A 41301-nucleotide genomic window follows, 5' to 3' on the forward strand; every position below is an offset into this window, starting at 1 on the left:
CCTGCGCGACAACATGGCTTTCAGCATGGAAGAAAAATTCCAGCGTGAGCTCAATTTTGCCGTAATCGACGAAGTCGACTCGATCCTGATCGACGAAGCCCGTACCCCACTGATCATTTCCGGTCAGGCCGAAGACAGCTCCAAGCTATACATCGAGATCAACAAACTGATCCCGCAGCTTGAACTGCACGTTGAAGAAGTGGAAGGCGAAGTCACCAAAGCTGGTCACTACACCGTCGACGAGAAGACCCGTCAGGTCGAGCTGAACGAAGCCGGTCACCAGTTCATCGAAGAAATGCTGACCCGCGTTGGCCTGCTGGCTGAAGGTGAGAGCCTGTACTCGGCACACAACCTGGGCCTGCTGACCCACGTTTATTCCGGTCTGCGCGCGCATAAACTGTTCCATCGCAACATCGAATATATCGTTCAGGACGGTCAGGTCATTCTGGTCGACGAACACACCGGCCGTACCATGCCCGGTCGTCGTCTGTCCGAAGGCCTGCACCAGGCCATCGAAGCCAAAGAAGAGCTGAACATTCAGGCCGAAAGCCAGACCTTGGCGTCGACCACCTTCCAGAACTATTTCCGTCTGTACAACAAACTGTCCGGCATGACCGGTACGGCCGACACCGAAGCGTTCGAATTCCACCAGATCTACGGTCTGGCGGTGATGGTCATTCCACCGAACAAACCGCTGGCGCGTAAAGACTACAACGACCTGGTGTTCCTCACTGCGGAAGAGAAATACGCCGCTATCGTTGCCGACATCAAGGAATGCATGACCCAGGGCCGTCCGGTGCTGGTGGGTACTGCGACCATTGAAACCTCCGAGCACATGTCCAATCTGCTCCAGAAGGAAGGCATCGAACACAAGGTTCTGAACGCCAAGTTCCACGAAAAAGAAGCAGAAATCATCGCCCAGGCCGGTCGCCCGGGCGCGCTGACCATTGCTACCAACATGGCCGGTCGTGGTACTGACATCCTGTTGGGCGGCAACTGGGAAGTGGAAGTGGCTTCACTGGAAGACCCGACCCCTGAGCAAATCGCGCAGATCAAGGCCGACTGGCAGAAACGCCACCAGCAAGTGCTCGAATCGGGCGGCTTGCAGGTCATCGCTTCCGAGCGTCATGAATCGCGCCGTATCGACAACCAGTTGCGTGGTCGTGCCGGTCGTCAGGGTGACGCCGGTTCCAGCCGTTTCTACCTGTCGCTTGAAGACAGCCTGATGCGCATCTTCGCCTCTGACCGGGTGAAGAACTTCATGAAAGCCCTGGGCATGCAGTCCGGCGAAGCGATCGAGCACCGCATGGTGACCAACGCTATCGAAAAGGCTCAGCGCAAGGTCGAAGGTCGTAACTTCGACATTCGTAAGCAGCTGCTCGAGTTCGATGACGTCAACAACGAACAACGTAAAGTGATCTATCACATGCGTAACAGTTTGTTGGCCGCCGACAACATCGGTGAAACCATCGCCGACTTCCGTCAGGACGTACTCAACGCCACCGTCAGTGCGCACATTCCGCCGCAGTCGCTGCCTGAACAGTGGGATGTGGCAGGTCTGGAAGCCGCTCTGCTGAGCGACTTCGGTGTGGAACTGCCGATCCAGCAATGGCTTGACGAAGACGATCACCTCTACGAAGAAACCCTTCGCGAGAAGTTGATGACCGAGTTGCTGGCCGCCTACAACGAGAAAGAAGAGCAAGCGAGTGCCGAAGCACTGCGCACCTTCGAGAAACAAATCGTTCTGCGCGTGCTGGATGACCTGTGGAAAGACCACCTGTCGACCATGGATCACCTGCGCCACGGCATCCACTTGCGCGGCTATGCGCAGAAGAACCCGAAGCAGGAATACAAGCGCGAGTCCTTCACCTTGTTCTCCGAGCTGCTGGATTCGATCAAGCGCGACTCGATCCGTGTGCTGTCCCACGTTCAGGTTCGCCGCGAAGATCCAATCGAAGAAGAAGCTCGCTTGCGTCAGGAAGCCGAGTCCCTGGCTCAACGCATGCAGTTCGAACACGCCGAAGCGCCAGGTCTGGAGCATCCGGAAGCTTTGGACGAGGGCATCGATCTTGATGTCGCGCTTGCCGCTGCGCCGGTTCGCAGTGAGCAGAAGCTGGGTCGTAACGAACTGTGCTACTGCGGTTCGGGCAAGAAGTTCAAACATTGTCATGGCCAAATCAACTAAGATTTTCGCCAGACACTGAAATACCCGCGCCGCGACCGGCATCAGCCGTCGCGGCGTTTTTCCATTTGAAACACTGTCCAACGCGGCGACAGTGCTGACATCACCTTAAGAGGAGCGCATTCATGGCTGTTGGTCTTGGTCCTTTGCCAACGTTGCACCCGGTTGCCGGTTTTGAACTCGGTATTGCCTCGGCTGGCATCAAGCGCCCGGGGCGCAAGGATGTCGTGGTCATGCGCTGTGCTGAAGGCTCCACGGTTGCGGGCGTGTTCACCCTGAACGCTTTTTGCGCAGCTCCGGTGATCCTGGCCAAGCAACGCGTGCAAGGCCCGGTGCGTTACTTGCTGACCAATACCGGCAATGCCAACGCCGGTACAGGTGAACCAGGCCTGGCCGCCGCTGAGCGCACCTGCGCCAAACTGGCTGAATTGACCGGTGTCGACGCCAGCCTGGTGCTGCCGTATTCCACTGGCGTGATTGGCGAGCCGCTGCCGGTCGAGAAGATCGAAGGCGCCTTGCAGGCTGCCCTCGACGACTTGTCCGAGAACAACTGGGCCGAAGCCGCCACCGGCATCATGACCACCGACACCTTGCCAAAGGGTGCGAGCCGGCAGTTTCAGCACGACGGCGTGACTGTCACTGTCACCGGTATCAGCAAAGGCGCAGGGATGATCCGCCCGAACATGGCAACCATGCTCGGTTACATCGCCACCGACGCTAAAGTCTCTCGCGACGTGCTGCAGAACCTGCTCCTGGACGGCGCCAACAAGTCGTTCAACCGCATCACCATTGATGGTGATACCTCGACCAACGATTGCTGCATGCTGATTGCCACCGGCAAAGCTGATCTGCCGCAAATTACCTCCGCCGGTGGTCCGCTGTTCGCCGCACTGAAGCAGGCAGTGTTCGAAGTCTGCATGGAAGTGGCCCAGGCCATCGTCCGTGACGGCGAGGGCGCGACCAAGTTCGTCACTGTTGAGGTAAACGGCGGTGGTAATCATCAGGAATGCCTGGACGTCGGTTACACCGTGGCCCACTCGCCGCTGATCAAGACGGCATTGTTCGCCTCCGATCCGAACTGGGGCCGTATTCTCGCCGCCGTCGGTCGTGCCGGCGTACCGGATCTGGACGTGAGCAAGATTGACGTGTTCCTCGGCTCAGTCTGCATTGCCAGCCGTGGTGCTCGTGCAGCGACTTACACCGAAGCGCAAGGCGCGGCGGTGATGCAGCAGGACGAGATCACTATTCGTATCGAACTGGGTCGTGGTGATTGCAGTGAAACGATCTGGACCACTGACCTGTCCCACGAATATGTGAAGATCAACGCCGAATACCGTACGTAACCACGATCCAGACCGAGTCGCCCCATTCGCGAGCAAGCCCGCTCCCACAGTAGATCTTCAGTGAGTACAGTATTTGTGTACGGCAGGATCCAATGTGGGGGCGAGCTTGCTCGCGATGACGGCCCTCCAGACACTAAAGATTCTGGCCCGTTCCTCTTACCAAAAGGTGCCCGAACATGCGCTTCCACCTGATCATTGGCGACAAACTCTATTCCTCCTGGTCCTTGCGCGGCGCCTTGGCGCTGGAGCTGGCCGGCGCTACTTACACCGAAGAACTGATCAAACTGAACCAGCCGGACACCCATCAGTTGGTCCTCAAACATTCGCCGACCGGCAAAGTCCCTCTACTGAAGACCGAGCACGGCACCATTGCCGATTCGTTGGCGATTGCCGAATACCTGGTCGAGCGTTTCCCTGAGGTTGATTTGTGGCCGCGCGACATCGCCGCCCGTGCCCAGGCGCGTTCCGCTTGCGCGCAAATGCACAGCGGCTTCTTCGGGATGCGCGGCAACATGCCGTTCGACCTGAGCCGTGATGCACCGCTGTCGCCGATGCCGCCTGAAGCGCAGGCTGACATCGAACGCATGCTGGCGCTGTGGGCTGAATGCCGAGCGGCCGCCACCGAGCCAGGGCCTTTCCTGTTTGGACCTGTCAGCCTTGCGGACGCCTTCTTCGCACCGATTGCCGTGCGTTTGCGCACCTATCAGGTGGCGTTGCCAGCGGTCGACGCGGCGTATGTTGAAACGATTTACCAATGGCCAGCCTTCAAGGCTTGGCAGAAGGCCGGTTTAGAGGAAATAGTGCGGTGAAACGAGTACATGTGGCTGCGGCCGTTATCCGTGATAGCAACGGCAAGATCCTCATAGCCCGGCGTGCCGACACGCAACATCAGGGCGGCCTTTGGGAGTTTCCCGGTGGCAAGGTCGAGGCAGACGAAGCGGTGGAGGCCGCACTTGCCCGTGAGCTGCAGGAAGAGTTGGGCATTGTGGTCAGTGCGGCTCGGCCGTTGATCAACGTGCAGCATGACTACCCGGACAAGCAGGTGTTGCTGGATGTCTGGGAAGTTTCGGCCTTTACCGGCGAACCCCACGGTGCCGAAGGGCAACCTTTGGCCTGGGTGACTGCTCGGGAGTTGGCGGACTATGAGTTTCCGGCTGCCAACCAACCGATAGTCGCGGCAGCCCGGTTGCCGGGTGAATACTTGATCACCCCTGAAGGCCTGGAAACACCGGCGTTGTTGCGAGGTATACAGAAAGCCATCGCCGGTGGCATCAAACTGATTCAGTTGCGTGCGCCGAACGGCTACGACCCGCAATATCGCGACCTGGCGGTGGACGCAGCAGGCCTGTGTGCGGGCAAGGCGCAGTTGATGCTCAAGGGCCCGTTCGAGTGGCTGGGAGATTTCCCGTCCGCAGGTTGGCATGTGACTGCTGCGCAATTGCGTAAATACGCTAGCGCCGGTCGGCCGTTACCTGCGTCTCGTTGGCTGGCGGCTTCTTGCCACAATGCCGAGGAGTTGGCCTTGGCTGAACAGATGGGTGTGGACTTCGTCACGCTGTCGCCGGTTCAGCCCACACAGACCCATCCGGATGCGCAGCCGTTGGGTTGGGAGCAGGCACGGCAGTTAATCAGCAGCTTCAACAGGCCTGTGTTTTTGCTCGGTGGTGTCGGCCCGGCCGAACGCCAGCGTGCCTGGGAAACCGGTGCGCAGGGTGTGGCGGGGATTCGGGCGTTTTGGCCTGAGGCTTGATTTGCGGTGATGCGACTGGCCTCATCGCGAGCAGGCTCGCTCCCACAGTGGTTAGGTGTGAATACAGTTTTTGTGTACACCGGTAATACATTGTGGGAGCGAGCCTGCTCGCGATGAGGCCTGACAGGCGCCGACTAAACCTGAGGCTTCGTCGCCGCCTGCCACAAGATTTCGGCAATACCCTGACGCTTGGCGATCAATCGAGCGGCAACAAACAGCAAGTCCGACAGCCGATTGATGTATGCCAGGCCAACCCCGGTCAGTGGTTCGACAGCATTCAGATGCTGGCAACGCCGTTCGGCACTGCGGGCCAGGCTACGGCACACATGGGCCTGGGCGATCAACGCCGAGCCACCGGGCAGAATGAAATTCTTTAGCGGCCCCAGCTCTTCATTCCACAGATCGATAGCCGCCTCCAGGCGCTCGACTTCAGCTGAATTGAGCGCCTGATACACCGGCATCGCCAACTCGCCACCCAGGTCGAACAATCGGTGCTGGCAGGGCATCAGGACTTCAATCACCTCGGTCAAACCCGGGCACTCGCGGACCTGCTCGGCCAGTCCGGCCAATAACAACCCCAACTGACTGTTCAAGGTGTCGACTTCGCCCATGGCCTCGACCCGTGGATGATCCTTGGGCACCCGGCGTCCGTCGCCAAGGCCGGTTTCACCTTTGTCGCCGGTGCGTGTGTAAATCTTCGACAAGCGAAAACCCATGCTTACCTCTCCAGTTGACTGAGTTCATGAGAGGCGAGCTGGGTGCCCGCCAATGGCAGGCGCAAGGTGAAGCAGGTGCCTTGGCCCAGGGTCGACTGTACTTCCATCTGACCCTTGTGGTTGTTGGTGATGATGAAATAGGAAACGGACAACCCAAGCCCGGTGCCCTGACCGATTTCCTTGGTGGTGAAAAACGGTTCGAAAGTGCGTTTACGCACGTTTTCGCTCATGCCGATGCCATTGTCTTCGACCTGGATTTCCGCCCAAGGCGGATTCAAGCGGGTGCGCAGAATGATTCGCCCCGGCTCTCTATCGTCCTCACGTTGGTGAATGGCCTGGGCGGCGTTTTTCAGCAGGTTGAGCAGAACCTGCTCCAGCTCGTTGGCGGTGCCCGGAACCGGGCCCAACTGCGGGTCGAACTGGCGAACGATGGCTTGGCCCTTGAAGTCGAAGCCGATGGCCAGATCAAAGTCGTTGCTGGCAATTTCCACAGCCTGGTCGATCAACGCCGGCAGATCGCAGGGAGCCATTTGTCGGTTGCTGCGGCGGCTGAAGCTGAGCATGTGAGTCACAATTTTAGCCGCACGCGCTCCGGCCTGTTGAATGCCATCGAGCAACTGCGGCACTTCACGGCTTTGCAGGTAGCGGTTGACAGTCTCCAGAGGGATGCCGATCTGCTCGGCTTGTTCGAGGTTCTTTGGCAAATCTGGCGACAAACGGCGACGAATGTTCTGAACATTGTGCAGGATCGCTCCCAAGGGGTTGTTGATCTCGTGGGCCATGCCGGCGGCGAGGCCACCAACTGAGAGCATCTTCTCCGATTGCACCATCATTTCTTCCAGAGACAGGCGCTGGGTGATGTCATCGATTCGGATTACTACCCCGCGCCCGGCACCGCCCATCAACGGATAGAAGGTCAGGGCGTAATGCTTGGCTTCATCGTCCTTGACCCAGGTGACGCGCTCGATCTTGGCCACCGTGTGCTGCTCCACGGTTTCCTTGAGTTGTGGCAGGAACGGCTTGAGCGGTTCGAAGGCAAGGAAGATCGGCTGATTCAGGGCTTCGTCCAGACGGGTTCCGGAAAGGGCGCTGGCTTCCTGATTCCATTGGGTCACGTAGAGCTGTTCATCCAGCGCGATCAGCGCCGAGGGCATCGAGTCGATGATGCTATTGAGGTAGTTTTGAAAGCCGGTGAGCTTCTTCTCGATCTTGCTCCGGACCTGGACTTCCAGCTCCAGCTTGCGATTGGTGTGACGGGTTTCTTCGGCAAGGCCTTGGGCCTGGTCATACGCCGCTTGGGAATCATCTCGTGCGCGTTTGAGCTGCTGCTCACGAGCTTCGATCCGCGAAAGCATGGTGTTGAAGGCTTCGGCGAGGCTACCGATTTCGTCGTGATTACCGCGAGAGGCGCGCAAGGCGTAGTTCTCCTCACGGGTCACTTGTCGGGACAGCTCTTCGAGTTGGTGGATCGGCCGGGTGATCAGGCGTTTGATCTGCTGGGCGATCACCAGCCACAGCAGCACACTGAAGATCAGAATCCCCAGACTGGCCGTCAGGGTGCCGGTGTAGAACGCCATCGGCAGTTCGCTGCTGGCCACCAGCAGCAAATGCCCTGACGGCTGACCGGGGCGAGGCAGGGTGATCAGCTGATTGCTGCGAAACTCGGTCACTTGCCAGGCTTCGATATGCCGATAGCGCTCTGGCAGTTTGAGCTGTTCGCTGTGTTGCAACTGCGCCAGGCGCGCGCCTTTGCTGTCATACAACGCCGCAGCACGTAATGGCGAATAGCTGTTGAGCTCATTGAGCAGTTTTTCGGCACTTTGTGGCGAGTCCAGCGCCTGGGCGGCCAGGCTCGGATTGGAGATCAATCGACCTATGGTTTGCAAGGCCTGTGGGGCCATGCTTTCCTGGGAAATCCAGTAGGCGGCGCTGATAAATGTCAGGTTGGCGACCAGTAGCACGGTGGTCAGCAGAACCAGCAGGGCCGCGAGCAGTTTCTGGCCGACCGGCAGGTTTTCAAGGCGCTGGCGCAATTGCATCGGGGGTCGTCGCTGAAGAGGAACAAGTGGGCAGCGTAGCCGCTGCTCAGTCGCTGGGCAATCCGCGCGTGCGCAGGTGCTCGATCAATCGCTGTTGCACCTGATTGAGATGGGGCAGGGTCAGTCGATGTCGAGACGCAACATTGCAGACATGACCCAGCAGGTAGCTGATCTCGGTCCTGCGGCGGTTGGCGACATCCTGATACATCGACGAAAAATTGGCCGCGGTCGCCTGAATGACTCGCTCGACTTCGTGTTGCAGATCTTGCGCTGCCGCCGGCTGGCCGCAACGTTCCAGTAGTTCAGTCAGCTCGGCGCAGAGGGTGGCGACCTCGCAGTGATGCTGCTGCAAGCCGCCATTAGGGCAGTCGTGCAGCACGGTCAGCGGGTTGATGGCGCAATTGAGCGCCAGTTTTCGCCAGAGCCGTGTGAGGATATCCGCACTCCACTCATGAGGGATGCCGCCCGCGCTCAGATCATCCAGCCAGATTGGCGGGGTCGGGTGGCCGACATCACCGAGCCATGTATAACCGTGGCCGGCAAATACCACACGCCAATCGCCATCGCGAAACGCACCTTCGGTGCTGGAAGCAAAGATGCAGCGCGCCTGTGGGACCCGCGCTGCGACCGCGTCCTGACTGCCCAGGCCGTTTTGTAAAAGAATCAGTTCAGCGTCGGGAGTCAGGCGTGGTGACAGTTGCGCGACGGCTTTTTCAGCGTCGTAGGCCTTACAGGCTACGAGCAGTCGGGTGATGGGTTCGCCACTGTCGACGGTTTCGCCGGGAATCTCATAGCGCCGCGCTTCTCCGTGCTCCACCAGCGTGAGCCCGCCTGCCGCCTGGTAGGCCTGCAAGCGTGCCTGATCGCGCAGAATCAGTCTGACTGGCAAGCCAGCTCGTGCCAGGCGTGTTGCCCACAAGGAGCCGAGGCTACCTGCGCCGAGAATGTGCCAAGTGGTCGACATCAGCTTTTTGCTCTGTTTGGCAGCCGCATGTGAGGCTCACAGTGAAGGAGAGGAAAGACCCGTTATAATGAGCCCGCATTTTAACCGCAAGCTTCATCTATATTGAGCTGCGCCCTTTTAATATTGGAGAAATTACATGCCGTCGTTCGACGTGGTATCCGAACTGGACAAACACGAAGTCACCAACGCGGTCGAGAACGCCGTCAAGGAGCTCGACCGCCGCTATGACTTGAAAGGAAAAGGCAGCTTCGAGTTCAAGGAAAAGGATCTGGTCGTCAACATGACCGCTGAAGCTGACTTTCAGTTGGAAGCAATGATCGAAATTCTCAAGTTGGCTCTGGTCAAGCGCAAGATCGATGTGCAGTGCCTTGAGCTCAAGGACGCTTACGCTTCCGGCAAATTGATGAAGCAGGAAGCGACCCTCAAGGAAGGGATCGATAAAGAGATGGCGAAGAAGATCGTTGCTCACGTCAAGGACGCCAAGCTCAAGGTCCAGGCAGCCATTCAGGGTGAGCAAGTGCGTATTACCGGCAAGAAGCGTGACGACTTGCAGGAAGCGATTGCCGCACTGCGCGCCAAGGAATTCGGCATGCCGTTGCAGTTCAACAATTTCCGCGACTGACCCGTATTCCGGGAACCTCTTGGCGTTATCGGCGTCCGAGGCCCATGGAATGGCAGAAACGATTGAGCCCAAGTGATTTCAGTCGTTCTGCCAACCCGTATTGCGAGCCGGACACCCGGTAATAAGGAGAGATAGATGGATTTGAATGCGGAAGTAGACAGCCTGGTCAAGGCTTCCCAAGCCTGGATTCCGATGATCATGGAATATGGCAGCCGGGTGCTGTTGGCGGTCATCACATTGGCCATCGGTTGGTGGCTGATTAACAAACTGACCCACAAGGTTGGCAGACTGCTGGCCATGCGTAATGCCGATCTGGCGTTGCAGGGGTTTGTTACCAGTCTTGCGAACATCGTTCTCAAGGTCATGCTGATTGTCAGCGTAGCCTCGATGATCGGTGTGGAAACCACCTCGTTCGTGGCGGCTATCGGTGCAGCGACATTGGCCATCGGTCTGGCGTTGCAGGGCAGCCTGGCGAACTTCGCTGGCGGCGTGCTGATTCTGTTGTTCCGTCCGTTCCGGATCGGTGACTGGATCGAAGCCCAGGGCACTGCGGGTACAGTCGACAGCATTCAGATTTTCCATACCGTGATCCGCACTGGCGACAACAAGACGGTCATCGTGCCTAACGGCATTCTGTCCAATGGCATCATCACCAATACCAACCGCCAGCTGACCCGCAAAGTGGTGTTTGACGTGGGTGTCGATTACCACGCCGATTTGCAGAAGACCCGTGAAGTTCTGCTTGAACTTGCCAACGACCAGCGAGTGCTGAACGATCCGGCGCCAGTGGCTGTAGTGTCGGCATTGGGCGAGAGCTCAATCACCGTTTCGCTGCGGGTCTGGGTGAAAACCGCGGACTACTGGGATGTGCTGTTCAAGTTCAACGAGCTGTCCCGTGACAGGTTGAAAGCAGCGGGTATTGAGGCTCCGTTCCCGCAGCGAGTGATTCGTGTGGTCCAGGAATCACTCTCTGTGCGGTAACACAGTTTGTTATTACGTGGCTGTTCGGTCAGGTATCAGCATTTAAACTCAAGGGGCGATTGGCCCCTTTTGTTTGTCCGCCCTTTTAATCTACCCACACAAACGCCTTTCGGTACCGGTAAAGGGGAATTGCGTATAGACCGTTGGTAAGGCAAGGACGGTTGACGTTATTGTGCGCAGGTTAGTTAGCTTGCTATGCAACTAATGCTGCTGAGAGGTCATTTGACGGTAATAAAAAAACCGCTCACCTGAACCAGGTGAGCGGTTTTTTGTTAGAGCAGAGCTCTAAGACGCTATCGAATTACAGCTGAATTACAAGATGCTCAGCGGGTATTCAACGATGACACGTACGTCGTTGTTGTTGCCGTTGTTGCCGAGAGCGTCGTTGGCACGGTAAACCGCGCTACGGAGACGGAAGGACAGGTCTTTAGCCGCGCCGTCTTGCAGGACGTACTTGGCTTCGTAGTTGAGTTCGTGTTCCTTGCCTTCGCCAGCACCGCCGGTATCGATATTGTTACCCTTGACGTAACGGGCCATGAAGCTCAGACCTGGTACACCGTAGCTGGCCATGTTGAGATTATAGGCCGCTTGCCAGGAGCGCTCGTCCTTGTTGTTGAAGTCGGAGATCTGGACGGAGTTGGACAGGAAGATAGTACCGTTACCCTCTACGCCGTAGACGTAGCCAGCATCGCCAGTGGCGCGTTGGTGAGCGATGGTGAACTTGTGCGCGCCCAAGGTGTAGGCAGCTGCCAGGGACCAGATTTTATTGTCGACGACACCAGCCAGTTCCTGGCCATCGCCCTTGGTTTTGTAGCCGTTGAAGTCGAAGTTCAGAGACTGGGTGTCTGCGATCGGCAGAGTGTAGTTCAGGTTGACGTATTGCTTCTTGTAGTAGTCTTCAATGTCGGAAGCCGCGATGCCGCCCACGAAATTGTCAGTGAACTGATAGGTTGCGCCAGCGATGTTGGCGCTGGTCAGGCCAGCGGCGCCCTTGCCGTTGATGCTGTCATGGCCCATGCCAGTTTGGGAGCTCAGAGCAGTGAAGCGACCTGCACTCAGTTCCAGGCCTTTGATTTCTCTGCTGGTAATCAAGGTGCCGGTGGCGACTTCTGGCAGCAGACGGCTGTCATCGGTGGAGAACACTGGGCTGGCAACGAACTGGTTGCCGTATTTCAGGACAGTGTCGGACAGGCGGAATTTTACTGCGCCGCCAGCTCTGGACTGAGTACTTTCCGGGGTGCCCTGGCTGTCATTAGCGAACAAACCGTTACCAGCGCGACCAGCACCACCATCAAGCTTGACGGAGCCAGCTGCAAATGCATCTACACCGACACCGATGGTGCCTTGGGTGAAGCCGGATCCATAAGTGAGCAGTTCGCTAAGACCGGTATCCTGGCGATAGCCGCTGAGTTTGTTGTCCGGACCACTGGTGTAGTTACCGTTGGCTTTACGGACGTTACCGTTGCCGTTTTTGAAGTCGCGGTTCATGTACTCCATACGGGTCTTGGCGACCAGAGTACTGTCTTCAATAAAGCCCTTGGCGTCGTCCTGGGAGGACGCGATTGCGAACTGCGAGGTGCCTGCTGAAACAGCCAGTGCGATCATGCTCCACTTCATCACGCGCATCGTGATTTGCTCCTTTGGTTTTTAGAAGAGTACTGCCGTCCGCCTGTTTTATTATCCGGGCGGCTCTTTCTTTTTGTGTCGGCGCAAACTTATATCACGCTGACAATGTTGGCGATACTTACGTATCTATCCTTTCTGCTTCTTTACGACCGTGTCGCAAAATGCTCGGTCGATGTCGCAAATCTGCAACCCTACTGTATCCGGGTTGACAACTTCAATACTGTCTTCTAAGGCTTGGGCATCGGTAAAAAGCTTCTATGTCCAGGCGGTGAAATCTTCATGGGCGACCTTGCCACTATTATTATTTGTCTCAAGGTACCCACTTCCAGCGAGCCCCTTTTAGACGATGTGGGTGAGAATGCAACAAACGTGCACAAACACGTTTTCTGGTAGGAATTTTTCCTGGTTCCTCGGATAGGGCTGTAAAAACCTCATAAAACCGGGCTTTTAAGATCGTTTTGTTTGAGCTTGACGGCGCTATTTTCCTCGTGTTGTAACCAATGAAAATAGCGCGGCAATCAAAAATGTTACCGGTTCACACTCCTGAGTGAGTAAACGGCGGATGGTCGAAGCACTCAGCGTAGACGTACTGTGCGGTTTTGGTGCAAAACTTCATTAGAGGTGTGCGAGATTCATACAGGAGGGGGCGGGTTAAAAGTGGCGTGCCAGCTTTCGTTGGTCATTTCTTGACGCGCAGCCAGCCACTGATCCTTGATTGGTGCGATTAAGAGAGGAATGTTCCAGGTTGGAGCGTTCTTGGGCTGGCGGAGAGGTTCCTGTTTGCGCAAGGACAGTTGTTCGCCGTGAAGGGAGTGTCAATCGCAGGTATGCTGCCGTTCTGTCGCTTGGCGAGCAGCCGATTGAGCGGTGTGCCAAGCTGAAAACTGATGAGCTGAGCGGGAGTGCGCGCGGTGTTCGCTTTAGATCCACGACTTCAACAAGACACACTACCGATCGGGGACTTCCCCTTGTGCCGGTTGCTGTTGTCCAACGATTCGAATTACCCCTGGTTCATCCTGGTGCCGCGTCGCGAGGATATCAGTGAGCTGTTTCAGTTAGATGTCGCGGATCAACAGCAGTTATGGCAAGAAACTACAGCGCTGGCAGAGATGCTCAAGGACTCGTTCGATGCGGACAAGTTGAATGTGGCGACGTTGGGCAATGTAGTCAGCCAACTGCACATGCACGTCATTGTGCGTAAACGTGAAGATGCGGCATGGCCGGCACCGGTCTGGGGCAAACATCCGGCAAAGCCTTATAGTGCAGAGCAGGTAGCCGTTGTTCGCGAGCGGCTGCGGTTGGTGCTGACTGATGATTTTCAGTTTCTGGAGGGCTGAAGAATGAGCTCTGAGGCGCGAATTACCGAGTTGGAAAGTCGGCAGGCTTTTCAGGATGACACGATTCAACAGTTGAGCGATGTACTCGCAACACAGCAGCGAGTGGTCGAGCGTTTGCAATTGCAGATGGCCGCGCTGCTCAAGCGGCAGGAAGAAATGGCCGGCCAGTTCGAGTCTTTCGAGGAAGACGCTCCACCGCCGCATTATTGAGTGCTTTCGAATGCCTCAACAGGCAGGCAATAAAAAACCGCGAGCAGCCAGGCTGCATCGCGGTTTTCTTTTTTGCAGGGATGGGGGCTGAAATCAGCGACGCGGCAAAGCAGCGATCACGTCTTCAGCTTGCAGGCCTTTATCACGGTTCATGACAGAGAACTCCACGCGCTGGCCTTCGACCAGGACGCGGTGTCCTTCACCCCGGATAGCACGAAAGTGCACAAAAATATCATCACCGGAGTCGCGGGAAATAAAACCGAAACCTTTAGAAGTGTTGAACCACTTGACGGTACCGGTATCGCGATTGGTCATGTCATAGCTTTGTGAAGCTGCTGCTGGTGAAGAGGTATAGAAGCTGATGGCCAGGTGCAGGAGAACGGCGATCAGTGCAGTCAGAAGGCTGATCAGAATGGCCGGTTGGCCACCAATTACGGGTAGAGGTGCGAGCAGAGTAAGAATTTGCAGGACGACAGCAAGCACCAGCAGAGCGCTGACCAGATTTTGCAGCTGATGACGCGGGCCTTTGTTCCAGTAAGGAATAACCGGAGCGAGAGTCAGGTTGAGCAGGCCGAAAAATGCCAGATAAAGCGCATCGGGTTGTTGCAGGTAAGGTACGGCTTCGGATCGCAGGCTAGGGATAAAGGACAGCAGCAGGGCTGCAGCGCCCGTTAGCAGATGGACGATTTTCAACATTTTGATTAACTCACGTTAAGACGGATCACAAGGAAGAGCTGATTGCGAACGGTTCGCTTCTGAACAATATGAGGCGCTGGACACGTGCGCGGTATCAGCCTATGCACTGCAGTCAGAAAAATAGGCCGCAGCGACACACCCTCTATTTAACAGCAAAGTCGGGACCTTCTCAAATCAGGCGCTGGCGAGATATGTGGCGGTTGATCACCTGCCGGGAAAATGTTGTGCCCGTTTGTCTTGTAGATGCTTGTTCTAGACAGTTATGTGAGGTTTTTAGGCTGCCCGCAGGTTTTTCAACGGCCAATGAAGTCGGTCTTGGTCTTCGGAAGTCGCGGCGCTTGCAGGGCGAACTTGTCGCGGGGCGTTTGGGTTCTCCTCGGCGGGGTGAAGAGTTTCAGCGAGCGGGTCAGGGGGGCGTCGTGCGAAGCTTGAAAGAGGGAGCATGTCTCGCTGGCGAAGCTTTAACTCTAGGGCGAGCTGATGCCCGGGTGCGACGCAAGGAGCGGTTTGCATGAAATGGCTTCAAGCGGTCTGGCGCGGTGGTCGCGCAGCTTAAGCAGCAGGCGTCACATTGCCAACCCTATAAGGGCTGACGCCAACCGATGCAGTCATACGGCTGCACAGGCTCGATTTAATGGATATAATCCCGCCCTTTGCTGCGTAGCCCGGGCTCGCGCGGTAGTTAATTGATTGCCGAGACAACTCCATGCCGATGTACGACTATCAATGCGCTTCCTGCGGTCATCAACTGGAAGCCATTCAAAAGATCAGCGCTGAGCCGTTGGTCGACTGCCCTGCCTGCCAGGCGCCTGAACTGAAAAAAATGCTGTCCATGCCCGGGTTCCGCCTCAGCGGTACCGGCTGGTACGAGACTGACTTCAAAACAGGTTCGAAGAAGAATCTGGCTGGCGGCGACAAAGCTGACTAAGTTGAACGACCACGCGAGCTCTTGCATTATCAGGCGTCTTACTTAAGGGCGGTGGTGCGGCAAGACCTCCAATCGAATTTCGAATTACGAGAAGTGAAAACACCATCATGATGCGCAGCCATTATTGCGGCCAACTGAACGAAAGCCTGGAAGGCCAGGAAATTACCCTTTGCGGATGGGTCCACCGTCGTCGTGACCATGGCGGGGTGATTTTCCTCGATATCCGTGATCGTGAAGGTCTGGCCCAAGTGGTGTTCGATCCGGATCGTGCCGAAACCTTTGCCGCCGCCGACCGTGTGCGCAGCGAATACGTGGTCAAGATCACCGGCAAGGTTCGCCTGCGTCCGGCGGGTGCTGGTAACGCCAACATGGCTTCGGGCGCTATTGAAGTGCTGGGCTATGAGCTGGAAGTACTGAACGAAGCGGAAACCCCGCCGTTCCCGCTCAATGAATATTCCGACGTGGGTGAGGAAACTCGCCTGCGTTATCGCTTCATCGACCTGCGTCGCCCGGAAATGCTCGAGAAACTGCGTTTGCGTTCGCGCATGACCACCAGCATCCGTCGTTACCTGGACGAAAATGGCTTCCTCGACGTCGAGACACCGATCCTGACCCGTGCTACCCCTGAAGGTGCGCGTGACTATCTGGTGCCTAGCCGTACTCACGCCGGTAGCTTCTTCGCCTTGCCGCAATCGCCGCAGCTGTTCAAGCAACTGCTGATGGTTGCCGGTTTCGATCGCTACTACCAGATCGCCAAGTGCTTCCGCGACGAAGACCTGCGTGCAGACCGTCAGCCGGAATTCACCCAGATCGACATCGAAACCAGCTTCCTCAACGAAGCCGAGATCATGGGTATCACCGAAGGCATGATCCGCAACCTGTTCAAGGAAGTGCTGGATTTGGAATTCGGCGAGTTCCCGCACATGACCTGGGACGAGGCCATGCGTCGTTACGGTTCCGACAAGCCGGACCTGCGTAACCCGCTGGAATTGGTGGATGTTGCCGATCAGCTCAAAGATGTCGATTTCAAAGTCTTCAGCGGTCCGGCCAACGATCCGAAATGCCGTGTTGCTGCCTTGCGCGTACCAGGCGGGGCGAGCATGCCGCGCAGCAAGATCGATGACTACACCAAGTTCGTCGGCATCTACGGTGCCAAGGGCCTGGCGTACATCAAGGTCAACGAGCGCGCCAAGGGCGTCGAGGGCCTGCAGTCGCCAATCGTCAAGAACATCCCTGAAGCCAATCTCAATGTGATCCTCGATCGCGTTGGTGCGGTCGATGGCGACATCGTGTTCTTTGGTGCCGACAAAGCCAAGATCGTCAGCGAAGCCCTGGGCGCGCTGCGAATCAAAGTCGGTAACGACTTCAGCCTGCACACCTGCGAATGGGCTCCGATGTGGGTCGTCGACTTCCCGATGTTCGAAGAAAGCGATGACGGCAGCTTCACTGCGCTGCACCACCCGTTCACCGCGCCGAAGTGCTCGCCGCAAGAACTGGAAGCCAACCCGGCTACAGCCTTGTCCCGTGCCTACGACATGGTGCTCAACGGTACTGAGCTGGGTGGCGGTTCGATCCGTATCCACCGCAAGGAAATGCAGCAATCGGTATTCCGCCTGCTGGGTATCAGCGAAGCTGAACAGGAAGAGAAATTCGGCTTCCTGCTCGACGCCCTGAAATACGGCGCGCCACCCCACGGTGGTCTGGCCTTCGGTCTGGACCGTCTGGTGATGCTGATGACCGGCGCCCAGTCGATCCGTGAAGTGATCGCCTTCCCGAAAACCCAGAGCGCTGCCTGCGTTATGACTCAGGCTCCGGGCCACGTGGATGCCAAGGCATTGCGCGAACTGCATATTCGTTTGCGCGAACAGCCAAAGGCTGAGTAAGGCTGACCTGAAAGGCGCATCCTCTGGATGCGCCTTTTCCTTTCTTTATAGATTGAGAGGGGTCGAGATTTTTATTTGCTGGCTGGCGCGTCATGGCGCGGCGGGCAATGTTTCAAAGAGAATTTGGAGCAAGTTATGGCAGGTCATTCCAAGTGGGCGAACATCAAGCACCGCAAAGAGCGTCAGGATGCCAAGAAGGGCAAGATTTTCACCAAGTGGATCCGTGAGCTGACGGTCGCTGCCCGGCAGGGTGGTGCTGATCCGGGGTCCAACCCGCGTCTGCGTCTGGCGCTGGACAAGGCGCTTGGCGCGAACATGAGTCGCGACATCATCGATCGCGCGGTTGCCCGTGGTGCCGGTGCGGCTGACACTGACGACATGGTCGAGCTGACCTACGAAGGCTACGGCCCGGGTGGCGTGGCGGTGATGGTCGAATGCATGACCGACAACCGTAACCGCACTGCGGCTGCTGTGCGCCATGCGTTCAGTAAATGTGGCGGCAACCTAGGTACTGACGGTTCGGTGGCTTACCTGTTCGAGCGCAAAGGGCAGATCTCCTTCGCCCCGGGCGTCGACGAAGACTCGCTCATTGAAGCGTCTATGGAGGCAGACGCCGATGACATCGTGACCAATGAAGACGGCTCCATCGATGTCTTCACCTCCTTCGCCGGCTTTTATGCCGTGAGCCATGCGCTGGAAGCTGCGGGTTTCAAGGCGGTTGACGCTGAAATCGTCATGTTGCCGACGACCAGTGCCGAACTGGATCTGGACGGCGCCGAGAGGGTCCTCAAGCTGCTCGACATGCTGGAAGACCTGGATGACGTGCAGAACGTCTACTCCAACGCGGATATTCCGGAGTCGGTGGCAGAGCAACTCGGCTGATCGTCACACCCCTTGTAGGAGCGAGCTTGCTCGCGATGGACTCCAACGATAACGCGCCCCTGCATGAAAACATGCGGCGCGTTCGAGTTCATCGCGAGCAATCGAGCGTCGACCGGCTGCTCCTACAGGGTTCGGTGTCGGTCTCCAGTCATGTGTATCCGATACACCTCTCTCAACCCGCAGGCGTTATGACTTTAATTCTTGGTATCGACCCCGGTTCGCGCATTACCGGTTATGGCGTGGTACGCGATACCGGGCGTGGCTGTGTGTACGTCGCGTCGGGTTGTATACGCACCGGCAGCGGCGAACTGCACGAGCGGCTGCAAATCGTCTATCGCGGTGTGCGTGAAGTCATCCAGACCTACGGGCCGGTGACCATGGGCATCGAAAAGGTCTTTATGGCGCGCAACGCGGATTCGGCCTTGAAGCTCGGTCAGGCCCGTGGCGCGGCAATTGTCGCCGGAGCCGAAGAAAGCCTGGAAATCGCCGAGTACACGGCGACCCAGGTCAAGCAGGCGGTCGTCGGCACAGGTGCGGCGAATAAAGAGCAGGTGCAGATGATGGTGATGCACTTGTTGAAGCTGACAACCAAGCCGCAGATCGATGCCTCGGACGCCCTGGCGATTGCCATCTGTCATGCGCATACCCGTTCCAGCTTGCTACCCCATGGCTTGGGTGCGGCACGCAGTCGTGGCGGTCGTCTGCGTCTCTGATAGCATCGGCGCAGTCATTTTATGAGTTGAGCGTTTGGCGCCTGTCTTGTCGGCAGTCGCGCTCACTCTGTTACTCGTCAGCCATTGATCTGACCAACGCTTAAGGATCTGAAACGTGATTGGACGCTTGCGCGGCACCTTGGCTGAAAAACAGCCGCCGCACCTGATTCTTGATGTAAATGGTCTGGGTTATGAGCTGGAAGTGCCCATGACTACTCTTTATAGGCTGCCGTCGGTCGGTGAGCCGATTACCTTGCACACCCATTTGGTCGTGCGCGAGGATGCCCAGTTACTCTATGGCTTCATTGGCAAGCGCGAGCGGGATTTTTTTCGTGAGCTGATCCGTCTCAATGGCGTTGGGCCGAAGCTGGCTCTGGCCTTGATGTCCAGTCTGGAAGTCGATGAGCTGGTGCGTTGCGTTTCGGCGCAGGACACCTCGGCGCTTACCAAAGTGCCCGGTGTCGGCAAGAAGACCGCTGAACGACTGCTGGTGGAGCTCAAGGATCGCTTCAAGGCCTGGGAAACCGTGCCGAGCATGTTTGCTCTGGTGCCGAATCAACCTGATGCGCCGGCGTCCCAGGTGGCCAGTGCCGAGAGTGATGCAGTCAGCGCGCTGATCTCTCTGGGCTACAAGCCGCAGGAAGCCAGCAAAGCGGTTTCCGCTATCAAGGAAAAAGGTTTGAGCAGTGAAGACATGATTCGCCGAGCCCTGAAGGGAATGATTTAAGTGATTGAAGCTGATCGTCTGATCACCGCCACGGGTAGCCGTGACCGTGAGGAAATTCAGGACCGCGCGATTCGACCGCTGAGCCTGGCCGAGTACATTGGCCAGCCGACCGTGCGCGAGCAGATGGAGTTGTTCATCCAGGCTGCCCGTGGGCGTAACGAGTCGCTTGACCACACGCTGATCTTCGGCCCGCCGGGCCTGGGTAAAACCACTCTGGCTAACATCATTGCTCAGGAAATGGGCGTGTCGATCAAAAGCACCTCGGGGCCTGTGCTGGAGCGTCCGGGTGATTTGGCGGCATTGCTGACCAACCTTGAACCCCATGATGTGCTGTTTATCGATGAGATTCACCGGCTTTCGCCGATTGTCGAAGAAGTCCTATACCCGGCGATGGAGGATTTCCAGCTTGACATCATGATCGGCGAAGGACCGGCTGCACGCTCGATCAAGCTCGATCTACCGCCATTTACCCTGGTGGGCGCGACCACGCGTGCCGGGATGCTGACCAATCCGTTGCGTGATCGCTTCGGTATCGTCCAGCGCCTGGAGTTCTACAACACGGCGGACCTGGCGACCATTGTCGGCCGTTCGGCGGGCATTCTCGGTTTACCGCTCGATCCTGATGGCGCTTTTGAAATCGCTCGTCGTGCCCGTGGTACCCCGCGGATTGCCAACCGATTGCTGCGCCGCGTCCGGGATTTTGCCGAGGTGCGCGCCAATGGCCATATCACCAAACCGATTGCGGATCGGGCGCTGAATCTTCTGGATATCGACGAACGTGGCTTCGACCACCAGGATCGACGTCTACTGCTGACCATGATCGAGAAATTCGACGGTGGGCCGGTGGGTGTAGACAGCCTGGCGGCGGCGATCAGCGAGGAGCGCCACACCATCGAGGACGTGCTCGAGCCTTACCTGATCCAGCAAGGCTATATCATGCGCACACCACGAGGTCGGGTGGTGACCCGGCATGCGTATCTACATTTCGGTCTTAATATCCCGTCACGATTGGGGGAGATGCCCGTGGTAGACGAGTTTCTCGATACCGTGGACGATTAAATGGCCTCTGCGCACTGATTTATTCAGGGTTTGTGCTGTCCTAGGGGCTGGCATTGCCGTTCTTTCGCAAGAAATGCGTTCGAGAATGAAAAACAGTTGCCTGGCCGGATTGGCAACCTGAGGAGTAAGCACTAGAGTATGCGCGCGCAAAACGGGCTTGAGCCGTTCGCACATCGTTGTCGCGTTTATTACGAGGACACCGATGCCGGCGGCATCGTGTATTACGTTAATTACCTTAAGTTTATGGAGCGGGCTCGGACCGAGCGGCTACGCGAGCTGGGCTTTGCCCAATCGCAGCTGGCAGGCGAGGACCTGTTGTTCGTTGTGCATTCCAGCGAAGCGCGTTACCACGCGCCGGCGCGACTGGACGACGAGCTTTTGGTAAGTGCTGAAGTAATCGAATTGAACCGTGTCAGCCTGCGCTTTAAACAGCAGGTCAGGCGGGCTACGGATAATGCGCTGCTCTGTGAAGGGCAGTTTTTGGTGGCCTGTGTGCGCGCCGATAGTTTGAAACCCCGGGCCATTCCCGAAGCTCTACGCGCGGCCTTTGCCGGCGTGAGCGGCGCGGGTACACACTCAGAGCAGGAGATAAAGCGTGGAAGCTAACGTCGTCGACCATTCCTCCATGTGGAGCTTGGTCAGCAATGCCAGCGTCGTTGTGCAGTTGGTAATGCTGATCCTGGTGGCTGCATCGGTCACTTCATGGGTCATGATTTTTCAGCGTAGCAACCTGCTGCGCGCCGGTCGACGTGCCCTGGAGAGCTTTGAAGAGCGCTTCTGGTCGGGTATCGACCTGTCGAAACTCTATCGTCAGGCGGGTAGCAATCCAGACCCGGATTCAGGCGTAGAGCAGATTTTCCGTGCCGGCTTCAAGGAGTTCTCCCGTCTGCGTCAGCAGCCAGGCGTTGATCCGGAAGCGGTCATGGAAGGCGTGGCGCGTGCCATGCGCGTGGCCATTTCTCGCGAAGAAGAAAAGCTCGAACAGAGCCTGCCGTTTCTCGCCACCGTTGGTTCCGTCAGCCCGTACATCGGTCTGTTCGGTACCGTCTGGGGCATCATGAACTCCTTCCGCGGCCTGGCAATGGCTCAGCAAGCGACCCTGGCCACTGTGGCTCCGGGTATCGCCGAGGCGCTGATCGCTACCGCCATCGGCCTGTTCGCGGCAATCCCCGCAGTAATCGCCTACAACCGTTTTGCTGCTCGTGGCGAAACCTTGATTAGCCGTTACTACACCTTCGCCGACGAGTTCCAGGCGATCCTGCACCGCAAAGTGCACACCAGCGAAGAATAAGCAGGTATTCCCCAATGGCTTTAATCGCTCGAGCTCGTAAAAAGCGCAAGCCGGTTGCCGAGATGAACGTGGTGCCTTACATCGACGTGATGCTGGTACTGCTGGTCATCTTCATGGTGACCGCGCCGATGCTCAATCAGGGCGTGAAGGTTGATCTGCCCAAGGTTTCCAGCGAAGCCTTGCCGCAAGATAACAACACTCAGGTCCTGACCATTTCGATCAAATCTGACAAGACCTACTACTGGAACCTTGGCAGCGAAGTCGACACTGAAAAGCAGCAGGACAAGGCGATGACCTTGCCGCAGATGACCGACGCGGTGACCAAGATCATTCGCGCTGGTACTGAAGGTGGCAAGCGTACCCAGGTCTTCATCCGTGGCGATAAAACCGTCGATTACGGCTCCGTGATGGGCGCCATGGGCGGGTTGCAGAAAGCCGGGGTCGGTAATGTTGGCTTGATTACCGAGGCGCCCTGATGCACCAACAGCGAGAGCCGTCCGCCTCGGAAAGCTACTTTTGGCCTAGCGTTTGGGCAATAGCCCTGCACGTCGTGGTGTTTGGCATGCTGTTCGTCAGCTTTGCCATGACCCCGGACTTGCCGCCGGCCAAGCCGATCGTCCAGGCGACCCTGTATCAGCTGAAATCGAAAAGTCGGGCAACCACCCAGACCAATCAGAAGATTGCGGGTGAGGCGAAGAAATCCGCCGCACGTCAGACCGAAGTCGAACAGATGGAACAGAAGAAGGTCGAGCAGGAAGCGGTAAAGGCTGCGGAACAAAAGAAAGAAGAGTCGGCTCAAAAGGCCGAGGAAGCGAAAAAGTCTGACGAAGCCAAGAAGGCAGACGAGGCGAAGAAGGCTGATGAAGCCAAGAAAGCCGACGATGCTAAAAAGACTGCGGAAGCGAAAAAGGCTGAACAGAAACAATTGGCTGATATAGCCAAGAAGAAGGCCGAAGAAGAAGCCAAGAAAGAGGCTGAAGAAGAGGCCAAGAAAATGGCCGCTGAGGAAGCCAAGAAAAAGATAGTCGAAGACGCGAAGAAGAAAGCCGCGGACGACGCCAAGAAAAAAGCTGAAGCGGACGAGGCGAAGAAGAAAATCGCCGAGGATGCGAAGAAGAAAGCTACTGCCGATGCTGCCAAGAAAAAGGCAACTGACGCGGCGCGTAAATCGACAGAAGATAAAAAGGCTCAGGCCTTGGCCGATTTGCTTTCCGACACGCCGCAGCGCCAGCAAGCCTTGGCCGACGAGCAGGGCGATGAAGTCGCAGGTTCTTTCGACGATCTGATTCGTGCTCGGGCAGCAGAAGGGTGGGCGCGTCCTCCTTCGGCACGTAAGAACATGACGGTAGTGCTGCAAATTGGCATGTTGCCGGACGGTACGGTGACTTCGGTGACTGTGGCCAAATCCAGTGGTGATGGTCCGTTCGACAGTTCTGCAGTAGCGGCGGTCAAGAACATTGGTCGTTTGACAGAAATGCAGGGAATGAAACCGAGCGATTTCGCTCCCTATCGTTCATTCAAGATGACATTCACACCTGAGGATCTAGCCTTGTGAAAAACCTTCTTCGAGGAATGCTTGTCGTTATTTGCTGTATGGCAGGGATAGCGGCAGCGGATGAAAAAAACATTCTGGTCACCAGCGGCAGTGACCGGGCAACGCCGATCGCGGTAGTGCCATTCGGTTGGCAGGGCGGCAGCGTGCTGCCAGACGACATGGCGGAAATCATCGGTAATGACCTGCGCAACTCGGGTTACTACTCGCCGATTCCGAAGCAAAACATGATCGGTCTGCCGACTCAGGCCAGCGAAGTCATTTATCGTGACTGGAAGGCCCTTGGCGCCCAGTACATCATGGTGGGTAGCATTGTTCCTGCGGGCGGTCGCTTGCAGGTGCAGTACGCACTGTTCAACGTCGCCACCGAGCAGCAAGTGCTGACCGGCAGCGTGTCGGGCAGCGTTGATCAGCTACGCGACATGTCTCACTACATTGCTGACCAGTCGTTCGAGAAGCTTACCGGCATCAAAGGTGCTTTCTCGACGCGCATGCTGTACGTGACCGCCGAGCGCTTTTCGGTGAACAACACGCGTTACACCTTGCAGCGTTCTGACTATGACGGCGCGCGTGCAGTGACCTTGTTGCAATCGCGCGAGCCAATCCTGTCGCCGCGTTTCGCACCTGATGGCAAGCGTATCGCTTATGTGTCGTTCGAACAGAAGCGCCCGCGCATCTTCGTTCAGCACATCGATACCGGTCGCCGCGAGCAAATCACCAATTTCGAAGGGCTGAATGGCGCTCCAGCATGGTCGCCGGATGGTCAGCGACTGGCTTTCGTGCTGTCCAAAGACGGTAACCCGGATATTTATGTAATGAATCTGGGGTCGCGTCAGATCTCTCGCGTGACTAGCGGTCCAGGCATCAATACCGAACCGTTCTGGGGTAAAGATGGTTCGACCATCTACTTCACGTCCGATCGTGGTGGCAAACCACAAATCTACAAAACCAGCGCAAGTGGCGGCGGTGCTGAGCGTGTGACCTTTATCGGTAACTACAACGCCAACCCTAAACTGTCAGCGGATGAAAAGACCCTGGTGATGATTCACCGTCAGGATGGCTTCACTAACTTCAAGGTTGCGGCCCAGGATTTGCAACGCGGAAGCGTAAAAATCCTATCAGACAGCACACTTGATGAGTCGCCTACTGTCGCGCCTAACGGCACCATGGTAATCTACGCCACCCGCCAGCAGGGCCGGGGAGTCTTGATGCTCGTGTCCATTAATGGACGCGTAAGGCTCCCGCTTCCTACCGCTCAAGGCGAAGTCAGAGAACCTTCCTGGTCCCCTTACCTGAACTGACGCGGCGCTACACGTTTTACTTAACACATTGGGGTTCATTAGGAGTTTCACGATGGAAATGCTGAAGTTTGGTAAGTTTGCTGCGCTGGCTCTGGCCATGGCTGTAGCTGTAGGTTGCTCGTCCAAAGGCGGCGACAACGCCGGTGCAGGCGCTGTTGATCCAAACGCTGGTTACGGCGCTAATACTGGCGCTGTTGATGGCTCCCTGAGCGAAGAAGCTGCTCTGCGCGCAATCACCACCTTCTACTTCGAATACGACAGCTCGGACCTGAAGCCAGAAGCCATGCGCGCTCTGGACGTTCACGCCAAAGACCTGAAAGCAAACGGCGCTCGCGTTGTTCTGGAAGGCAACACCGACGAACGTGGTACTCGTGAGTACAACATGGCACTGGGCGAGCGTCGTGCGAAAGCCGTTCAGCGTTACCTGGTACTGCAAGGTGTTTCCCCAGCTCAGCTGGAACTGGTTTCCTACGGCGAAGAGCGTCCAGTTGCTACCGGCAACGACGAGCAGTCCTGGGCTCAAAACCGTCGCGTCGAACTGCGTAAGTAATTCGTCATGCGAACGTGCCGTCGTGCTGTAACTGTTTTGGCTCTCAGCCTCCTGCCGCTTGCGGCGGGGGCTGCGGTTCCTGTGGTCGAGGACAACTCCGGCTATAACAATAGCGGGAGCAGTTATCCGCCTGCGGGTTACGGTACGAACGGCGCCTATGCCGGGGGAGGGGTTTCGGCCCCTGTCTCGGCACAGGGCGAGCTGTTCAACCAACTGCAACAAATGCAGGAGCAAATCGCCCGGCAACAGGGTGTGATTGAAGTTCTGCAAAACGATGTTGCGCGCATGAAGCAAGAAAACCTGGAGCGATACCAGGAACTTGATCGGCGCATTGGAACCGGCGGTGCACCTGCCGCGGCTCCTAATAATTCTCCTGCTGGTGGTGATGTCAATGCCGCCGGTGCAGCTGCAGCACCTGCCACTCAGGCTCCTGCGGCGAGTAGCGAACCGGGTGATCCGGCGAAGGAAAAGCTGTATTACGACGCAGCCTTCGACCTGATCAAGGCCAAGGATTTCGACAAGGCCAGCCAGGCCTTCGCTGCATTCCTGCGCAAATACCCGAACAGCCAGTACGCGGGCAATGCTCAGTACTGGTTGGGTGAGGTGAATCTGGCCAAGGGCGACCTGCAAGGTGCCGGTCAGGCTTTTGCCAAGGTTAGCCAGCTGTATCCCAAGCATGCCAAAGTGCCGGACTCGCTGTACAAGCTCGCTGATGTAGAGCGCCGACTGGGTCACACCGACAAGGTTAAAGGCATTCTGCAGCAGGTTGTCGCCCAGTATCCGGGCACTTCCGCCGCTCAGCTGGCCCAGCGTGACTTGCAACGCATGTAAGTGTGTAAGCTTGTAGAAATAATTACTCCGTTTAGAAGAAACCCGCGCCTATCGCGGGTTTTTTCGTTAGAATTCACGCCCTTTTTATGAAACACGCTTCTTGGGATTCGCGCGATTGCGGGGTTCCTTGAAGTGCCTGACGGAGGCGGACAGCCTGTTTAGCTGTTATGCCCGTGGCGACTATGCAAGACACATTGAGAATCACCGAAGTTTTTTACTCGTTGCAGGGTGAAACGCGGACTGCCGGGCTACCCACTGTCTTTGTGCGCCTGACCGGTTGCCCATTGCGCTGTCAGTACTGCGACAGTGCCTACGCCTTCACGGGCGGCTCGATCATGTCTCTGGACAGCATCCTCGAACAGGTTGCCGGCTATCGCCCGCGTTACGTCTGCGTGACCGGCGGCGAGCCTTTGGCGCAACCCAATGCCATTCCTATGCTCAAGCAGCTGTGTGATGCCGGTTACGAGGTGTCGCTGGAGACCAGCGGTGCTCTGGATATTTCTGCGGTCGATCCACGGGTCAGTCGGGTTGTCGATTTGAAGACTCCCGGGTCTAAAGAAGCTCACCGTAACCGCTACGAAAACATCGAGCTACTGACGCCAAACGATCAGGTCAAGTTCGTCATCTGTTCCCGTGAAGACTATGACTGGGCAGTCTCCAAGTTGATTCAGTACGGTCTGGATCGGCGTGCCGGCGAAGTATTGTTTTCGCCGAGCCATCATGATTTGAAAGCCCGCGATCTGGCTGACTGGATCGTGGCGGACAACCTGCCAGTGCGCCTGCAACTGCAGCTGCATAAATATCTTTGGAATGACGAGCCGGGGCGCTGAAATGACTGAGCAACTGAATCAACAGCTTTCTAATGAGAAGCGTGCGGTCATCCTGCTGTCGGGCGGTCTGGATTCGGCGACTGTAGTGGCTATGGCCCGCGCAGACGGTTACAGCTGCTACACCATGAGCTTCGATTATGGTCAGCGTCATCGCGCCGAACTGGACGCCGCCGCTCGGGTTGCCCGAGATCTTGGCGTCGTCGAGCACAAGGTGATAGGTCTGAATCTGAACGGCATTGGCGGCTCGGCGCTGACCGACAGTTCAATCGACGTACCAGAGGCTCCGAGCGAGGGCATTCCGGTGACCTATGTGCCGGCGCGCAATACCGTGTTCCTTTCGTTGGCGCTTGGCTGGGCGGAAGTGCTCGGTGCGCGGGACATCTTTATCGGTGTGAACGCGGTGGACTACTCCGGATATCCAGACTGCCGTCCTGAGTTCGTCGAGGCTTTCGAGCGTATGGCTAACCTGGCGACAAAGGCTGGGGTAGAAGGGAAGGGTTTCCGTATTCAGGCGCCGCTGCAGAACCTGAGCAAGGCCGAGATCATCAAGGCTGGCGTGAAGCTTGGTGTCGACTACGGGCTGACGGTGTCCTGCTATCAGGCGGACGATAACGGTCGCGCATGCGGCAAATGCGACAGCTGCCGCCTGCGCGCAGAGGGCTTTGCGGCTGCCGGAATCAGCGACCCAACACCTTATTTCTGATTTATTTCAAATCAGGTGTTGAATTCCCGTTAAAAATCAGTATTATACGCGCACCACACAGCGGGTCGTTAGCTCAGTTGGTAGAGCAGTTGGCTTTTAACCAATTGGTCGTAGGTTCGAATCCCACACGACCCACCATTTTAGATGTAGATGTTTGAAAATCTGGAAGGCCCATGAAAATGCGGATTTCCAGATTTTTTTTTGCCCTGGATTTGAGTTCAGCTCAATTCAGGGAATTCAGTGCTTTACGCAGGTCAGAATCATCTTTTGAATCCACTGGATATTCTGTAGCCTTGCGCAGCTCCAACACTGTCCATGCCTGATGGACCCACTCTCCCGGCGGTGCCCTGAACGGCCCAGAGCCGGTGGTATACTCGACTTTCGCGCTTTAGCGCTTGCAGGTCTTGCGAACATGACGCAAATTTCCGAACGCCTTCTGGTTCAAGCCCACCTCGATGCCAAGCAGCCCAAGCCGCTGAGTGCTGAAGAGCAAGCCTATTACCGTGCCGCCATCGCTGCCGAGCTCAAGGCTCAGGACGCAGTGCTGGTTGCGCACTTCTATTGTGATCCGGTGATTCAGGCCCTGGCGGAAGAAACCGGCGGCTGTGTTTCCGATTCGCTGGAAATGGCCCGCTTTGGCAACGCCCATCCGGCCAAGACCGTTGTGGTCGCTGGTGTGAAGTTCATGGGCGAGACCGCAAAAATCCTCAATCCGGAAAAGCGTGTACTGATGCCGACCCTGGAAGCGACGTGCTCGCTGGATCTGGGTTGCCCGGTGGACGAGTTCTCGGCGTTTTGCGATCAGCACCCAGAGCGTACGGTGGTGGTGTATGCCAATACTTCAGCCGCCGTTAAGGCCCGCGCTGATTGGGTGGTGACTTCCAGCTGCGCGCTGGAGATCGTCGAAAGCCTGATGGACAACGGTGAGACGATCATCTGGGGACCGGATAAACATCTGGGCACATATATTCAGCGCAAAACCGGTGCGGACATGTTGCTTTGGGACGGTGCCTGCATCGTCCACGAAGAGTTCAAGTCCAAGCAGCTCGAAGACATGAAAGCGTTGTATCCCGATGCGGCGATTCTGGTTCACCCTGAGTCACCGACTGCGGTCATTGACCTCGCCGATGCAGTGGGTTCTACCAGCCAGCTTATTGCGGCTGCGCAGAGCCTGCCGAACAAGACGTTTATCGTTGCCACCGATCGCGGCATTTTCTACAAAATGCAGCAGCTGTGCCCGGACAAGGTCTTCATCGAGGCGCCAACGGCCGGTAACGGCGCGACATGCCGCAGTTGCGCGCATTGCCCGTGGATGGCGATGAATACCCTTGAGCGCACGCTGCAGAGCTTACGTGAGGGCTCCAACGAGATCTTCGTCGACTCGGCGCTGATTCCTCAGGCCATTCGCCCGCTCAAGCGCATGCTCGACTTTACCCAGGCTGCGCGTATGAAGCTGGCGGGTAATGCCTGATCTGCTGGCAGGTCGTCTGTGCGGGCGACCTGTTTCTTGCGCAAGTAGCCCCCTGTAGGAGCGAGCTTGCTCGCGATGGCGGCCTGACAGCCGGCCTGTCTCTTGCGGATGTACACAGATCAATTGTGGGAGCTGGCTTGCCTGCGAAGGCGGCCTGACAGCCGGCCTATCTCTTGCTGGTGTACATATCCGTTTCTGCGGTAACGGCCACTTAGGGTTTCGCTCTTACAGCAACTCACTTTTCCAGACGCCGAAAAGTAAGCAAAAGGCTTCGCCCCGAGCGTACGGCACCTCGCCAAGGCTCGGTGTTCCCTCGCTCCGGCGTCCATCATGGGGCGCCGCAATGCGGCGGAGTCAGCTTCGCTGACGGCGCTACGCGCCACCCCCCTGATGAACACCTCCACTCGGCCTGCCGAAGGGGCGGGTAGATCAAAAGCAAGGTCAAAAGCTGCAGCGACCTACCGGTCGGCCTGTGATTGGGTTTGGGTGTATGCCGATCTAATGTGGGGCGGGCCGGGCGACACTTCGCTTGCTCGCGATGGGGACGGATGGTCACCTTGGCGATTGGGCCGGGTGAGCGCCTACTTTTTCGTCTTCTTCGGAATCTGTACCAGCTGGCTGTTTGAGTACATGTCGTGCCAGCTGCGTTTCTGCTTGTCGAATAGCATCCAAAAGAACCCAAGCCCTGCGCAGAGTAGCGAGCCGATCGATACCACAAAGCGCAACAATGCCTGCCACAGGCTGATGGCCGTGCCGTCGGGGTTCTGTACGCGAATGCACCAGACTTGCATGCCAAGGGTCTGGCCGGACCAGGTCCAGAATTTGGCGAAGAAGCCAAACAAGACGAAAAGCAAAATCGTTGATAGCAGCGGATCACCGTCCAGCGCGCCGGAGTCGGTCAGGGCGCGCATTTTTTCTTCGCCGATGATCGCCATCTGCACCATCTTGTAGATGCCTCCGGTGACGATCAGCAGGGCAGTGCACAACAGGAAGTCATAGAACATCGCTGCCAGGCGACGGCCCAGTCCGGCGGCAGGAAAATCGCCTTGGGGGCTTAGCAGGTGTTTCGACATGACAGAGCTCTCGGCTGAAAAAAGCCATTTTACGGAATTACGCGCACAAAAAAGCCCCTGATGTCAGCATCAGGGGCTTTTTCGTCACAGAAGATCAGGCTTCTGCTTGTACTTCGTCAGCCTGCATGCCTTTTTGGCCTTGCACAGCAACGAAAGTCACTTTCTGGCCTTCTTTCAGGCTCTTGAAGCCGTTGCCCTGAATAGCGCGGAAATGGACGAACAGATCCGGACCGCTTTCTGGAGTGATAAAACCAAAACCTTTTTCGTCGTTAAACCACTTGACGGTACCGCTCTGACGTTGGGACATTTCTTATTTCCTTTGACGCAAAAATTAATGACAGCCTCTTTCTAATGAAAGAGTACTGGGGCTGGTTGCAGGAAAGTAAGAGACGTCGAACGGGTTGTAGCTAACTTATGGCTACTGCCCAGGTCACGGTTCCAAGCGACCCATGCAAACACAGTGAAGAAACTCTACGCCAACTAAGGGAGAAAAAACAAGCCCTTCGAAGCCCCCGGTTTTGCTCAGTGTGATGAGGGTTTGCAGAGTAACGATGGCGCTTATTCGATAGTGCTGTTCAATTGTTTTCGAACGTTATAAGCCAAGTTCATTATCGAAAGTTATCGTCAAAGGCATGCACTGTTTTATGGCGATTGCGTTACAGATTAGTGCACTGTTAACGCAATCGCGTTACTTATAGAAACAGTCAATCAGCCGCGATAGTAGCGTTGTGGCACAAATGGCATTTTGCTTACATTCATAGGCACCTTTTTCCCACGAACAATCGCCCATACGGGGGTATCAAGTGCCATGTAATGGCTGTCGAGGTAACCCATGGCCAATGGGCCTCCCAACGTGGGGCCAAAGCCGCCGCTGCACACGGTGCCGATTACTGCGCCTTCTTCGTTGACGATTTCTGCGCCTTCACGCACAGGCGTGCGTTCCTGAGGTAACAGACCGACCCGTTTGCGGCTCACACCGGCTTGTTGCTGAGCGAACACGGTTTCTGCACCAGGAAAGCCACCGGCGCGTGGACCATCGGCGCGACGAGCCTTGGAGATGGCCCAGAGCAGGCTGGCCTCGATAGGTGTGGTCTCGGTATTCATGTCATGGCCATAGAGGCACAGGCCGGCTTCCAGGCGCAGCGAGTCGCGGGCGCCGAGGCCAATCGCGGCCACTTCCGGTTCGGCCAGCAGCGCGCGGGCCAACGCTTCAGCGCTGGCGGCCGGAACGGAGATTTCGAAACCGTCTTCACCGGTGTAACCGGAACGGCTGACATAGCAGTCCACACCCAGCAGTTTCACGCTGGCGAATTGCATGAAGGTCATCTTCGACACTTCTGGAGCCAGGCGCGCCAGTACCGTTACTGCCGTCGGGCCCTGGAGGGCGAGCAGCGCGCGTTCTTCGAACAGTGGTTGAATCTCGCACTGGCCGCCGATGTGTTTGCGCAGGTGCGCGAGATCCTGATCCTTGCAGGCGGCGTTGACCACCAGGAACAGTTCGTCGTTACCGAGGTTGGCGACCATCAGGTCATCGAGAATACCGCCGGTTTGATTGGTGAACATCGCATAACGCTGCATCCCCACTGGCAGGTCGATGATGTCCACGGGCACTAAGGTTTCCAGTGCCTTGGCGGCGTTGGCGCCGGTCAGACGGATCTGACCCATGTGCGAGACATCGAACAGCCCGGCCTGATCACGGGTGTGCTGGTGTTCTTTCATCACACCCAGCGGGTATTGCACCGGCATGTCGTAGCCGGCGAATGGCACCATGCGCGCGCCGAGTTCCAGATGCAAGGCGTGCAGCGGAGTTTTCGATAGTTGTTCGGTGGACATGTTCAGCTCCTGAAAAATGCACTGATGCAGCCAGGCTCGCATCAGCACTCAATAATGTTGACCGCCAAACCGCCGCGGGCGGTTTCCTTGTATTTGCTTTTCATATCGGCGCCGGTCTGGCGCATGGTGCGGATGACCTTGTCGAGGGAGACGAAGTGTTGACCGTCACCGCGCAAGGCTATGCGTACCGCATTGATGGCTTTCACCGAGCCCATCGCGTTGCGTTCGATACACGGCACCTGGACCAGGCCGCCAATCGGGTCGCAGGTCAGCCCGAGGTTGTGTTCCATGCCGATCTCGGCAGCGTTTTCGACCTGCTGCACGGTGCCGCCGAGCACTTCGCAGAGTGCTCCGGCAGCCATCGAACAGGCGACGCCAACCTCGCCCTGACAGCCAACTTCGGCGCCGGAGATCGAGGCGTTTTCCTTGTACAGAATGCCAATTGCCGCCGCGGTGAGCAGAAAACGCACCACGCCGTCTTCATTGGCACCCGGGATAAAGCGCATGTAGTAATGCAAAACAGCAGGAACAATCCCCGCGGCGCCATTGGTCGGAGCCGTGACCACACGCCCGCCGTTGGCGTTTTCTTCGTTGACCGCAAGGGCGTACAGGTTGACCCAGTCGAGCACCGAGAGCGGATCGCGCAGGGCGGCTTCCGGGCTCTTGCACAATTGCTGGTGCAGCGCTGCCGCACGGCGTTTGACCTTCAAGCCGCCGGGCAGAATTCCCTCGTTGCGGCAACCGGCAGCGACGCAGTCCTGCATCACTTGCCAGATCTTCAGCAGGCCGGCACGGGTTTCTGCTTCCGGGCGCCAGGCGCTTTCATTGGTCAGCATCACCTGGCTGATGGACAGACCGTAGGTGGTGCAATGACCGAGCAAGTCCTTGGCACTTTTGAACGGGAAGGTCAGCGGCGTGGCGTCTTCGACAATGCGGTCAGCACCTGCGGCATCTTCATCGACCACGAAACCGCCGCCAACCGAATAGTACTCGCGGCTGCGGACCTGCAAACCGGCGGCATCGAAGGCGCGAAAAATCATGCCGTTGGGGTGATAAGCCAGCGGTTTGCGAATCATCGCCAGATGGAGTTTTTCGTTGAATTCAATGCTGTGTTCACCGAGCAGGTTCAAACGTCCGCTGCTGCGAATGTCGTGCAGGCGCGCGGCGATGGTCTCGGTATCCACGGTATCCGGATGTTCACCTTCCAGGCCCAGTAACACGGCCTTGTCGCTGCCGTGGCCCTTGCCGGTGGCGCCGAGTGAGCCGTACAGCTCGACTTTGACGCAGGTGGTTGCGGCGAGTAGCCCTTCACGGCGCAGACCTTCGACGAAGCGCGCAGCGGCGCGCATCGGACCGACGGTGTGGGAGCTGGAGGGGCCGATGCCAATCTTGAACAGGTCGAACACGCTTAGGGACATGTGGTTCTCCGGTTTCTTGTTATGAGGATCGGCGCAAATCCCCTGTAGGAGCAGCCGGTCGACGCTCGATTGCTCGCGATGGTCGCTAACGATAACGCGTGCTTCCTGACGAAGCGCGTCAGCTTCAAGTCCATCGCGAGCAAGCTCGCTCCTACGGGGATTTTGTGGCGTCCGTGAGGGAGCGAGCAAGCCCGCTCCCTCACAGGTCAAGCGTAGCTTTCGATCGACGGGCAGGCGCAGATCAGGTTGCGATCGCCGAAGACGTTGTCGACCCGGCCGACCGGCGGCCAGTATTTGCCTTCGATCAACGATGCAACCGGGTATACCGCCTGTTCACGGCTGTACGGATGAGTCCACTCGCCAACGATTTCCGCAGCAGTGTGCGGAGCGTTTTTCAACGGGTTGTCTTCCTTGTCCAGCGTACCGTTTTCCACCGCGCGAATCTCTTCGCGGATGCAGATCATGGCGTCGCAGAAGCGGTCCAGTTCTTCCTTTGATTCACTTTCGGTCGGCTCGATCATCAGCGTGCCGGCGACCGGGAAGGACATGGTCGGTGCGTGGAAACCGAAGTCGATCAAACGCTTGGCGACGTCATCGACGCTAATGCCGCTGCTGTCTTTGAGCGGGCGCAGGTCGAGGATGCATTCGTGAGCCACCAGACCATTGCTGCCGGTGTACAGAACCGGGTAGTGCTCTTCGAGGCGACGGGAAATGTAGTTCGCGTTGAGGATCGCCAGCTGCGAGGCACGCTTGAGGCCTTCGCCACCCATCATACGAATGTACATCCAGGTGATCGGCAGAATGCTCGCGCTGCCGAACGGTGCTGCGCAGACCGCGCCTTCCTTGCGTTCCATGGTGCCGTGACCCGGCAGGAACGGCGTCAGGTGGGACTTCACGCCAATCGGACCGACGCCCGGGCCGCCACCACCGTGCGGGATGCAGAAGGTCTTGTGCAGGTTCAGGTGGGACACGTCGCCGCCGAACTTGCCCGGAGCGCAGAGGCCGACCATGGCGTTCATGTTGGCGCCGTCGATGTACACCTGGCCGCCGTGGTCATGAATGATCCCGCATATTTCGCGGATGCCTTCTTCGAACACGCCGTGGGTCGACGGGTAGGTAATCATCAGCGCGGCGAGATGTTCGCGGTGCTCGATGGCCTTGGCGCGCAAGTCTTCGATGTCGACGTTGCCGCGTGCGTCGCAAGCGGTGACCACTACGCGCATACCGGCCATGTTGGCGGTCGCCGGGTTGGTGCCGTGGGCGGACGATGGGATTAGGCAGATGTCGCGGCGGTCATCACCACGGCTCTGGTGGTAAGCACGGATAGCCAGCAGACCTGCGTATTCGCCCTGGGAACCGGCGTTCGGTTGCAGGGAGATCGCGTCGTAACCGGTAGCGGCGCAGAGCATCGCTTCCAGTTCGTCAGTCAGTTGCTGGTAGCCGGCGCTTTGCTCGGCCGGTGCGAACGGGTGCAGTGCGCCGAACTCGGCCCAGGTCACGGGGATCATTTCGCTGGCGGCGTTGAGCTTCATGGTGCACGAGCCTAGCGGGATCATGGTGCGATCGAGTGCCAGGTCTTTATCGGCGAGTTTGCGCAGGTAGCGCATCAGCTCGGTTTCCGAGTGATAACGGTTGAACACCGGGTGGCTGAGGATCGGCGATTGACGAACCAGAGTGGCTGGGATGCGGCTTTCAACAGCTGCGGCCAGTGCAGCGAAGTCCGGTAGCGCTTTGCCGTCAGCCAGCACGCTCCACAAGGTTTCGATATCAGCCTGGCTGGTGGTTTCGTCCAGGGACAAGCCCAGGCGTTCGCCATCGACTACACGCAGGTTGATGCGCTGGGCGCGGGCCTTGTCGTGCAGCGCAGCGGTCTGGCTGCCGGTGTTCAGGGTCAGGGTGTCGAAGAAGTTATCTTGTTCCACCGCAAGACCCAGATCGCTCAAGCCTTTGGCGAGAATTGCGGTCAGGTGATGGATGCGATTGGCGATCTGCTGCAGGCCTTTAGGGCCGTGGTAGACGGCGTACATGCTGGCGATGTTGGCCAACAGCACTTGGGCGGTGCAAATGTTGCTGGTGGCTTTCTCGCGACGGATATGTTGTTCGCGGGTCTGCATGGCCAGGCGCAGTGCCGGCTTGCCGTGACGGTCCACCGAGACGCCGACCAGACGGCCTGGCATGTCACGCTTGAACGCATCGCGAGTGGAGAAGTAGGCCGCGTGCGGGCCACCGAAGCCCAGCGGTACGCCGAAGCGTTGTGCGCTGCCGATGGCCACGTCGGCGCCGAATTCGCCCGGCGGGGTCAGTAAGGTCAGGGCCAGCAGGTCAGCGGCAACCGCGACCAGAGCGTTAGCGGCGTGGAAGCGTTCGGTCAGTTCGCGGTAATCGAACAGGTCGCCGTTGCTGGCCGGGTACTGCAGCAGGGCACCGAAGAAGGCGCTGACATCCGTCAGTTCGCGTTCATCACCGACTACCACGTCAATGCCCAACGGCTCGGCACGGGTGCGCAATACGTCGAGGGTTTGCGGGTGGCAGTGGCTGGAAGCGAAGAAAGCGTGGCTGCCTTTGTTCTTGCTCAAGCGTTTGCAGAAGGTCATGGCTTCGGCAGCGGCGGTGGCTTCGTCGAGCAGCGAGGCGTTGGCGATCGGCAAGCCGCTGAGGTCGCTGATCAGCGTCTGGAAATTCAGCAGCGCTTCAAGACGGCCTTGGGATATCTCTGGTTGATACGGGGTGTAGGCGGTGTACCAGGCCGGATTTTCCAGCAGGTTGCGCAGGATCGGCGATGGCGTGTGGCAGTTGTAGTAGCCCTGGCCGATGTAGGTCTTGAACAGTTGATTCTTGGCGGCGATGGCTTTGATCGACGCCAGGGCATCGGCTTCGCTTTGGCCGGCCGGCAGGTCGAGCACGCTGGTGCCCTTGATGCTGTCCGGAATGACGCTGGCGCTCAGGGCTTCCAGAGAGTCAAAGCCGAGGCTGTTGAGCATGGCTTGCTCATCGCCCTGACGCGGGCCGATGTGGCGCGCGATGAATTCGTTGGCAGTGCTCAGATTAATAGTCATGACGGCTCCTCAGGCTTCGGCGCTGGCTTTGATCAGACGGTCGTAAGCGTCTTGATCCAGCAGTTGGCCGACAGCGGCGGCATCAGCCGGCTTGAAGCGGAAGAACCAGCCTTCGCCCAGAGGGTCTTCGTTGACCAGTTCAGGGCTGCTTTCGAGCGCTGGATTGGTCTCGACCACTTCACCGTCCAGAGGCATGTACACGCCACTGGCGGCTTTTACTGATTCAACGGTCGCGGCTTCTGCGCCTTTGTCGTAGGACTGCAGTTCCGGCAATTGCACGAAAACCACGTCGCCCAGCGCGTTCTGCGCAAACGCCGTGATGCCAACGGTGACGCTGCCATCGGCTTCGGTGCGCAGCCATTCGTGATCTTCAGTAAAACGCAACTCGCTCATGGAAACTCCTCAGGGGCCAGACTCGTCTGGTGGACGCGATTGAATGCTCGTGCAGGGCAGAGCTGAATGAGGAGTTACCTAGCAAAATCGCGGCCAATGTTTTTTATCTGTTATAAATCAATTGGTTATGAAGTTTTCACTGGGTGAGAAAATCTATTGCTGTAGCGAAATCGCTACAGCGCCAAGCGAAGAAAAAAGCCTATGAGGATCAAAGCCTTGCGTAGCGGCGATTCCGGAGGTGTGTAGCGAAATCATTCCACTGTAGCGCTTTCAGTACAGATGGATGTCGTTTTTAGAGATACTCCGAGCCGGACACAAAACTTGTGGGAGCGAGCCTGCTCGCGATAGCAGTGTGTCAGTCGACACTAATATCGACTGGCAGTGCCCATCGCGAGCAGGCTCGCTCCCACAGTGATTTTGTGTTGGTAACGAGATTGTATTCTCAGCCTCAAGCCTTGCCCGGAATGCCGTATTTGCGCAGCCGATGGGCGATGGCGGTGTGGGAGGTTTGCAGGCGACTGGCCAGTTGTCGGGTCGAGGGGTAATTGACGTAGAGTTTTTCCAGCAACGTCTTTTCGAACTCTTCCACGGCCTGTTCCAGGCTGTCGACTTCTGTGTCGCTCTGGCGCGCCACGGAGGTGCCAGCAATGTCCAGATCTCCGATGTCCACCAGAGTACTTTCGCAAATCGCAGCGGCGCGGAAGATCACGTTCTGCAATTGCCGCACGTTGCCCGGCCAGCGGTTACCCAGCAGCGCCGGATAGGTGCCGGGAGACAGGCGACAGACCGGGCGCTGGATCTGTGCACAGGCTTGCTGCATGAAATAGCGCGCCAGCAGCAGGATGTCCTGACCGCGCTCACGCAGCGGCGGGACTTCGACATTCAGCACGTTCAAGCGATAGAACAGGTCTTCACGAAAGCTGCCTTCGCTGACCATTTTTTCCAGATCGCGGTGGGTGGCGCTGAGGATTCGCACGTTGACCTTGACCTCGCGATCACCCCCCACCCGACGGAAGCTGCCGTCGTTGAGAAAACGCAGCAGTTTGGCTTGCAGGTACGGCGACATCTCGCCGATCTCGTCGAGGAACACCGTGCCCTGGTTGGCCAGTTCCATCAGCCCCGGTTTGCCGCCGCGCTGGGCGCCGGTGAAAGCGCCGGGGGCGTAACCGAACAGTTCACTTTCAGCGAGGTTTTCTGGGAGCGCCGCACAGTTCAGCGCTAGAAACGGCGCGCTGCATCGAGCGCTGATGGCGTGACAGGCTCGGGCCACCAGCTCTTTGCCGGTGCCGGTTTCGCCCTGAATCAACAGCGGTGCATCGAGGGCCGCCACCCGTTGAGCGCGGGCCTTGAGGGTACGGATCGCCGGGGACTCGCCGAGCAGCGCGTCGAAACCTTCGGCATGGTCGTGGTGCAGCGCGGACAGACGTTCACCGATGCGATTGGGCTGATACAGCGTCAGTAGGGCGCCGGCGTCGGTGATGGGGGTGGCATCGAGCAACAGGGTCTGGCCGTTGACGGTGATCTCGCGCAACGGCAGACGAAAGCCCTGTTCGAGCAACGCGTCCAGCAGCGCCGGATCGGCAAACAGTTCAGCGATGCTTTCCCCGGCCGGTTCGCGGCCGTACAAGGCAATCAGTGCCGGGTTGGCCAGCAGCACTTTGCCAGCGCTGTCCAGTGCCAGCACCGGGTCGGTCATCGCCGCGAGCAAAGCGTCTAGCTGTAGATGACGACGCTGGCCGGGGAGGATGTCGACCACTGTCACTGCTTGCACGCCGCGCACGCTGAACAGGGCATCGCGCAGCTCTTCCAGCACTTGCGGGCTCAAGGTGGGGGCGTCGATGTAGACGTTAGGCGGAACCATCTCCACCGCATCCAGATTGAGATTGCGCCCGCCGAGCAGGGCCAGGACTTCCTGGGTGATGCCGACGCGGTCGATGAAACTAACGTGGATACGCATGGGGCGACTGACGGTTCTGTAGTGCGGAGGGTGGCAAGTATGCCTTGAGGGAGGGTAGTTGGTGAAATCCAGAGATTACGAGTGGATTCAAAAGCCACCCCTCACCCCAGCCCTCTCCCCAAGGAGGAGAGGGGAAAGGGAGCAGATCGGGGGCTTTGCAAACCTTGAGTTCGACTCTGTCTCTCAGGTCGCCGTATCTCGAAAAACTACTCGGTCAGTCCCCTCGCCCCCTGGGGAGAGGGTTAGGGTGAGGGGTGGCCTTCGGATTCACTCCAGATGTTCAGGCTTCACCGGATCGCCGGATTTGATGTCGAGTTGTTTGCGCACGTCTTCGAACATCTCATCGTAGTATTTGTGCATCGAGCCGATGCTGGCGGACTTGGGCATGCCGTATTTCTGCGTGATATGGGTGGCGTGGCGAGCAAAGTCGAAGGCCTGGTCCTTGGGCAGGAAGAACTCTTCCTTCAGGTCCTTGCCTTCGATCGTGCCGTGTAGCGTGAAGAGCATGCCTTTGCCTTCCTTCGGATCCTGAGCGACTTCATAGTCAATGCAGAGGTTGTAGCTGTAGTCGTCCTTGTTGAGCGCGTGGCGCTCGAAATGCAGGTGACCGGGCTCGAACGTGGCCATAGGCGTTTCTCCTTCAAGGGCTGAAGAAAGGGCAGGCCGTTAGCCCGCCCCCCGGGATTCTTACACGTAGCTGATGCCAGGTTTCGCCGTGCTGATGCGGGTACCGGCCTTGCCCTGGACGATCGCTTCGATGTCCGAGAGTGAACCGATCACGGCGACTTTGCCAGTGTTGCGGGCGAACTCGCAGGCCGCCTGGACTTTCGGGCCCATGGAGCCAGCGGCGAAGCCGAGTTTTTCCATTTCGTCAGGGTGCGCTTGGGCGATGGCTTTCTCGGTGGGTTTGCCCCAGTCGATAAAGGCCGCCTTGACGTCGGTGGCGATTACCAATAAATCACTGCCAAGCTGTTCGGCCAGCAGCGCCGAGCAGAGGTCTTTATCGATGACCGCTTCCACGCCTTTGAGTTTGCCGTCAGTGCCATACATCGTCGGGATGCCACCGCCGCCAGCGCAGATAACGATGCTGCCTTTTTCCAGCAGCCATTTGATCGGGCGGATTTCGAAGATGCGTTTCGGTTTAGGGCTGGCCACCACGCGGCGGAATTTGTCACCGTCCGGGGCGATGGCCCAGCCTTTTTCGGCAGCGAGCTTTTCCGCCTCGGTCTTGGAGTAGACCGGGCCGATAGGCTTGGTCGGGTTCTGGAAGGCCGGGTCTTTGGGGTCGACTTCGACTTGGGTCAGCAGGGTGGCGAAAGGCACCTCGAAATCCAGAAGGTTGCCCAATTCCTGTTCGATGATGTAGCCGATCATGCCTTCGGTTTCAGCGCCGAGTACATCCAGTGGATAAGGGCTGACCGAGGTGTAGGCAGCCGCTTGCAATGACAACAGGCCGACTTGCGGGCCATTGCCGTGGGCGATCACCAGTTCGTTGCCTGGATAGATCTTGGCGATCTGTTCGGTGGCGATCCGGATGTTGATGCGTTGATTGTCCGCGGTCATGGGTTCACCACGACGCAGGAGGGCGTTACCGCCCAGTGCAACGACGATACGCATAATGCAGTCCTTCTAAAATTCGGTGATCCTTGTAGGAGCGAGGCTTGCCCGCGATGGCTGGCGACGCGGTATCACAGGCACTCCGCGTTATCGTTCATCGCGGGCAAGCCTCGCTCCTACAGGTTTATCGGTCGATCATAGGCACATGGTCAGCCGAGGATTGGCCTTAGATATCTGCCAGTGCCGACACCAGGATCGCCTTGATCGTGTGCATGCGGTTTTCCGCTTGCTCAAAGGCGATATTGGCCGGTGACTCGAAGACTTCTTCGGTGACTTCAACGCCATTGGCCAGGTGCGGATACCGCGCGGCGATATCCTTGCCGACCTTGGTTTCGCTGTTGTGGAAGGCCGGCAGGCAGTGCATGAATTTCACCCGCGGGTTGCCTGACGCCTTCATCATCTTGGCGTTGACCTGGTAGGGCAGCAGTTGCTCGATACGCTCGTCCCATGCCTCGACGGGCTCACCCATGGACACCCAGATGTCGGTGTGGATGAAGTCGACGCCCTTGACCGCTTCTTTCGGGTCTTCGGTGATGGTGATGCGCGCGCCATAAGTTCTAAATAAGGCAGGTTAATTGGTGTTATCTAAGGAGACGCTGAACAATTAACCCGTTCGCACCGCCCCCATTGCCAAGCCGGTTTTTTTCAACCTGCCGGCCTTATTTTGCATTTCCAGGGCCGATTTTCGCCCTCATTTTGCTGATTTTCGGGTCAACCCCGCCTTAAAGACGGATTTATCCCGCCGCCCGTTGCAAATACCGCTTGGC

The 41301-nt window shown here is 57.7% G+C and carries 38 protein-coding genes, 1 tRNA gene and 1 pseudogene (1 of these 40 cut by a window edge); 25 read left to right on the forward strand and 15 right to left on the reverse strand.

Annotation, left to right across the window (positions count from 1 at the left end; translation table 11 throughout):
• From secA to ACZYSM_RS17895, 4 genes are all read left to right on the forward strand, one after another.
• Nucleotides 1-2185 carry the 3' portion of a preprotein translocase subunit SecA gene (secA, locus tag ACZYSM_RS17880; RefSeq protein ID WP_489073048.1) on the forward strand. 557 nt of this gene lie to the left of the window's left edge, so 2185 of the gene's 2742 nt are visible here — the last part of the coding sequence; the start codon falls outside the window, past its left edge; its stop codon occupies nucleotides 2183-2185.
• Nucleotides 2186-2307: 122 nt separating this feature from the next.
• The gene (argJ, locus tag ACZYSM_RS17885; protein WP_489073050.1) at nucleotides 2308-3525 is read left to right on the forward strand and encodes a bifunctional glutamate N-acetyltransferase/amino-acid acetyltransferase ArgJ; all 1218 of its coding nucleotides are present in this window, start codon (nucleotides 2308-2310) and stop codon (nucleotides 3523-3525) included.
• Between the two features lie 176 nt (nucleotides 3526-3701).
• Nucleotides 3702-4334, forward strand: coding sequence for a glutathione S-transferase family protein (locus ACZYSM_RS17890; RefSeq protein ID WP_489073052.1), 633 nt, complete (start codon nucleotides 3702-3704; stop codon nucleotides 4332-4334).
• Nucleotides 4331-5275: a Nudix family hydrolase gene (locus tag ACZYSM_RS17895; protein WP_489073054.1), complete on the forward strand. Its 945-nt coding sequence runs from the start codon at nucleotides 4331-4333 to the stop codon at nucleotides 5273-5275. The genes ACZYSM_RS17890 and ACZYSM_RS17895 overlap by 4 nt, the downstream gene beginning before the upstream one ends.
• Nucleotides 5276-5409: 134 nt before the next feature.
• On the opposite strand, the gene ACZYSM_RS17900 is transcribed toward ACZYSM_RS17895, so the two are convergent.
• The 3 genes from ACZYSM_RS17900 to ACZYSM_RS17910 are packed head-to-tail and all read right to left on the reverse strand — an operon-like array spanning nucleotide 5410 to nucleotide 8994.
• Nucleotides 5410-5991 (reverse strand): cob(I)yrinic acid a,c-diamide adenosyltransferase, encoded by a 582-nt coding sequence (locus ACZYSM_RS17900; RefSeq protein ID WP_489073056.1) that lies wholly within the window; start codon nucleotides 5989-5991, stop codon nucleotides 5410-5412.
• 2 nt (nucleotides 5992-5993) lie between these two features.
• Nucleotides 5994-8030, reverse strand: a complete 2037-nt coding sequence (locus ACZYSM_RS17905) for a sensor histidine kinase (RefSeq protein WP_489073058.1) — start codon at nucleotides 8028-8030, stop codon at nucleotides 5994-5996.
• A 46-nt stretch (nucleotides 8031-8076) separates the two neighbouring features.
• A complete protein-coding gene (locus ACZYSM_RS17910; protein ID WP_489073060.1) occupies nucleotides 8077-8994 on the reverse strand; it encodes a putative 2-dehydropantoate 2-reductase in 918 nt (305 codons plus the stop codon).
• Nucleotides 8995-9130: 136 nt separating this feature from the next.
• On the opposite strand from ACZYSM_RS17910, the gene ACZYSM_RS17915 reads away from it, so the two are divergent.
• Both ACZYSM_RS17915 and ACZYSM_RS17920 read left to right on the forward strand, forming a co-directional pair.
• Nucleotides 9131-9616, forward strand: coding sequence for a YajQ family cyclic di-GMP-binding protein (locus tag ACZYSM_RS17915; RefSeq protein ID WP_489073061.1), 486 nt, complete (start codon nucleotides 9131-9133; stop codon nucleotides 9614-9616).
• A gap of 135 nt (nucleotides 9617-9751) precedes the next feature.
• Entirely contained in the window at nucleotides 9752-10597 is an 846-nt protein-coding gene (locus ACZYSM_RS17920) for a mechanosensitive ion channel family protein (RefSeq protein ID WP_489073063.1), read from the forward strand.
• A 312-nt stretch (nucleotides 10598-10909) separates the two neighbouring features.
• Here ACZYSM_RS17920 and ACZYSM_RS17925 read toward each other — a convergent pair whose 3' ends face one another.
• The gene (locus tag ACZYSM_RS17925) at nucleotides 10910-12223 is read right to left on the reverse strand and encodes an OprD family porin (RefSeq protein WP_489073065.1); all 1314 of its coding nucleotides are present in this window, start codon (nucleotides 12221-12223) and stop codon (nucleotides 10910-10912) included.
• Between the two features lie 911 nt (nucleotides 12224-13134).
• Between ACZYSM_RS17925 and ACZYSM_RS17930 the strand changes: the two genes are divergently transcribed.
• Together ACZYSM_RS17930 and ACZYSM_RS17935 are read left to right on the forward strand one after the other, a co-directional pair.
• Entirely contained in the window at nucleotides 13135-13560 is a 426-nt protein-coding gene (locus ACZYSM_RS17930; RefSeq protein WP_489073067.1) for an HIT domain-containing protein, read from the forward strand.
• A gap of 3 nt (nucleotides 13561-13563) precedes the next feature.
• Nucleotides 13564-13770 carry a SlyX family protein gene (locus ACZYSM_RS17935; protein ID WP_489073069.1) on the forward strand — a complete coding sequence of 69 codons (207 nt, stop codon included), beginning with the start codon at nucleotides 13564-13566 and terminating at the stop codon, nucleotides 13768-13770.
• Nucleotides 13771-13863: 93 nt separating this feature from the next.
• Here the strand turns inward: ACZYSM_RS17935 and ACZYSM_RS17940 are convergent, their stop codons facing one another.
• Nucleotides 13864-14466, reverse strand: coding sequence for a cold-shock protein (locus ACZYSM_RS17940; RefSeq protein WP_489073071.1), 603 nt, complete (start codon nucleotides 14464-14466; stop codon nucleotides 13864-13866).
• Nucleotides 14467-15172: 706 nt separating this feature from the next.
• Between ACZYSM_RS17940 and ACZYSM_RS17945 the strand changes: the two genes are divergently transcribed.
• The 17 genes from ACZYSM_RS17945 to nadA all read left to right on the forward strand — a co-directional run bounded on the left by ACZYSM_RS17945 (nucleotide 15173) and on the right by nadA (nucleotide 29187).
• Nucleotides 15173-15394: an FmdB family zinc ribbon protein gene (locus ACZYSM_RS17945; protein WP_307331943.1), complete on the forward strand. Its 222-nt coding sequence runs from the start codon at nucleotides 15173-15175 to the stop codon at nucleotides 15392-15394.
• Between the two features lie 107 nt (nucleotides 15395-15501).
• The gene (aspS, locus tag ACZYSM_RS17950; protein ID WP_489073074.1) at nucleotides 15502-17277 is read left to right on the forward strand and encodes an aspartate--tRNA ligase; all 1776 of its coding nucleotides are present in this window, start codon (nucleotides 15502-15504) and stop codon (nucleotides 17275-17277) included.
• Between the two features lie 135 nt (nucleotides 17278-17412).
• Nucleotides 17413-18159 carry a YebC/PmpR family DNA-binding transcriptional regulator gene (locus ACZYSM_RS17955; protein ID WP_489073076.1) on the forward strand — a complete coding sequence of 249 codons (747 nt, stop codon included), beginning with the start codon at nucleotides 17413-17415 and terminating at the stop codon, nucleotides 18157-18159.
• 188 nt (nucleotides 18160-18347) lie between these two features.
• Nucleotides 18348-18872 (forward strand): crossover junction endodeoxyribonuclease RuvC, encoded by a 525-nt coding sequence (ruvC, locus tag ACZYSM_RS17960; protein ID WP_489073078.1) that lies wholly within the window; start codon nucleotides 18348-18350, stop codon nucleotides 18870-18872.
• A gap of 115 nt (nucleotides 18873-18987) precedes the next feature.
• On the forward strand, nucleotides 18988-19599 hold the full coding sequence (gene ruvA / locus ACZYSM_RS17965; RefSeq protein WP_489073080.1) for a Holliday junction branch migration protein RuvA: 612 nt from the start codon (nucleotides 18988-18990) through the stop codon (nucleotides 19597-19599).
• Nucleotides 19600-20658, forward strand: a complete 1059-nt coding sequence (gene ruvB, locus ACZYSM_RS17970; protein WP_489073082.1) for a Holliday junction branch migration DNA helicase RuvB — start codon at nucleotides 19600-19602, stop codon at nucleotides 20656-20658.
• A 138-nt stretch (nucleotides 20659-20796) separates the two neighbouring features.
• Nucleotides 20797-21264 carry a tol-pal system-associated acyl-CoA thioesterase gene (ybgC, locus tag ACZYSM_RS17975; RefSeq protein ID WP_489073084.1) on the forward strand — a complete coding sequence of 156 codons (468 nt, stop codon included), beginning with the start codon at nucleotides 20797-20799 and terminating at the stop codon, nucleotides 21262-21264.
• On the forward strand, nucleotides 21254-21949 hold the full coding sequence (gene tolQ, locus ACZYSM_RS17980) for a protein TolQ (protein WP_489073086.1): 696 nt from the start codon (nucleotides 21254-21256) through the stop codon (nucleotides 21947-21949). The genes ybgC and tolQ overlap by 11 nt, the downstream gene beginning before the upstream one ends.
• Before the next feature lie 23 nt (nucleotides 21950-21972).
• Entirely contained in the window at nucleotides 21973-22425 is a 453-nt protein-coding gene (gene tolR, locus ACZYSM_RS17985; RefSeq protein ID WP_162556275.1) for a protein TolR, read from the forward strand.
• Entirely contained in the window at nucleotides 22425-23504 is a 1080-nt protein-coding gene (tolA, locus tag ACZYSM_RS17990) for a cell envelope integrity protein TolA (RefSeq protein WP_489073088.1), read from the forward strand. Before tolR ends, tolA begins: the two co-directional genes overlap by 1 nt.
• A gap of 17 nt (nucleotides 23505-23521) precedes the next feature.
• Nucleotides 23522-24802 (forward strand): Tol-Pal system beta propeller repeat protein TolB, encoded by a 1281-nt coding sequence (gene tolB / locus ACZYSM_RS17995; RefSeq protein ID WP_489073125.1) that lies wholly within the window; start codon nucleotides 23522-23524, stop codon nucleotides 24800-24802.
• Between the two features lie 52 nt (nucleotides 24803-24854).
• On the forward strand, nucleotides 24855-25352 hold the full coding sequence (gene pal, locus ACZYSM_RS18000) for a peptidoglycan-associated lipoprotein Pal (protein ID WP_123426662.1): 498 nt from the start codon (nucleotides 24855-24857) through the stop codon (nucleotides 25350-25352).
• A gap of 6 nt (nucleotides 25353-25358) precedes the next feature.
• Nucleotides 25359-26183, forward strand: a complete 825-nt coding sequence (gene ybgF, locus ACZYSM_RS18005) for a tol-pal system protein YbgF (protein ID WP_489073090.1) — start codon at nucleotides 25359-25361, stop codon at nucleotides 26181-26183.
• Nucleotides 26184-26365: 182 nt separating this feature from the next.
• Nucleotides 26366-27013: a 7-carboxy-7-deazaguanine synthase QueE gene (queE, locus tag ACZYSM_RS18010; RefSeq protein WP_489073092.1), complete on the forward strand. Its 648-nt coding sequence runs from the start codon at nucleotides 26366-26368 to the stop codon at nucleotides 27011-27013.
• A gap of 1 nt (nucleotide 27014) precedes the next feature.
• On the forward strand, nucleotides 27015-27716 hold the full coding sequence (gene queC, locus ACZYSM_RS18015; RefSeq protein ID WP_489073094.1) for a 7-cyano-7-deazaguanine synthase QueC: 702 nt from the start codon (nucleotides 27015-27017) through the stop codon (nucleotides 27714-27716).
• Nucleotides 27717-27778: 62 nt separating this feature from the next.
• A tRNA-Lys gene (locus ACZYSM_RS18020) sits at nucleotides 27779-27854 on the forward strand.
• A 274-nt stretch (nucleotides 27855-28128) separates the two neighbouring features.
• On the forward strand, nucleotides 28129-29187 hold the full coding sequence (gene nadA / locus ACZYSM_RS18025; protein WP_489073096.1) for a quinolinate synthase NadA: 1059 nt from the start codon (nucleotides 28129-28131) through the stop codon (nucleotides 29185-29187).
• 581 nt (nucleotides 29188-29768) lie between these two features.
• On the opposite strand, the gene ACZYSM_RS18030 is transcribed toward nadA, so the two are convergent.
• From ACZYSM_RS18030 to ACZYSM_RS18075, 10 genes and pseudogenes are all read right to left on the reverse strand, one after another.
• The gene (locus ACZYSM_RS18030; protein WP_489073098.1) at nucleotides 29769-30260 is read right to left on the reverse strand and encodes an RDD family protein; all 492 of its coding nucleotides are present in this window, start codon (nucleotides 30258-30260) and stop codon (nucleotides 29769-29771) included.
• Nucleotides 30261-30354: 94 nt separating this feature from the next.
• Nucleotides 30355-30567 carry a cold-shock protein gene (locus tag ACZYSM_RS18035; RefSeq protein ID WP_003175786.1) on the reverse strand — a complete coding sequence of 71 codons (213 nt, stop codon included), beginning with the start codon at nucleotides 30565-30567 and terminating at the stop codon, nucleotides 30355-30357.
• Nucleotides 30568-30968: 401 nt separating this feature from the next.
• Nucleotides 30969-32093, reverse strand: coding sequence for a glycine cleavage system aminomethyltransferase GcvT (gene gcvT, locus ACZYSM_RS18040; protein WP_489073101.1), 1125 nt, complete (start codon nucleotides 32091-32093; stop codon nucleotides 30969-30971).
• Nucleotides 32094-32134: 41 nt separating this feature from the next.
• Nucleotides 32135-33511 (reverse strand): L-serine ammonia-lyase, encoded by a 1377-nt coding sequence (locus tag ACZYSM_RS18045; RefSeq protein ID WP_489073103.1) that lies wholly within the window; start codon nucleotides 33509-33511, stop codon nucleotides 32135-32137.
• A 206-nt stretch (nucleotides 33512-33717) separates the two neighbouring features.
• On the reverse strand, nucleotides 33718-36567 hold the full coding sequence (gcvP, locus tag ACZYSM_RS18050) for an aminomethyl-transferring glycine dehydrogenase (RefSeq protein ID WP_489073105.1): 2850 nt from the start codon (nucleotides 36565-36567) through the stop codon (nucleotides 33718-33720).
• 9 nt (nucleotides 36568-36576) lie between these two features.
• Nucleotides 36577-36960: a glycine cleavage system protein GcvH gene (gcvH, locus tag ACZYSM_RS18055; RefSeq protein ID WP_489073107.1), complete on the reverse strand. Its 384-nt coding sequence runs from the start codon at nucleotides 36958-36960 to the stop codon at nucleotides 36577-36579.
• Between the two features lie 448 nt (nucleotides 36961-37408).
• Entirely contained in the window at nucleotides 37409-38917 is a 1509-nt protein-coding gene (locus ACZYSM_RS18060) for a sigma-54-dependent transcriptional regulator (RefSeq protein ID WP_489073109.1), read from the reverse strand.
• A 267-nt stretch (nucleotides 38918-39184) separates the two neighbouring features.
• The gene (locus ACZYSM_RS18065; protein WP_489073111.1) at nucleotides 39185-39544 is read right to left on the reverse strand and encodes a DUF5064 family protein; all 360 of its coding nucleotides are present in this window, start codon (nucleotides 39542-39544) and stop codon (nucleotides 39185-39187) included.
• 60 nt (nucleotides 39545-39604) lie between these two features.
• The gene (gene arcC / locus ACZYSM_RS18070) at nucleotides 39605-40534 is read right to left on the reverse strand and encodes a carbamate kinase (protein ID WP_489073113.1); all 930 of its coding nucleotides are present in this window, start codon (nucleotides 40532-40534) and stop codon (nucleotides 39605-39607) included.
• Nucleotides 40535-40700: 166 nt separating this feature from the next.
• Nucleotides 40701-41084 (reverse strand): annotated as a pseudogene (locus tag ACZYSM_RS18075) (Rossmann-fold NAD(P)-binding domain-containing protein); the annotation flags it as partial.
• Between the last annotated feature and the right edge of the window lie 217 nt (nucleotides 41085-41301).

The sequence above is a fragment of the Pseudomonas sp. F220 genome (assembly GCF_057813935.1).

Coding starts and splice junctions, on each gene's coding strand:
- argJ (WP_489073050.1), top strand. CDS start 2,308: ATGGCTGTTGGTCTTGGTCCTTTGCCAACGTTGCACCCGGTTGCCGGT.
- ACZYSM_RS17890 (WP_489073052.1), top strand. CDS start 3,702: ATGCGCTTCCACCTGATCATTGGCGACAAACTCTATTCCTCCTGGTCC.
- ACZYSM_RS17900 (WP_489073056.1), bottom strand. CDS start 5,991: ATGGGTTTTCGCTTGTCGAAGATTTACACACGCACCGGCGACAAAGGT.
- ACZYSM_RS17905 (WP_489073058.1), bottom strand. CDS start 8,030: ATGCAATTGCGCCAGCGCCTTGAAAACCTGCCGGTCGGCCAGAAACTG.
- ACZYSM_RS17910 (WP_489073060.1), bottom strand. CDS start 8,994: ATGTCGACCACTTGGCACATTCTCGGCGCAGGTAGCCTCGGCTCCTTG.
- ACZYSM_RS17915 (WP_489073061.1), top strand. CDS start 9,131: ATGCCGTCGTTCGACGTGGTATCCGAACTGGACAAACACGAAGTCACC.
- ACZYSM_RS17920 (WP_489073063.1), top strand. CDS start 9,752: ATGGATTTGAATGCGGAAGTAGACAGCCTGGTCAAGGCTTCCCAAGCC.
- ACZYSM_RS17925 (WP_489073065.1), bottom strand. CDS start 12,223: ATGCGCGTGATGAAGTGGAGCATGATCGCACTGGCTGTTTCAGCAGGC.
- ACZYSM_RS17935 (WP_489073069.1), top strand. CDS start 13,564: ATGAGCTCTGAGGCGCGAATTACCGAGTTGGAAAGTCGGCAGGCTTTT.
- ACZYSM_RS17940 (WP_489073071.1), bottom strand. CDS start 14,466: ATGTTGAAAATCGTCCATCTGCTAACGGGCGCTGCAGCCCTGCTGCTG.
- ACZYSM_RS17945 (WP_307331943.1), top strand. CDS start 15,173: ATGCCGATGTACGACTATCAATGCGCTTCCTGCGGTCATCAACTGGAA.
- aspS (WP_489073074.1), top strand. CDS start 15,502: ATGATGCGCAGCCATTATTGCGGCCAACTGAACGAAAGCCTGGAAGGC.
- ACZYSM_RS17955 (WP_489073076.1), top strand. CDS start 17,413: ATGGCAGGTCATTCCAAGTGGGCGAACATCAAGCACCGCAAAGAGCGT.
- ruvC (WP_489073078.1), top strand. CDS start 18,348: ATGACTTTAATTCTTGGTATCGACCCCGGTTCGCGCATTACCGGTTAT.
- ybgC (WP_489073084.1), top strand. CDS start 20,797: ATGCGCGCGCAAAACGGGCTTGAGCCGTTCGCACATCGTTGTCGCGTT.
- tolA (WP_489073088.1), top strand. CDS start 22,425: ATGCACCAACAGCGAGAGCCGTCCGCCTCGGAAAGCTACTTTTGGCCT.
- tolB (WP_489073125.1), top strand. CDS start 23,522: ATGCTTGTCGTTATTTGCTGTATGGCAGGGATAGCGGCAGCGGATGAA.
- pal (WP_123426662.1), top strand. CDS start 24,855: ATGGAAATGCTGAAGTTTGGTAAGTTTGCTGCGCTGGCTCTGGCCATG.
- ybgF (WP_489073090.1), top strand. CDS start 25,359: ATGCGAACGTGCCGTCGTGCTGTAACTGTTTTGGCTCTCAGCCTCCTG.
- queE (WP_489073092.1), top strand. CDS start 26,366: ATGCAAGACACATTGAGAATCACCGAAGTTTTTTACTCGTTGCAGGGT.
- queC (WP_489073094.1), top strand. CDS start 27,015: ATGACTGAGCAACTGAATCAACAGCTTTCTAATGAGAAGCGTGCGGTC.
- nadA (WP_489073096.1), top strand. CDS start 28,129: ATGACGCAAATTTCCGAACGCCTTCTGGTTCAAGCCCACCTCGATGCC.
- ACZYSM_RS18030 (WP_489073098.1), bottom strand. CDS start 30,260: ATGTCGAAACACCTGCTAAGCCCCCAAGGCGATTTTCCTGCCGCCGGA.
- ACZYSM_RS18035 (WP_003175786.1), bottom strand. CDS start 30,567: ATGTCCCAACGTCAGAGCGGTACCGTCAAGTGGTTTAACGACGAAAAA.
- gcvT (WP_489073101.1), bottom strand. CDS start 32,093: ATGTCCACCGAACAACTATCGAAAACTCCGCTGCACGCCTTGCATCTG.
- ACZYSM_RS18045 (WP_489073103.1), bottom strand. CDS start 33,511: ATGTCCCTAAGCGTGTTCGACCTGTTCAAGATTGGCATCGGCCCCTCC.
- gcvP (WP_489073105.1), bottom strand. CDS start 36,567: ATGACTATTAATCTGAGCACTGCCAACGAATTCATCGCGCGCCACATC.
- gcvH (WP_489073107.1), bottom strand. CDS start 36,960: ATGAGCGAGTTGCGTTTTACTGAAGATCACGAATGGCTGCGCACCGAA.
- ACZYSM_RS18060 (WP_489073109.1), bottom strand. CDS start 38,917: ATGCGTATCCACGTTAGTTTCATCGACCGCGTCGGCATCACCCAGGAA.
- ACZYSM_RS18065 (WP_489073111.1), bottom strand. CDS start 39,544: ATGGCCACGTTCGAGCCCGGTCACCTGCATTTCGAGCGCCACGCGCTC.
- arcC (WP_489073113.1), bottom strand. CDS start 40,534: ATGCGTATCGTCGTTGCACTGGGCGGTAACGCCCTCCTGCGTCGTGGT.